Source organism: Ensifer adhaerens, from assembly GCF_000697965.2.
Taxonomy (GTDB): Bacteria; Pseudomonadota; Alphaproteobacteria; order Rhizobiales; family Rhizobiaceae; genus Ensifer; species Ensifer adhaerens.
On record NZ_CP015880.1, the window covers coordinates 2,249,969 to 2,307,639 of the forward strand.

Genomic DNA, 57,671 nt, shown 5'->3' on the forward strand with positions numbered 1-57,671 from the left:
CCGAACCGTGCTGCCAGATGCCGAAGGCCTTGCGCTCGGTGAGGCTAACCTCGATCGTGCCGGGATAGATCTTGCGAACGGTGACGCCCTGCACCCAGGGCATTTCCGCAATCAGCTTGCGTGCCTCGGCGATATCGAGCGCCACCAGCGACGTCGTGCCGTCGAGGCCGAGCTGCTGGAGAATGTCGATTTCCGAGGTCTGGTCGTTGCCGGAAACCTTGACGTCTTCGATCGCGAAGCCTGCGGCCGTGGTCGAGGCCTGCGCGAAATTCTGCGTATGGCCGCCGAGCGACATGCCGTAAAAGCCGGTGGCGGCGAAAAAGGCGATCGCCGACAGCGTGCCGGTATAGGCGGGAAAGCGGATGCGGCCAGCGCCGAGGCTGACGAAGAAGCGCACGACGCGACGAAGCGGACGCGGCAGTACGCGCGCGCCATCCACATCGACGGCGGCGGCGCCATCGAGGTGACGAACCCTCTTGCCCCTTTTGCCCCTCAACGCAAACACGACGCGTCCTCCACCATCCAACTCAAAAACTCACCGAAGCTGTAGCCGGCATGCGCGGCCATCTCGGGCACCAGGGAGGTCGGTGTCATGCCGGGCTGGGTGTTGATCTCCAGCCAGATCAGCTCGCCCTCGGCGGAGGAACTGTCATCGAAACGAAAGTCGGATCGGCTGACGCCCCGGCAACCGATTGCCTGATGCGCCTTCAGAGCGAGTGTTTGTATTTTTTGGTAAATATTTGGTGAAATCTGTGCCGGAATGACGTGACGCGAACCACCTTTTACATATTTGGAATCATAATCGTAGAAGGCATGGCCCTGCGGGATGATTTCGGTGACGCCGAGCGCCTTGTCGCCCATGACACCACAGGTCAGTTCTCGGCCGGCGACATAACGCTCGACCATGATTCGGTCGCCGTAACGCCATTCGCTCGATGTCACCACCTGCGGCGGATGCGACTGATCTTCCTTGACGATGACGACACCGAAGCTGGAGCCTTCGGAAACCGGCTTGACCACGTATGGCGGCTTCATCGGGTGCTTCGGACCAAAGGCATGGCGATCCATGACCTGCGCATCGGCAACTGGAATGCCCGAAGCAGCCGCAACGTGCTTGGCCTGCGCCTTGTCCATGGCGAGCGCCGAGGCCAGTACGCCGGAATGGGTGTAGGGGATCTCAAGATATTCGAGGATGCCCTGGATCGTGCCGTCCTCGCCGAACGGTCCATGAAGGGCGTTGAAGGCAACGTCGGGTCGCAGCGCGGCCAGCGTCTCTGCGACATTGCGATCGACGTCGATCCGGGTGACGCGATAGCCGGCAGCCTCCAGGGCATCCGCACAGGCAGCCCCGGACGACAGGCTAACCGGTCGCTCCGAAGAAAATCCGCCCATCAGGACAGCCACATGCTTGCCGTTCATTCAAACCCCCAGACAATACGCCACTATCGCAAGGTTTCCTTGCGTCTGGCTGGCTCCCGCCCTCGCGAGTCAGCTGCGCCATTGGGGTCACTAGAACGTCATTAAGGTTAACGAACCGTTTACTTTCGTTAACCCCGGTCAGGAAATGAAACGCCGCCTGCAGGCGCAAGCGCATGTGGAACAAGGCATTTTAGCGAGAGATCAAAGGGTTGCGGAGTAATCTTGAATCTAATGCATAAACAGAAGAAAAAATGAAAAAACCCGCCGCAGCCAGGGCGGCGGGTCTATGCCTGACGGCATCCGAATTGGATCAGTCGTCATCACCGACAATCTTCCAGACGATGCCGGCGATCGCCGCGCCGACGATCGGCGCCACCCAGAACAGCCACAATTGCGCGACCGCCCAATCGCCGACGAAGAGCGCCTGCCCCGTCGAGCGGGCCGGATTGACCGACGTGTTCGTCACCGGGATCGAGACCAGATGGATCAGTGTCAGCGCCAGGCCGATGGCGATCGGCGCAAAGCCCGCGGGCACTCGGCCATGGGTGGAGCCGAGAATGATGAACAGGAAGAAGGCGGTTAGCACCACCTCGGCAACCAGCGCCGCCGTCAGCGAGTAGCCGCCCGGCGAATGCGCGCCGTAACCGTTGGCAGCGAAGCCACCGAGCTGGAAATCCCCCTTGCCGCTGGCGATCAGATAGATAACCGCCGCCGCGGCGATGGCACCCAGCACCTGGGCGATGACATAGCCGACAAGTTTGTGCGCCGGGAACTTGCCGGCAACCAGCAACCCCACCGAGACGGCCGGATTGAAATGCCCGCCGGAAATGCCGCCGACCGCATAGGCCATGGTCAGCACCGTCAGGCCAAAAGCAAAGGAGACGCCGAGATAACCAATACCGACCTCAGGAAGGGCAGCCGCCAGCACGGCGCTGCCGCAACCGCCGAAAACGAGCCAGAATGTACCGAGAAATTCCGCAGAAAGCCTTTTGAACATGCATTCGCTCCTGAAAAACGAAGCCGATCGCTTCGCCGTCGAGAGTTTGCCACAATTTGATTCTCGTCAATCCGGGTTGTCCCGCCAAACAAAGCTCCCGCAAAACGTGAAAATCTGCCTACGGCAAAGCAGTTGAGGCGCAAGCGAAAAGGCCGTCCCGCGCCGCGGCCCCAGGGCGGAGCGCCGACAGAATAATGATGCGCATGACGCCGATATCGTTCGCACTTCTTACGATATCAGGGTTTCGTCATGTCGAAACTTGCGTTAAGACGCCCGCACCCGCCTCCCAAGACGGTCTTACATCCATAGGAACAATGATAATGACAGACGCGACAACCTCCCTGTCGCCGAAGGACAATGCGTCAAAGCACGCGGCAGTGAACTCCCCTGCCCGGGTGCTGTTCGCAAGCCTCGTCGGCACGACCATCGAATTCTTCGACTTCTACGTTTACGCCACCGCCGCCGTTTTGGTGTTCCCGCACCTGTTCTTCCCGGGCTCGGACCCGACCTCGGCAATGCTGCAATCCTTCGCGACCTTCTCGATCGCTTTTTTCGCCCGCCCCTTCGGCGCCGTGATCTTCGGCCACTTCGGCGACAAGGTCGGCCGCAAGGCGACGCTGGTGGCGGCGCTGATGACCATGGGCATCTCCACGGTCGTCATCGGCCTTCTGCCGACCTATGCCACGATCGGCGTCGCAGCTCCGCTGCTGCTCGCGCTTTGCCGTTTCGGCCAGGGTCTCGGCCTTGGCGGCGAATGGGGCGGCGCAGTGCTGCTTGCCACCGAGAATGCGCCTGAGGGCAAGCGCAGCTGGTACGCCATGTTCCCGCAGCTCGGCGCGCCGATCGGCTTCATCCTGTCGGCCGGCACCTTCCTGATCCTCGGCGAAGTGATGAGCAACGAAGCCTTCCTCGCCTGGGGCTGGCGCGTGCCGTTCATCGCCAGCATCCTGCTCGTCGCCGTCGGCCTTTATGTCCGCCTGAAGATCACCGAAACGCCAGAGTTCCAGAAGGCCGTCGACAAGCACGAGCGCGTGCAGGTGCCGATCGCCGAGATCTTCCGTTTCCACAAGCGCAGCCTGGTGCTCGGCACTTTCGTGGCGCTTGCGACCTTCGTGCTGTTCTACCTGATGACCGTCTTCTCGCTCTCCTGGGGCACGGCGAAGCTCGGCTATTCGCGTGAGCAGTTCCTGGTCGTGCAGATGACCGGCGTCGTCTTCTTCGGCCTGATGATCCCGGTTGCCGGTATCCTCTCGGACCGCTACGGCCGTCGCATGATCTTGATCATCACCACCATCGGCATCGGCGTCTTCGGCCTGTTCATGGCCCCGCTTCTTGCCGGCGGCCTTGGCGGCGCCTTCCTGTTCTCGATCATCGGCCTCGGCCTCATGGGCCTCACCTACGGCCCGATCGGCGCAGCGCTGGCAGCCCCCTTCCCGACCTCGGTGCGCTACACCGGCGCGTCCATGACCTTCAACCTCGCCGGCATCTTCGGCGCGTCGCTGGCGCCGTACATCGCCACCTGGCTCGCCACCAACTACAGCCTCGATTACGTCGGCTACTACCTGCTGGCCGCCGCCGCCATCACGCTTCTGTGCCTGGTGCTGTCGACGGAAGACGAGGTTTCGGCCTGATCACGACTGGCCCCGCCTAGCGCGGCCGATCACAACCAAGAAGGGCCGCAGCGGCAACGCTGCGGCCCTTTCGTTTGGCGCCCTCTGTTCGCGAAGCCTCCGAAGCCAATCCGATGACGATCGCAGCACGCGGCGGGCCAGCGCCAGCAAAGCGCTGGCTGCTCGACTCACTGCTGCTCCATGAGGTCCGGATCGTCGGCGCAGTCGCCGGTCATGGCGCAGCTAGAGCCGACCTGCCGCGTGGACTTGGGAAGACGCGCAATCAACTCGCAGCGATGCATCGATTCCGCGAAAATATTGTCGACCTCCGTGCCGTCGATCATGACAACGCCGTTTCGGATGGCTGGGTGAGTGCCGTTCGCGATCTTCATCGCGACGATGCGGATGGCAGCGTTGGCGTAGTGGCATGGCCCCATTGAGAGTGCGATCTGCTGCCAACCGGGCGTCGCGTTCGCTTGCTCCGGCTGCTCATAGAACTTTGCCAGCATGTCGAGGAAATCGCCGTCTTTCATCCGGATCTGTTCGGCCAGCTTTGCAAGCTCGATCTGGTCGCCTGATTTTACGAGATCGGCAACCCTGGCTTCGAGACGCTGGGCGTCAGCACCGTCACCGAGCGAGGCGACGGCAGCTTGCAGACGCACCTCATCCATAGCTTTGACGGGCGCAAAGAACGCAAGATTGGCCAATAGGGATGAAACGGCGAGCAACCTCGCATACGACAGTCTTTGCAAGCAACGCACTCGAGCTTTCTCCTCGACCGTGATTGAGTAGGGACCCCGGCATTCTGCAAAGGCGCTGGCAGCCGCTTGCCGCCCGCCGGAAAAACAAGAGGCCGCAGCGCTTCCGCCACGGCCTTTCAGATTACGTCTCGCAACCGAGCCTTACGCGATGCCGCGGCCGAGGAACTCCTTGATCTCGTAGCCCGGCATGAAGTTGCCGATGCGCTTGATCTCCCATTCGAGCCGGACGCCGGAATGTTCGAGCACGCGCTGGCGCACGGTTTCGCCGAGATATTCGAGCTCGTAGCCGGTCGCCTGGCCGGTGTTGATCATGAAGTTGCAGTGCAGCGGCGACATCTGCGCGCTACCGATCATCATGCCGCGGCAGCCGGCCTCGTCGATCAGCTTCCAGGCCGAGTGGCCCTCCGGGTTCTTGAAGGTCGAGCCACCGGTCTTTTCGCGGATCGGCTGCACCGTTTCGCGATGCTGGCGCACGGCATCCATGTCGGTGCGGATCTTGTTCTTGTCCTCGGCGTAGCCTTCGAACACCGCGTGGGTGAAGATGAGGTCCTTCGCCGCCGCCGAATGGCGGTAGGCATAGCCCATGTCGGCATTCGACAGCACATGCTGGTTGCCCTGACGGTCGACCGCGTGCACCTCGACGACCCGCTCGCGGGTCTCGGCACCATTGGCGCCGGCGTTCATGCGCAGCGCGCCGCCGAGCGAGCCGGGAATGCCGTAGTAGAAGTAGAAGCCGCCAATGCCGTGATCGAGCGCCATGGCCGCGATGTTCTTGTCCGGGCAGATCGCGCCGGCCTTGATGCGGTTTTCGCCGACCAGTTCCAGATCGCCAAAACCCTTGGCCGACAGCCGGATGACGACGCCGGGAATGCCGCCGTCGCGCACCAGCAGGTTCGAGCCGACGCCGACAACCATGACCGGCACTTCAGCCGGGACCAGCTTCAGGAAGGTGATGAGATCGTCGGTGTCGTGCGGCTGGAACATCAGCTCGGCAAGACCGCCGGCGCGGAACCAGGTGACACGATCCATCGGCGCATCCGGCGTGATACGGCCGCGCACAGCGCTGACGCCACTTCCGAGCGATTCCAGTAGTTTCTGACCGTTGACCTGTTTCATGCTCAATTTCCTGAAATATCCGCGAGTTCCTTAGGCAGGGCAGCCGCCCAGTAGGTGATGCTGCCAGCCCCCAAGAGAACCACAAAATCGCCGGGCTGTGCAATCTTGCTGACAACCGGCGCGATTGCCTCCGGACCGGAGACGTAACGGGCGTCGCGATGGCCACCCGCCTTGATGCGATCGACCAGTTCCTCGGCCGTTGCGCCCGGAATGAGGTCTTCGCCGGCCGCATAGACAGGCGCGATCAGGATCGTGTCGGCATCGTTGAAGCAGGCCGAAAAATCTTCAAACAGGCTCGAAAGGCGCGAGTAGCGGTGCGGCTGGTGCACGGCGATGATTCGGCCCCGGCAGGCCTCGCGCGCGGCGCGCAGCACCGCCTTGATCTCGACCGGATGGTGGCCGTAGTCGTCATAGACGCGCACGCCGTTCGTCTCGCCGGTCAGCGTGAAGCGGCGCTTGACGCCGCTGAAGGAGGCAAGCCCCTTGGCGATCGCTTCCGGGCTGACGCCGAGGCGCTGCGCAACGGCGATCGCCGCGGTCGCATTGGACACGTTGTGGCGGCCGGGCATCGGCAGGCGAAGGTCCTTCATCGGGATCACCTGGCCGGTGCGCCGGCGGCGGATCTCGATGTCGAAGACGGAGGTGGCGCCGTCCATGCGGATGTTGTGGAAGCGCACGTCGGCCTGCGGGTTCTCGCCGTAGGTCACGACCTTGCGGTCCTCGATCTTGCCGACCATGGTCTGCACTTCCGGATGGTCGAGGCAGAGCACGCCGAAACCGTAGAAGGGCACGTTCTCGACGAACTGGCGGAACGCGGCGCGCACGGCATCGAAATTGCCGTAGTGGTCGAGATGTTCCGGGTCTATATTGGTGACGATTGCAACGTCAGCCGGCAGCTTCAGGAAGGTGCCGTCGGATTCGTCGGCCTCAACCACCATCCACTCGCCCTCGCCCATTCGGGCGTTGGTGCCATAGGCATTGATGATGCCGCCGTTGATGACGGTCGGGTCGAGCCCGCCGGCCTCGAGCAGCGCTGCGACCATCGAGGTCGTGGTCGTCTTGCCATGCGTGCCGCCGATCGCGATCGCATTGCGGAAGCGCATGAGCTCGGCCAGCATCTCGGCGCGGCGCACGACGGGAAGGAACTTCTCGCGCGCGGCGATCAGTTCCGGATTGTCCTTCTTGATCGCGGTCGAAACGACGATCACCTCTGCTTCGCCGAGGTTTTCCGCCTTGTGGCCGACGAAGACCTCGATGCCCTTGGCGCGCAGGCGCTGCACATTGGCACTGTCGGACTGGTCGGAACCCTGGACCTTGTGTCCGAGATTGTGCAGCACCTCGGCGATGCCGCTCATGCCGATGCCGCCGATACCGATGAAATGGACCAGCCCGATGGTTTTCGGCATTTTCATGAGCGTGTTTCCCTGAATTTCTCGACTGTCAAACCGCTGGCAATAGCCTCTACGAGGGATGCAAGCAAGCTTGCTGCGTCCGGCTTGCCGGTTTCCCGGGCATTTGCCGCCATCTCCGCGAGCGATTGCGGCTTGGCGATCGCATCATTGAGGATGCCGGCGAGACGGTCGGCGGTGAGTTCGGCCTGCGCGATCACGCGTGCGCCACCCTTGGCGGCAAGGGCGGCTGCATTGGCCGCCTGGTCGTGATCGAGCGCATAGGGATAGGGCACGAGGATCGCCGGCCGGCCGATGACCGCAAGCTCCGATACCGTCGAGGCGCCGGAGCGGCAAATGACGAGCTGAGCGCCGGCGATGCGCTCGGCCATATCGGTGAAGAACGGCGAGACCTCGGCGGGCACACCGAGCTTCTCATAGGTGGCGATCACGCCGTCCCTGTCTTCCGGCCGGGCCTGCTGCGTGACCTTGAATCGCTGGCGAACCTCGTCGTCCAGACGGCAGATCGCCTGCGGTACTGCCTTGGAAAAATACTGTGCGCCCTGGCTGCCGCCGAAGACGACGAGATGGAATGGCGCGTCGCCGACAGCCGACACATAGGGCGTGTTGGCGGCGGCTAGCACCGCCGGGCGAACGGGGTTGCCCGTCGTCACGGTTTTCGCGGCAAAGGCGCCCGTGCCCTCCGGAAGAAAGCCACCGGCGATCGCCTTGACGCGCGAGGCCAGCGCCTTGTTGGCGCGGCCCATGACGGCGTTCTGCTCGTGGATGATCGACGGCACACCCATGCCGGTTGCCGCCAAGAGCGGCGGCACGGTCGGGTAGCCACCGAAGCCGACGACGGCCTTGGGCTTCAGCCGGGCAATCAGCTTTCTCGCCGCGCGCATGCCGCTCCACAGCGTCCAGAGCGATTTGACGACGCTGACCGGGTTCTTCGAGCCGATTGTCGCCGAAGGCACGACATGAACCTCGTCGGCCGGGAACTTGCCGGCATAACGTTCGGCGCGGCTATCGGTGACCAGATGCACCGAATAGCCCATGGCCTTCAGCTCGTGGGCCAGCGCTTCTGCCGGAAAGAGATGGCCGCCGGTACCGCCGGCGGCAAGCAGGATGATGCCTTTAGTCATATTTTACTCCGCCGGCACGCCAATGCCGGACCGAAACAGGCTGCGCTCCACGGCGCGCTTCTCCGGGCGGTGACGGGTCAAGGCCAGGATGAAGCCGGCAGTGACGCAGATCGCCACCATGGACGAGCCACCATAGGAGATCAGCGGCAGGGTCATGCCCTTGGCCGGAAGCAGTTCGAGGTTCACGCCGATGTTGATCATCGACTGGATGCCGATCTGAAGCACCAGGCCGGCAACGGCGAACCGGTTGAAGTCGTTGCGTTCGCGGAAGGCATGGTTGAGGCCGCGCATCACCAGGAAGGCGAAGATCAGCACGATGACCATGCAGAAGACGATGCCGAATTCCTCGGCGGCAACGGAAAAGACGAAGTCGGTATGGCTGTCCGGGATGATGCGCTTGACGATGCCTTCGCCCGGGCCCCGGCCGAACCAGTCGCCGCGGATGATCGCCTCGCGGGCGGTATCCATCTGGAAGGTGTCGCCTTCGCCCGTCAGGAACTTGTCGATACGCGCGGCCACGTGCGGCAGCAACGTATAGGCGACGAAGAAGCCGCCGAGGGCCGCACCGCCAAGCAGGATGATCCAGAGCCAGGGCATGCCGGCCATGAAGAACATGCCGCCCCAGACGGCGGTGGTCAGGATCGTCTGGCCGAGGTCGGGCTGGGCGACAAGCAGGGCCGCGACGATGCCGAAGAGCAGGATGGCAAAGAGATTACCGGGGATTTCCGGCTGGCGCGCATGTTCGGAAAACAGCCAGGCACAGACGACGACGAAGGCCGGTTTCATGAACTCCGACGGCTGGATCGAAATCCCACCGAGCGAAATCCAGCGCATCGAGCCCTTCACCTCTTCGCCGATGAAGAGCACCAGCACCATCATGCCGAGCGAACCGGCAAGAAGCAGAATCGCCGCGCGCCGGACCTGGCGCGGCGAGAGGAAGGAAATCCCCACCATCACCACCAGCGACGGCAGAAGGAAGAGTGCGTGACGCCGGACGAAGTGGAAGCTGTCGAGGCCGATGCGCTCGGCAACCGCGGGGCTCGCCGCAAAGGACAGCATGAAGCCGACGCCCATCAACAGGATGAAGGTCGCCAGAAAGAACCTGTCGATCGTCCAGAACCAGTCGGCCACGGGGCCACGTTCGGCTCGGCTTACCATCTTGTCAGTCCCCTTCTCCGGCGCCCATCGCGCCCACGTCCGAAATCCCGCACCACCTTCCGCATCGACCGGCACGCATGCGCGCCGGCCGAGGGATCAAATCAGCATCGTCACGCCTTCGATCGCGCGCACATGGCCGACGAAGGCATCACCGCGTACCTCGAAGTTCTTATACTGGTCGAAGCTTGCGCAAGCCGGTGAGAGCATCACCGCCGAGCCGCCCGTCTCGTCCCTGCCGGCATCGGCCGCGGCATGCGCTACCGCCTGCTCCAGCGTGCCCGAGATCTCATAGGGAACCGCTTCGCCAAGCGTCGCGGCGAAAGCCGGTGCGGCCTCGCCGATCAGATAGGCCTTGGCGATCTTCGGGAAGAAGGGTGCAAGCGTCGTGATGCCCCCTTCCTTCGGCAGACCGCCGGCGATCCAGTAGATGCGGTCATAGCTCGAAAGCGCCGGCGCCGCCGCATCCGCATTGGTCGCCTTGCTGTCGTTGACGAAGACCACCGTACCCTTGCGGCCGACCGGCTGCATGCGGTGCTTGAGACCGGGGAAGCTCTTCAGGCCGGCGTGGATTTCCGCCGCGCTGACGCCGACCGCAAGGCAGGCCGCGATGGCCGCGGCTGCGTTCTGGGCGTTGTGACCGCCGCGCAGCGTCTGGATGCCGTCGAGATCGACGAACAGGCCGGAAGTGCCACCTTCAGCCTTCAGGATGCGCGAGCCCTCGGCATAGAGGCCGCTTGCCAGCACATGGCGACGGGAGATCCGCACGGTCCTGGTGCCGGCGCGCTCGACCCGATCGGCGATCAGCGCCGAGAAACTGTCGTCGACACCGACGATTGCCGTGCCGCTACCGGCGACCAGCCGTTCCTTGATGTCGGCGTAATGCTGCATCGTGCCGTGGCGATCGAGATGATCGGGTGTCAGGTTGAGCAGAATGCCTGCCGTCGGGTTCAGCGTCGGCGCCAGATCGATCTGGTAGGACGAGCACTCGACCACGTAGAAGCGCCCGGCCTTCGGAGGATCAAGCGTCAGCACCGCGGTGCCGATATTGCCACCGAGCTGCGTGTCTCGGCCGCTTTCCTTGAGGATATGTGCGATCAGCGCCGTCGTCGTCGATTTGCCGTTGGTGCCGGTTATCGCGATGAAGGGGCAATCGGGCGCATGCGCCCGGCGTTCGCGCACGAAAAGTTCGACGTCGCCGATGATCTCGACACCAGCCGCATGGGCAAGATCCACAGTCCAGTGCGGCTTGGGATGCGTAAGCGGCACGCCGGGCGAAAGCACGAAGGCGGCAAAGGCCGCCCAGTCGACGGTGCGCAGGTCCGCCGTCGGCACGCCTGCGGCCGAAGCCTTGGCGACGCTATCCGGGTTGTCGTCCCATGCGGTAACCTGGGCACCACCGGCGACGAGCGCCTGCGCGGTCGCAAGGCCCGAACCGCCGAGACCGCAGAGAGCGACTTTCCTGCCCTTGAAGGAAGTGACCGGGATCATCGTCCGCTCACCGCAGCTTGAGGGTGGAGAGGCCAACCATCGCCAGGATGACGGCGATGATCCAGAACCGGATCACGACCTGGCTCTCGGTCCAGCCCTTCTTTTCGAAGTGGTGGTGGATCGGCGCCATCAGGAAGACGCGGCGGCCGGTGCGCTTGAACCAGAAGACCTGGATGATGACCGACAGCGTCTCCATGACGAAGAGGCCGCCGATGATGATCATGACGATCTCGTGCTTGACGGCGACGGCAACGGTGCCAATCAGGCCGCCAAGCGCCAGCGACCCGGTGTCGCCCATGAAGATGGCGGCCGGCGGCGCATTGAACCAGAGGAAGCCGAGGCCGGCGCCGATGACAGCGCCGAGGATGACGGCAAGCTCGCCCGTGCCGGGCACGAAATGGATCTGCAGATAGTTGGCGAAGACGGCGTTACCAGCGAGATACGCGATCAGGCCGAAGGCGGCAGCGGCGATCATCACAGGCACGATCGCAAGACCGTCGAGACCGTCGGTCAGGTTCACGGCATTGCCGGCGCCGACGATGACGAAGCCACCGAACAGCACGAAGAAATAGCCGAGATTGACGATCAGGTCCTTGAAGAAGGGGAAAGTGACGGAGGAGCCGAAAGTGGAGCCGGACGGACCGCCCGAAAGCGAGGCCTGCATCATGAAGAACACGGCGATCGCCGCGATCACGAATTCGATGCCGAGGCGTGCCTTTCCGGAAAAACCCTTGTCCGACTGCTTCGTAACCTTGAGGTAATCATCATAGAAGCCAATGGCGCCGAAGCCGAGCGTGACGAGCAGCGTCGAGACCACGTAGACGCTCGACAGATCGGCCCACAGCAGCGACGAGACGACGATGCCGGCCAGGATCATCAGGCCGCCCATGGTCGGCGTGCCGGCCTTCTTGAAATGCGTCTGCGGCCCGTCGGCGCGGATCGGCTGGCCCTTGCCCTGGCGGATGCGCAGCGAGGCGATCATCGCGGGCCCGAAGAGGAAGACGATCATGGCCGACGTGAAGAGCGCCGCGCCGGTGCGGAACGTGATGTAGCGAAAAAGATTGAAAAACTGAAAGTGGTCCGCCAGTTCCACAAGCCAAATGAGCATAAGGGACCTTTCCCCAAAGGTTTCCTGCACAATGATGCAGCAGTTTAAAGTGTTACAGCGAAGCTTTCCCGCCCCGGGAGACGCGGCGCCGTAGTATTTCGAAACACGTCCAACAGAATCATCTGAAAAACGATACGCGCTTGCATGCGAAAGTGTTAGGGCGCGCCGCCTAACCTCAAACTGTATCCACCGCGCCATCATGGGCGGTTCCGCCGGCTTTTATTACGCCGGCTACCCCTCGGCTTCGGTTCCCTCGGCCCCGTATTCCTCGGCTTGCGTCTCCGGATAGCTCTCGATCAGCGCCTGCACGATCTTGGCGCAGCCGGTTCCCTTGGACGACTTGACCATGACAACGTCGCCCGGCGCGACAGCGGCCAGCGCATAGGCTTTGAGGTCCTCAACGCTCTCGCGATAGATCACCGAAACTTCGGGCGGAAGCGCGTCGCGCAGGTGCGCCATCAGCGGTCCGGCGAGCCAGACATCGGTAATACCGGCTTCGATGAGCGGACGGGCAAGGGCCGCATGCACCTCGGCCGCGTGTTCGCCCATTTCGAGCATGTCGCCGAGCACGGCGACACGACGGCCGCCGACCGGCGGCTCGCTGTCGCGCAGCAGCGAAATTGCCGCCCGCATCGAGCTCGGATTGGCGTTGTAACTCTCGTCGATCAGCTTCAGCGTACCGCCGCCGATCGAAAGCGTGTGGCGCCGGCCCCTGCCCGTTTCGGCCTGCATGGTTGCGAGCGCCGAAGCCGCATAGTCGAGATCGCCGCCAGCAAGCTTCACCGCTGCGAGAACCGCAACGGCATTCTCGGCGATGTGACGCCCGGGGGCACCGATCGCGACTTCCAACGTGCGACCGCCGATGCCGGCCCAGAGAATGGAACCCTCCGCACCGCCGCTGAATTCAACCAGCCGGAATTCGGCCTTCGGGTTGGCGCCGAAGGAATGGATGTGGCTGACGCCGGCCGCTGCCGCGGCGTCTTCGAGCAGCTTGTACTGCGGGCTGTCGTGAATGATCAGCGCGTGGCCGCCATTGACGACGCCTTCGAAGATCTCGGCCTTGGCTTCGGCGATCTGGTCGAGGCTCTCGAAATTGCCAAGATGGGCGGCAGCGATGCTGGTGACGATGGCCACATGCGGGCGCACCATGGCGGTCAGCGGCCGGATCTCGCCCGGATGGTTCATGCCGATTTCGAAGACGCCGAAATCGGTTGCCTCGGGCATGCGCGCAAGCGTCAGCGGCACACCCCAGTGATTGTTGAAGGAGGCGACCGACGCATGTACGCGGCCCTGCGGCTGAAGCACGTGGCGCAACATCTCCTTGGTGGTCGTCTTGCCGACCGAACCGGTGACGGCGATGATCTTGGCGGCACTGCGGTCGCGCGCCGCACAGCCGAGCCGGATCATCGCTTCGAGCACGTCGTCGACGACGATCATCGGCGCATTCAGCCGTCCGAGCGCCGGCAGCTTGCCTTCGCTGACGACCAGCACCGCGGCGCCATTGGCGAGCGCGATACCCGCATAGTCGTGGCCATCCACGCGATCACCCTTGATCGCGAAGAAGGCTTCGCCCTTGCCGATCGAGCGGCTGTCGATGGAGATCCCCGAGATGCCTTCAGGCAGATTGCCGACCGGCCGGCCATTCATGGCGGCCAGGAGATCGCTGCTTGTCCAGAGCCAGTTCAAATCACAAGCCTCCCAATGCCTTGCGGACCTCCGCGTGATCCGAGAAGGGCAACGTGACGGAGCCGATCGTCTGCCCCTCCTCGTGCCCCTTGCCGGCGACGATCAGCGTGTCGCCGGTCTTCAGCATGCCGACCGCCGTGCGGATCGCCGTGGCGCGGTCGCCGATTTCGATGGCGCCCCTGGCCGCCGCCATGATTTCGGCGCGGATCACATCGGGCACTTCCGAGCGCGGATTGTCGTCGGTCACGATCGTCACGTCGGCAAGCCGGGTGGCGATCTCGCCCATGATCGGGCGCTTACCCTTGTCGCGGTCGCCGCCGCAGCCGAACACCACGACGACGCGGCCGGTCGTGAACGGCCGCACCGAGGCGAGCACGTTTTCCAGCGCATCCGGCTTGTGGGCGTAATCGACATAGGCGAGCGCGCCGTCCCTGGTCTGGCCGACCAGTTCAAGACGACCGGAGGCCCCCTGCAGCTTTTCAAGCGCGGAGAAGGCAGCCTTGGCGCTGATGCCGGTGGACATGGCAAGGCCGGCCGCCCCGAGCGCATTGGCCACCTGGAAGTCGCCGGCAAGCGGAATGTGGATTTCGAAGATGTCGTCGCCGACATGCACTTCGGCCGACTGCTTGTGGCGGAAGTGCTCGACCCGCTTCAGAGAAATGTAATCGCCCTTGCGGCCGACCGTTCGCACGTCGAGCTTGGCCTTGCGGGCAGCAGCGATCGCCTGGTCCGACCACTGGTCGTCGGCAAAAATCACCGCGGGCGCGCCCTTCGGCAACAGCGCCTCGAACAGCCGCATCTTGGAGGCCATGTAGTGCTCCACCGTCGGGTGGTAGTCCATGTGATCGCGGCCGAGATTGGTGAAGGCGGCAGCCGACAGGCGCACGCCGTCGAGCCGGCTCTGGTCGAGGCCGTGGCTGGAGGCCTCCATCGCCGCATGGGTGACGCCGGCATCGGCAAGTTCGGCGAGCAGCTTGTGCAGCGACACCGGATCGGGCGTCGTCAGCGAGCCGTAATCGTTACGCCCGGGTGCGACGACGCCGGTCGTGCCGATCATCGCGGCTGCAAGACCGGAATGCGCCCAGACCTGGCGGGTGAAGGAGGCGACCGAGGTCTTGCCAGCGGTGCCGGTGACGGCGACCATGGTTTCCGGCTGGCGGCCATAGAAGGCAGCGGCAGCGCGGGCGAGAAAGGCGCGAGGTTCGGAAAGCTTCAGGACCGGCGCTGCCGAAGTGTCGACGTCTGAGCCAGCTTCGGTGACGACGGCGACCGCGCCGCGCTTCAGGGCATCGGCGACATAGGCGCTGCCATTGGCCTTGCTGCCGGAAACGGCGACGAAGAGATCCCCTGGCTGAACCTGCCGGCTATCGGCCGTCAGTCCGGCAACGTCGATATCGGCGGCAGCGCCGCTCAGTTGCGCCGAAAGTTCCGGGAAGCTCGATCCCGCCAGGTCTTTGATCTTCATGAACGCACGTCTCGCATCGATTTCGATCCGCAAGAATCGCGAATCGTCCGCTTTCTCATTTCATGTCTAATAAGACACAAGCAAGGCAGAACCGTCTTCTCCAAATTTTGGTTCGACACCGAGCAGCGGCGCAGAGCGGCTGATGATGTCGCGAACCATGGGAGCCGCGTTCGAGCCTGCGGTGCGCCCGCCACCCTCGCCGGTCTTCGGCGCGTCGATGAAGGTCAGCACGATGTATTTCGGGTTGTCGATCGGGAAGGCCGCGAGGAAGGCGTTGAAGTTCTGGTCGCTGGCATAGCGGCCGTTGACCACCTTGTCGGCCGTGCCGGTCTTGCCGCCGACGTTGAAGCCCGGCACCAGTGCGCGCTTGCCGGAGCCCGCAATGCCGTTCCAGCGAAGCAGGAAGCGCATGTCGTCGCTGGTGCTCTTCTTGACCACCGATGTGGAGACGGCGTCGGCCTGCTCCTCGGTGCGCGGCAGGAAGGTCGGTTCGATCAGCTTGCCGCCGTTGACGAGTGCAGCACCCGCGACCGCCGTCTGCAGCGGCGTCGTCGAGACGCCGTGACCGAAGGAGATGGTGACCGAGTTGATCTTCTTCCATTCGCGCGGCTGCGTCGGGGATTTCACTTCCGGCAGTTCGGTCGGCAGCTTCGAAAGCAGGCCGAGGCGCGTCAGGAATTCCTTGTGGCCGGGAATGCCGACGAGATCGGCAATCTTCGCGGTGCCGATGTTCGACGAATACTGGAAGATTTCCGGGACAGTCAGCACGCGGCGCTTGCCGTGGAAGTCCTTGATGGTGAAGCCGCCGATACGGATCGGCGCCGAGGCGTCAAAGCTGTCGTTGAGCGTCACCTTGCCGGAATCGAGGCCCATGGCGATGGTGAAGGTCTTGAAGGTGGAGCCCATTTCGAACGTGCCGTTCGACATGCGGTTCATCCAGCCCTCTTCCGCCCCTTCGGCCGGTTTGTTCGGGTCGTAGTCGGGAACGGACGCCATTGCCAGCACTTCGCCGGTATGCACGTCGAGCACGACGGCGCCGGCGGCGAGCGCCTGGTAGTTCTTCATGCCGGCGTCGATGACGTCGCGCACGATGTTCTGCACGCGCACGTCGATAGAAAGCTTCACCGGCTCGAGCTTGGCGTCGCTGGTCATGCCGATCGCGGCAAGGTCGGCCAGCCCCTGGCTGTCGATGTAGCGCTCCATGCCGGCAACGCCGCGGTTGTCGATGTTGACGTGGCCGAGGATATGCGCGGCGGTGTGGCCGCCGGGATAGAAGCGGCGCTTTTCCGGGCGGAAGCCGACGCCGGGAATGCCGAGCGCCAGGATCTCCGACTGCTGCTTCGGGGTCAGCTGCCGGCGCAGCCACTGGAAGCGCGATTTCGACTTCAGCTTGTTGTAGATTTCGCGGGCGTTGATGTCGGGCAGCACCGTCGACAGCCGCTCGACCGCTTCGTCGGCATCGACGATCTTGTGCGGCTCGGCATAGAGCGAGACGGTGCGGATGTCGGTCGCGAGGATCTCGCCGTTGCGGTCGAGAATGTCGGGGCGCGACGCCATCAGGTTGTCGGCCCGGCCGATGCTGGAAACGGTTTCGGGTGCCGCCATGCCGTATTGCACCAGGCGGCCGCCGATGACGGCATAGACGATGCCGAAGCTGGCGATCACGATGGCGACGCGGTTCTTCGCCTGGTTCGTGGTCTTCTTGCGCGTCCCCTGAAAGGTGACGTTGACGCCGCTTTCAGCCGGTCGGTTGTTGCCGCCCGCCGAGAAGTGCGCCTTGCTTTTCAACACCATGATGCGGGAGAGAAACGACATCAGCGCGCCACCGAGCCAGTTGCGATCTTATCGGTCTTTTCGATGATGGCAGCGATGCCATCCTTGGCCGACTTGTCCTCGGGCACGGGCAGATCGGCCTTCAGCATCGGCAGTTCCTGCGGCTGGGCGAGCTGTGTCGAGGGGGTCGGCACGAGTTGCAGGTCGGCTCCGAAGGCACCGACGAGGCGCTCCAGGCGGTTCGGTTGGGTCAGAAGCGCCCAGTCGGCCCGCAGCAGATCGATCGTGTCTTCCTCGAGCTTGATCGCCACGTCGAGCTTGCGGACTTCCTCAAGCTTGTTTTCGGCGCGGTGCTTGATCGTATAGGTCACCGTGGCCGCGGCCGTCATGACGACGATCAGAACGATATCGAACGTTCGAAGCATGTCTTGTCAGCCCCCCAGCCGTGCAAGGCTTGCCAGTTCCGGCAGATTGAAAATGGACAGATCGTTTCCCGGCGACGCGGCTTGCGTGCGGATACCGGCGCGAAGCTTGGCAGAGCGGGCGCGCGGATTGAGGGACGCTTCTTCCTCGCTGGCTGCCACCATAGGCTTGCCAACTGGCGTGAAGGTTGCGGCACGCGCGGACACCATCGGCAGGTGACGCGAGCCGCTGGCCTTGCCGGAGCGGTCCTGGAAGAAGGCCTTGACGATGCGGTCTTCGAGCGAATGGAAGGTGACGACGACAAGACGGCCGCCGGGCTTCAGCGCTCGCTCGGCCGCAAACAGCGCCTCTGCCAGTTCGCCGAGCTCGTCGTTGACGAAGATGCGCAGCGCCTGGAAGACGCGGGTGGCGGGATGGATCTTGTCCTTGGCCTTGCGCGGCGTCACCACCTCGATCAGGCCGGCAAGATCGCGGGTCGTTTCGAAGGGCTGCTCGGCCCGGCGCTTCTCGATCGCACGCGCGATGCGGCCGGCCTGCTTCTCTTCACCGAGAAAGCCGAAGATGCGGATGAGATCAGAGACCTTGGCGCGATTGACGACATCGGCCGCCGAAACGCCCGAAGCCGACATGCGCATGTCGAGCGGCCCCTTCTTCTGGAAGGAGAAGCCGCGCTCGGCCTCATCGATCTGCATGGAGGAAACGCCGATATCGAGCACGACGCCATCGAGCCCGCCTTCGGGCGCATGGGCAGCAAGATCGGAGAACTGTGCATGAACGAGCTTCAGCCGGCCGGCCCACTCGGCGACCTGCGCCTGCCCTGCGGCAATCGCCGTCGGGTCGCGATCGAGCGCGATCACGTCGGCACCGGCCTTGAGGATTGCGGAGCTGTAGCCACCGGCACCGAAAGTGCCATCAAGGATGACCTTGCCGGGCGCGGGCTCGAGAGCCGCAAGCACCTCGGGCAAGAGAACGGGAATGTGACGAACCGGTCCGCCTTCGGCTTCAGAAACACCTCCGCCTTGATCCGTCACCATTCCCTCTCTCCATTCTATTCTGGACGCAACCCCCGTGACTTGCGCCCTTCCCGGGCCGCCGCCTGCGCCTTTTGAAAGGCCTGCGGCTCCCAGAGCTGAAAATAATCGCCCCGCCCGACGAACATCACGTCGGTCGAGATGCCGGTGAAGTCGCGGATAAAATCCGTCATCATCAACCGGCCTTCCGGATCGAGCTTCACAAAGACGCCACCCCCGTGAACCAGCAGCGACATCTCGTTGGCTTCCGGAGAAAATGGATCCTCGGCCGCCATCTGCTTCTCGAACCGATCCAGGAGCTCCGGCCCGCCGACGCTGATCGCCGGAAAGACGAAATCCTGAAAACAGTATAGCTCCCGAACGCCCCCATCCGACAGCACGGAGCGAAACGCCGAGGGAACAGAGACCCGCCCCTTCGCATCGATCCGATTGGTGGCATGTGACAAGAAGCGGTTCATAACGCGAAACGGCCGCCCAAGACTGACGGGCCACGATCATCGACCCGCGAGAACACGTCACTCCGCACGCAAGACCGCCCCGCCGAACAGTGGAATGTCCGACCACCCTCCGAAGCCGGAAGGCATTGGAATCTTGCGATATTGGGCCGCGAAGCAGCCCCTGCGCAGTGCCATTATGGGATATCATGGGACCATATGGGCGTCAATGGGAATGGATCACAAACAGCCGTCGGGCTGATCAAATATTGATAGGTTGTTAAGTTTAACGAAGGGTTACGAAGAGACCCCCACTGTGCGGGAATGCGACGGTCGAACGGCTTCAAATCGTTGAAAAATCAGAATGTGAGAAAAAGCGCAGAAACACCGTTGCGCAGAGGCGCTTGCGCGTCATCGCAAGAGAAGAATGCACGGCGGCAACGACACAACCGCCTAAACCTGCACCGCTGCCGGCCGCAAAAATGGCATGCGGATCAGCCCGATTTGCAAGGCGCGATCCGCGCGCGCTGAACCGTTCGGCCCGCATTGAGAGAGAGAGAGAGAGAGAGAGAGAGAGAAAATCGCCAGTTGGCCTGTAAGCCGGGTTCTGTATGGCCCCGTCACCCGAAGGCAACGGAACGTGGCAGCCATTCATCTGGGACTACGTTTGCACGCAGCCTCTTGCAACCCACCCGGATGACTGGCCCGGAAACAGGCTGGGCGCTTGCGCGTCCGCGTCATCCCTATTCGGTCTTGCTCCCGGTGGGGTTTGCCGTGCCGTCCATGTCGCCATGTCCGCGGTGGGCTCTTACCCCACCCTTTCACCCTTACTCCGCAAGCGGAGCGGTTTGCTTTCTGTGGCACTTTCCCTGAGGTCACCCTCGCCGGACGTTATCCGGCACCGTGCTTCCGTGGAGCCCGGACTTTCCTCCCCCCGCGGCCTTTCGGCACTTGCGGAGAGCGGCTGCCCGGCCAACTGGCAGGCGCTCCTTAACGCAAGCCCCCGCCCGGCGCCAGAAAAAACGGCAGTGTTTTTCACGCTGCCAACAGGGCAGATCGGTCGAGACCGGGTGGATGCCGCCGCACCTAGCGAAAGGCGACCGCGAAGTCGGCGTCATATTCGGGCTCATCGATCCGGCCATTTTGCACAAGGACAGCGCCGAGCCTGCCGATCTCGTCGGAGCTTTTTGCCGCCTGGCCGTTGCCGCCGGTGACGACGGCGATGCGGTCGCCCTCGGCAAAGCCGATATAGGGCAGCCCGTCGCGGGTAAACGAGGTGACACAGGGTGAAAAGCGGGTGGAGACCGGCCGGAAATCAGGCATCACCTCGGCCAGCAGCCGACGCAGATGCTCGGCCGCTGCCGCACCGCCCGGTCCGCGGAACCAGTGCCGTATCGCCGGCTCGTCACCCAGGATCCTGTCGATCGGATCGCCGCCGATCTTGATGTAGGTCCTGCCGTCGGCATAGCCGACCGGCGGCAGCAGGTAGTAGCTCTTCTCCTGCTCGGGTGCTGCACCGATCAGCGAGGGCATGCCCTCGAAGTCAGGCAGCTCGCTCGCCGCCACCTCCGCGAACAGCACCGTGCGAGCTTTGACCGTCAAGTCGATCGGCCGCGGCAGCAGTTTGTCGGACAGGGAAAATCCGCCGGCCGCAACGATGACCCGGCCCGCTTCCAGGCGCACGCCCGAGACCGTCGTGACGACAACGCGATCGTCCGCTTCGGAGACGGCGCCGACCTCGTCGCGCACGATCCGTGCGCCGGCCTTCTCGGCACAGATGACCTGCGCCGCAACGAGCGCGCGTGGATTGATGTAGCCGGCGCCAAGGCGTTCATAAACGCCGGCCGTGCCCTCGGGAAAACGGAACCAGGGAAAGCGCCGCGACAGCGCCTCGCTGTCATAGAGCGGCGCTTCGACGCCGAGCGCATCCCGCGCCTTTTCCACCTGCTCGATATAGTCGTAGCTCGAGCCCGGCGCTGGCCCCGCCATCAGGCAGCCGACCTCGTGATAAAACCGGATGCCGCTTTCGCGTTCGATCTCGTCGTAGCGCTCGATCGAGCGACGGGCGAGACGCGCCCAGACGGGGTCGTCGTCGATCGTGCGGGTGATGCGGGCATTGTCGTAGTGGCTGGAAAAGACGCCGGAATGACTGGCCCAGTCGGTCGGCTCGTCAGGACCGACGAGCGCGACGCCAGCACCCGAGAGCGCCAGGTGCCGGGCAGCCGCAGCGCCCATCATGCCCTTGCCGACGACAATGAAATCAAAGCTTTCCGACATGCTCATCCCCGCTCCGCTGACACGGAAGGAGGTAGCATATCGGTGCTCTTAGGGCACCACCACTCAAGGATTTAATTGGTGCGCCGGAACGCGAGACCTGTCCGGCTGGAGCATCCGCCATTGCCGCGTGGCCGGCGGACGATGCTCTCTCGTCGCGTGGGCAAATGGATCACCCACGCCTGTCAGGGACTAGAGCATTCCGCCCTCAAGCGGAAACACCGAGGCGGCCAGATGCTCTAGAATTGGGATGCCAAAGCGCCCCTCGTGCGTTCGCTGGAACGCACGGCGTTCTAGTCGATGATGTCCTGGACCTTGCCGCAATAGCGTTTGGAAACCGGGTTCATGCGCTTGGCGCCATGGCCGGCATTGTACTTGAGGATCGTGCCGCAGGTGGTGCCGCCCGAAAGCTCATGCGCCATGGCGAGATACTTCATGCCGAACTTGATGTTGGTTTCCGGGTCGTAGAGACCCTTGGAGGAGCCCGAATAGCCCATCATGCGCGCCGTGGCGGGCTTGATCTGCATCAGGCCGATCTCGCCGGCGCTGCCGCGTGCCTTCGGATTGAAGTTGCTTTCGACCTTGACGACCGCATGCGCCAGATCGACGGGAACGCCGTACTGCTTCGCATAGCTCTTGATCAGGGCCGTATACTGAACGTTCTGCGGAAGGTCCGGTTTCGGGAAGCCTGTGGTCCGGGTGACGGTCGGGATGGAAGAGGTCTTGATGGTCTTGTCGACATTCCCCGCATACGACGTACCCATCCCGGCGAAGAACATGCCAAGGCATGCCGCCACCGCAGCAACAGACGATATTCTCATGTAGTTTGAATTCTCCGGTCTGGGGATTGGACCGAAGCGCACCCCGCTTCGAGCCTCACGTCCCGATCGTTTCATTCACAGGACGTGAGCGTTGCGCCCCGAAGTTCCTGCAGTTTCAATGAGCGGGAAATGAACGGCGCATCATGGTAAACATGTGGCAAAGCTAAAAAAACATGCCACGAACATCCGGAAAACAGGCTTCGGGACGAAAAATTCTTCCGCGTCAGGCGATAAATTGCGGCAGCCCGGAAAGCAGGCGATGGAGCGTATCGAGGGTTGAGATGTCGGCGATGCCGTCTACCCTCTGTTGCCGGAAATGCCTTTGGAACGCGGCGACGGCGCCCTCGGTTTTTTCGCAGAAATCACCAGTCACTTCAATGCCGTAGCCATAGAGCGACAGCATCGACTGGATGGCCTCTACCGGCTGACCGCGGTCGCCGCGCTGAAAGAAGCGCCCGCCGCCGATCGGAGCCGGCTCAACCCAGTGCCCGACCCCTTCACGGTGAAGAACATGCCAAGGAAATTTTTCTCCCGGATCAACCTTGCGAATGGGGGCGATATCGCTGTGCGCCAGCACCCTTTCCGGGGCGATCGACCACCGCTGGCCACAGTCCCGACACAATTCGACGACCGCATCGATCTGCTTCTTCGGGAAATCCGGCAACCCGCCGGGGTGGCCCGGGTTGGCGATCTCAATACCGATCGAACAGGAGTTGATGTCGGTCTCGCCCTTCCAGTAGCTCTTGCCCGCGTGCCAGGCACGCAGCGTCTCAGGCACGAGCTGGTCGACGCGTCCGTCCTCATGAACGAAATAATGGCTGGAAACCTGGCTCTCTTCGCGACAAAGCCATTCGAGCGCCGAAGCGCCCGTTGCCATGCCGGTGTAGTGCAGCACGATCATATCCGGTGCCCGCCTGTCGGCGCGGTCGCCAAAATTGGGCGACGGCATGAAGCGAGCCCCCGGATAGTCGCAGTATTTCGAAGTCATGCGGCTCGGCGTTCTTTCTCGATCGCCTCATAGGCGGCGTTCAGCGCCGCCATGCGATCATTGGCGATCGCGTGGAATTCTTGCGGTACGCCGCGCGCCACCAGCATATCCGGGTGGTTTTCGGAAACCAGCACACGGTAGCGCTTGCGGATGTCGGCGAAATCATCCTTACGCGAAACGCCGAGCACCTGATAGGGGTCGCGACCGTCTCCGTGCACATGGCGGGCCATGATGAGCTCGAAATGCGCCTCGTCCATGCCGAAGATCTCGGCGACCCGCACCAGGAACGCCAGTTCGCGCTCATGAACTGCACCGTCGGACTTGGCGATGTGGAACAGGCCGTCGACGATATCCTCGAGGATCGGGCAGTTTTCTTCGCAGGACGAACACAGCGACGCCATCTTCTCCGCATAGGCCTCGTAGCCGGCGACGTCCTGGCGCGCCAGATTATAGAGACGCGCGACGTTCTGCGCCTGGTCGGGCGGGAACTGGAAGATGTCGCGGAAGGCGGCGACCTCGGCCTCGCTGACGATGCCGTCGGCCTTGGCCATCTTGGCCGAAAGCGCGATCATCGCGACGGAGAAGGCAACCTTGCGCCGTGTCTCCGGGTCGCCCTCAAACAGGGTACGCACGGCCTCGACCACACCGGCAAGCGCATTGCCGGTGGCGGTAACGATTTTGAGGAGGCTGTCCCAGAATGACATGCGAGAATCCCTGTCTCTCCAGCGTATAGCATGGACTTGTGTGGTGGCAAATTGCAAGCGGTGGGATGGTCCGAACCACGAGGATGACGAATTTGTGATGGCACCTCACTATTGTCAATCCATCGATTGGAACTTGCGACAGCTGGTAGACGGAAAGCTGTTCCCTTGGGAACAACCTAGCGATCCGAAGCGGCGAATTTATGCCGAAAAACACACCAAATGCACCGGCCGCGAAGGCCGCGCCGCCCGATTGCGCTCCTCCGGCTGCGACAATCGGCGCGACACCGAGCCCGCCCCGCGTTTCCGACGGCGCCCAGCAGCCGTTCTCGCGCAGCCTCGACACAACATCCACAGGCCCGTCATTTAAATTCCATCTGATTTGCGCTATGGAGGCCGCACCCATCGCATGCCAAAGTCCCGAGGAGGAAACATGGCCAAGAAAAAAGTCGCAATGCTGACGGCCGGCGGGCTCGCGCCCTGTCTGTCATCGGCCGTTGGAGGACTGATCGAGCGCTATACGGACGTAGCACCCGAATATGAGCTGGTCGCGTATCGCTCGGGCTACCAGGGCGTACTCCTTGGAGACCAGATCGAAATTACGCGCGACATGCGCGAAAAGGCCCATATCCTGCATCGCCATGGCGGCTCGCCGATCGGCAACAGCCGCGTCAAGCTCACCAACGCCGCCGACTGCGTCAAGCGCGGCCTGGTCAAGGAAGGCGAAAACCCGCTGCGTGTCGCAGCCGAGCGCCTTGCCAAGGACGGCATTTCGATCCTGCACACCATCGGCGGCGACGACACCAACACGACCGCTGCCGACCTTGCCGCCTATCTCGGCGCCAACGGCTACGACCTGACCGTGGTCGGCCTGCCGAAGACCGTCGACAACGACGTCGTTCCGATCCGCCAGACGCTCGGCGCCTGGACGGCTGCCGAATACGGCGCCCGCTTCTTCGACAATGTCAGCAACGAACAGAGTGCCGCCCCGCGCACGCTCGTCGTCCATGAAGTCATGGGCCGCCATAGCGGCTGGCTGACGGCAACCACCGCCCGCTCCTATATCCAGATGACCGACGACAAGGAATTCGTCGACGGCTTCATGATGAACCGCCAGATGAAGAACATCGACGGCCTCTATCTGCCGGAGATGAAGTTCGACCTGCAGGGCGAAGCCGATCGCCTGCGCAAGGTTATGGACCGCACCGGCTTCGTGACGCTGTTCGTCAGTGAAGGCGCCTGCCTCGACGCCATCGTCGCCGAGCGGGAAGCAGCCGGCGAGACCATCAAGCGTGATGCCTTCGGCCACGTGAAGATCGACACGATCAATGTCGGCAACTGGTTCTCCAAGCAGTTTGCAGCCCTTCTCGGCGCCGAACGCTCGATGGTGCAGAAATCTGGCTACTACGCCCGCTCGGCCCCGGCCAACGGCGACGACCTGCGCCTGATCCAGGGCATGGTCGACCTTGCCGTCGAAAGCGCCCTCAACAAGGTCTCGGGCGTCACCGGTCACGACGAAGACCAGGGCGGCAAGCTGCGCACCATCGAATTCCCGCGCATCAAGGGCGGCAAGCAGTTCGATACCTCCACCAAGTGGTTCGGCGAGGTGATGGATGTCATCGGCCAGAAGTGGAAGGCCCAGAAGCACTGACCGACACTTGCCGGCGGGTGGATATGCCACCCGCCGACAACGCTTGATTAGACGTTGACGGCTCCGCGTTTCCGTGGCTGGCTCGGCGAATTGATTGCCGAACACCACCTTCAGCGCGGAGCTTTTTCATGTCGTTCGAACACTGGTTTGCCTTTGCCGCGGCCTCGGCCGTGCTGCTCGCCATCCCCGGCCCCACCATTCTCCTCGTCATTTCCTACGCGCTCGGCCATGGCCGCAAGACGGCGGGCGCGACGGTCGCCGGTGTGGCGCTCGGCGATTTCACCGCCATGACCGCCTCCATGCTCGGCCTCGGCGCCCTGCTTGCCACCTCTGCCGCCATCTTCACCGTCTTGAAATGGGTGGGCGCTGCCTATCTTATCTGGCTCGGCATCAAGCTCTGGCGCGCGCCGGTGGCCGCCGGCGGCGACGCCGACCTCGAAACCACGTCGACGGAACGCCCGCTTCGCATCTTCTTTCATACCTATGCGGTGACTGCGCTGAACCCGAAGAGCATCGTCTTCTTCGTCGCCTTCCTGCCGCAGTTCCTCGATCTCAGCCAGCCGCTCTTTACCCAGATGGCGATTTTCGAGCTGACGTTCCTCACGCTCGCGATCCTCAATGCCAGCCTCTATGCAGCCCTTGCGACCGCCGCCCGCAGCACGATTTCCAAGCCGAATGTGCGGCGGATCGTCAACCGCGCCGGCGGCTCCATGCTGATCGGCGCCGGGCTTTTGACGGCCACGATGAAGCGGGCCACGGCCTGAAATTCGACCCCACGCTTGCCGCCGCCAGCCTCATAGGTTAATGGAGATTCACGCTTGGCGGCTGGCAACCGCTGATTTGCAGGGGCTACGGGGCCCAGAAGCACGAAAGTGACAGAATGGCGAATTACCGTATTTCCCTTTCCAAACAGACGTTTGGCGTGGCAGCTTTGTTGTCGGCGACCATCGTCTCGGGATGCTCAACGGTAGAGCACACGTCGCTGGCAGACCTCACGGCCGTGCAGACGGTTACGCCCCTCGCAAAGCCCGGCACCGAAATGACCGCCTATGCACTGCCGACGCCCGACGGCGCCGCCACCGCAACGAGCGCGGCCTTGACAGCTCAGACCGCTGGCGTCGCCGCCACCTATCCGGTCGCGACCGATCTGGCACAGGGTGCGGAAGCAGCACCCGCACTGGTCGCGGTCCCCGCGGCCAAGCCGGGCGACACCATGGCGCTTGCCATGGTTGCCCCGACGACGCAGACCGGCGCCAGCGCGGCGATTGCCGCAGCGGAAGCCCCCTCGCCCGCCGACTCCACTCAGGTGGCATCCGCCGCCCTCTCGCCGGCGGCAACCAAGACCGCTCGCGTCCAGGATCTGCCGGTCTCGACGCTCGCAGTTGCAGCAGCAATGGAATCGGACTTCGACACCGGCGAACCGGTCGGCCTCGAAACTCTGGTCGCCAACCGCATGATCGTTCCGACCGAGCGCCCGAAGACCGGCGTCATCGGCTCGACGGTGGCCGCAGTCGCCAACGTCATCCCGGATTCGATGAAGTTCACCAAGACGCCGACGAGCTCGCGTCCCGAACTCGACAAGATGATCAAGTACTATGCCGATCTCAACGGCATTCCGGTGGAACTGGTGCACCGCGTCGTCAAGCGCGAGAGCAACTACAATCCGCGCGCCTACAGCAAGGGCAATTACGGCCTGATGCAGATCCGCTACAACACCGCCAAGGGTCTCGGCTATGACGGTCCGGCGGAAGGTCTGTTCGACGCCGAAACCAACCTCAAATACGCGACCAAGTATCTGCACGGCGCCTGGATGGTGGCCGACAACCAGCATGACAGCGCAGTAAAGCTCTATGCCAGCGGCTATTACTATCACGCCAAGCGCAAGGGCCTGCTCGAAGAGCTCGGCATGAAGTAAGCCGGCCACCCGGCTGGCCCGAAGCGAAGCTGCTTCTCGACGGCTCTGGAATATCCTTACGAGGCGCTCAATCGAGCGCCTCTATTATTTTGGCGTTGAGTGTCTGCACGTCATAGCCGAGCCGCGAAGGCGTAAGCCCCAGCCGCACGACCGCCAGCTTCAGCGAAGGCACCAGCATGATCGCCTGGCCGTCATGCCCGAGCATCCAGAAGGCATCTGCCGGGAAACTGCCCGTTCCCGCCCGCGCGCCGTTTTCCTCCAGCCATACCTGGCCCTGGCCGTATTTGCCGCCCGATGCCTTGGTCGGCGTGCGCATGAAGGCGACATAGTCCTTCGGCAGCATCGCCCTCCCCTTCCAGACACCGTCCTGCAGCAGGAGCTGCGCGAACCGCGCCCAGTCCTGCGTCGTCGCATACATGTAGGAGGAACCGACGAAGGTGCCGCTCTCGTCCGTCTCCAGGACGGCGCTCGTCATGCCGAGCGGCGCAAACAAAGCGTCATAGGGAAAGGCAAGCGCTGCCGTCGGATCGTCGAAGGTGCGCATCCAGATCCGCGACAGCAGCGTGCTGGTGCCGCTGGAATAGCTGAAGTTCGTGCCGGGCTTTGCACCCAACGTCCGCGTCGCGGCAAAACCCGCCATGTCCCTTTCCAGATAGAGCATGCGCGTCACGTCGGTGACGGCGCCATAATTCTCGTTAAAGGCAAGCCCGCTCTGCATCCCCATCAGGTCCGCAAGCGTGATGCCCGCCCGCTCGTCCCCGGCCCATTCCGGCAGCAAGTCGCCCTGCGACACGTCCATGCGCCCTTCTGCAATCCTGAGGCCAATCAGCGCCGCCGTCACCGATTTGGTCATCGACCAGCCGAGCAACGGCGTCGAACGGTCGAAACCCTGGCCATAGGTTTCCGCCACCAGTTGGCCGTCGTGGATCACGGCGATCGCCCGCATGCCCGGCCCGGCGAGGTCAGCGTCCTCGACGAGCTTCTGCAAGGTCGGCTCGATCACGGCCCCCTCGCCTTCGGGCCAGGCCACACCCGGCACGGGCGCCGCTGCGGCGGTTTTCGTTTCGATTGGTGCCAGAGCCGCGGCATCGCCGTCCGGCAGGCTGGCGCAGCCGGCACCCGGACGATAGGCCGCGTAACCGGGTGCGGCAAAACCGAGGATGCGTGCCGTCACCAGCTGTTTCTCTTTGTCGACACCGACGCGCACCAGCTTGAGCAACGGGTGGCCGGGGGCCTGCACGTCGTCGGCGAGCACAGCCTGGGCATCGCGTCCGGCGATGAAGACGTTGGAACAGACGATTTTTGCCGCATAGCCGTCGCCGACCTTCAGCAGTTGCGGCGGCGCCAGCGCAAGCCAACCGAACAGACCGACGACGATCAGCGCCAGCACGGCACCCGAAATCTTCAACAAACGTCCCATGCGATCCTCCGGCCTGATGCGCAAAGAGAACCAGCATTTTGCTGCAAGGGAAAGCCCCGGCCGCCTCAACTTTTCATATTGGAAAAACGCACAAGCAGTCGAAAAAAGTGCAGCGCTTCGAGCTCTCGCTCACGCACTCGCAGAGAGGCGCGCCTCTCCCGCTTCGCCGTCGCCGACGAGCACCGACACGTCGGCCATAACAGGCGAAACCCAGGGACCGCGGATCTCGGCAGCGCCACAGGCCCGCGCGCAATCCGCCTCGCTCTCCTTCTCGACACCGCTGACGGCGATCGAAAGCCGCAGCACCTGTCCGGTCTTGATCAGGCAGGCGAGCAACGCCACGCTGCGTTCGCTGCCATGTGCGGCCCGCACGGCGGCGAGATCGACGGTCACCTGGTCGGGCTGCACCTCCGAGATCTGGTTCAGGGGCAGCGACGAGGCGGAGCCGCCGCCAAGCGCGACGCGAACGCCGAGCGCGCGCAGCCCCCGCAAGTTTTCGGTGACGATGACGAGATCGTCCGTCGAGACGCCCTCGGCGACCTCGATCGTCAGGCGTTCCGGCGAAAGGCCAGCATCCGAAAGGCACGCTCCACGTGCGTGACGAAATCGCGGTCGCGCAGTTGCGAGACGAAGGGCGCAATCGTCAGCCCTTTCGGGAAAGACCAGCCGGCCGCCTGCCTGCAGGCGGACTGAAGCGCCCAGGCGGCAAGCGCCAGCGTAGTCGCGCTCTGCTCCGGCGGCTCGAACGTTTCCGCGCCGATGACGCCGAGATGCGGATGCCGCCAGCGCAGCAGCGCCTGGAACCCACCGATGGAGCCGCTTTCGATGCCGAGGATCGGCAGGAATGCGAGAAAGAACTCCTCTGCCTCGAAACCGCGCGTAAGATCGCGCTCGGCTTCCGCCCGCTGCCGCACGGCATGGCTCAGGGTTTCCGAGTGGAAGGCATGACTGTTGCCGCTGATCGCCTTGGCTTCGTAAAGCGCCAGGTCCGCCCTTTTCAACACGTCGGATGTCGATTTGTCCGACCGCTCGATGAAGGCGATGCCGATGCTGCAGCCTGAAGCGATGCGCGTTTCCCCGAGATCGAACGGCGCTTCGAACAGCTTTTCCACCCGCGTTGCGAGCATTTCCGCATCGGCCTGAGACGGCGCGCACGCGGCCGCAAGCACGAACTCGTCACCGCCGAGGCGGTAGACCGTCGCCTCGCCGGCAAAGGCACGCCTGAGCCGGGCGCCGAACAGAGCCAGCAACCGGTCGCCGGCGTCATGTCCCAGCGTGTCGTTGATCACCTTGAAGCGATCGAGATCGAGAAGAAGCAAGGCGTTGCGCGCAAACGCGGCACCTTCTGCGCTGAGTGCCTGGCTGATATCGGCCTCGAGCGCAGCGCGGTTTGCAAGCCCAGTCAGCTTGTCGCGATGGACTTCGTTGCGCAGGCGACGCTCGGCGCGCCGCGCGGCACGCAGCTCCAGCTCAAGCCGGCGCGAGTAGCGCCAGCGATAGAAGGAGCCGCCGAGGATGAAAGGCATGGCGCCGGCCGCCATAACGGCAGGGACGTCCCAATGCGGCGCCATCTGGTCGGGAAGAGCGGTTCCGCTGGCAAGCCACGCCACAGAAACCAGAGCCCCCAATGCCGCGCCGGCAGCCGCAAATCGCTGCTCGGGCTTCGGCAGAAACGTACCTAACATCATGTCGACGCCCCCCGTATGTAAGGCGGTGCTAGCACGTCAGGGTTTAATGAATTCTTATGGGTGAAAAATTGTAGATTTGCGTTCCGGAGACCGCCCCAGCCCTGTGAGAAAGCCCGTCATCAAAGTGTAGCCGAGTCACTTTAGAAGCGCCTAAGTTTCAACTGGATGACCGTCTGAGATGAATGAAATCGCTTCCGACGTTGGCTTTGGCAGAAAAAATCCGAAGCTGAAAAACGCCCTGCTCCAGCACAAGACCCTCTCCCTCGCAGGCTTCTCGGAACGTCTGTTCGGCCTGCTCTTTTCGGGCCTCGTCTATCCGCAGATCTGGGAAGATCCGATCGTCGACATGGAGGCGATGCAACTGACCCCGGAAAGCCGGATCGTCACCATCGGCTCCGGCGGCTGCAACATGCTGACCTATCTGTCGGCCGGCCCACGGAAAATAGACGTCGTCGACCTCAACCCGCACCATATCGCGCTCAACCGCCTGAAGCTCGCAGCCTTCCGCCATCTGCCGAGCCACAAGGATGTCACGCGCTTCCTGGCGATCCAGGGCACGACGACCAACGTCCAGGCTTTCGATCTATTCCTCGCGCCGAAGCTTGATACAGCGACGCGCAGCTACTGGACCCGCCGCGACATGACCGGTCGCCGGCGTATCGGCGTCTTTGGCCGCAATATCTACCGCACCGGTCTGCTCGGCCGCTTCATTGCAGCCAGCCACCTGCTTGCCCGCCTGCACGGCGTCAATCCGGAGGACTTCGTCCAGGCGCGCTCCATGCGCGAACAGCGGCAGTTCTTCGACGAGCGCCTGGCGCCTCTCTTCGATCGTCCCGTCATCCGCTGGATCACCGGGCGCAAGAGCTCCCTCTTCGGCCTCGGCATTCCGCCGCAGCAGTTCGACGAGCTCGCAAGCCTGAGTGCCGAAAAGTCGCTCGCCGCCGTTCTGCGCCATCGCCTGGAAAAGCTCACCTGTCACTTCCCGCTGCGCGAAAACTACTTCGCCTGGCAGGCCTTCGGCCGCCGCTACCCGCTGCCGCATGAAGGCGACCTGCCGCCCTATCTCGACGCCGGCGCCTATGAGGCGATCCGCAACAATGCCGAGCGCGTCGAGGTACATCACGCAAGCTTCACCGAGCTTCTCGCCGGCAAATCCGCCGGCTCGGTCGACCGCTATATCCTGCTCGACGCGCAGGACTGGATGACCGACCAGCAGCTGAACGACCTCTGGACCGAGATCACCCGCACGGCGGATGAGGGCGCAGTCGTGATCTTCCGCACGGCGGCGGAAGACAGCATCCTGCCCGGCCGTGTCTCCCCGGCCCTGCTCGACCAGTGGCACTACGATGCCGAAACCTCGCTACGGCTCGGCGCCGAAGACCGCTCCGCCATCTATGGCGGCTTCCACATCTACCGCAGGAAGGGCTGAGACGTGCAACAGGCCGGGATCTCCCACGCGCGGCGCATGGACCACATGTACCGCTATCAGCGGCACTTCTACGATCTCACGCGGAAGTACTACCTCTTCGGCCGCGACACGCTGATCCGCGACATGAACCCGGCCTCCGGTGCCTCGGTGCTTGAGGTCGGCTGCGGCACCGGCCGCAATCTGGCGCTGATCGGCCGCTGTTTCCCGTCGGCCCGCCTGTTCGGGCTCGACATATCCCAGGAAATGTTGACCTCGGCCGGCGCGAAGCTCAACCGTGGCGGCAACAGGCGCGCCACGCTGCATGTCGCCGACGCAACGGACTTCGATCCGGCGATCTTCGGCGAAAGGGGTTTCGATCACATCGTCATCTCCTACTCGCTGTCGATGATCCCCGACTGGCAGAAGGCGATCGACGCGGCGATCACAGCGCTTAATCCGGGCGGCTCGCTGCACATTGCCGATTTCGGCCAGCAGGAACGCCTGCCGACGAGCTTCCGCCGGGCGCTGCACGGCTGGCTCAACCGCTTTCACGTGACGCCGCGCGAGCGGCTGTTCGACGTGTTACGCGAGAAAGCCCGCGAAAATGGCGCCGATCTCGAGCGGCGCACGATCGGCCGCGGCTATGCCTGGCTCGCCGTCTATCACCGCCCTTCCGTGGCGATCGCCGACTGAACGGCAGGCGGTTTACACAAAGGTTTTGCATCCCGCCTGAGGGCAGCCATTCCGGCAAGCGCCGAAACCGCCTGGTTTTCGGCGCTTTTGCGCTTTTCTGCCGTCCGCAATTCCCGCTTGAGCTAACTCAATTTTTACGATGATATGGTGAAAATGGGGTTCACGCCTCACTGGGGAAATCACCGACAGGAAGCCATCGTGTGAGGCAGGATCATCGATCGTCTCTAGACAGGAAAATCATGCGCCGGCTTCTCCTGGCTCTCTTGCCGCTTGCCACCCTTCTTTCCGGCTGCTCGTCGACCGACTATGACCTGATGCAGACGGCATCGATCCCGCCGCGCTTCCACGATACGGACCCGCAGAACTTCGGCGACCGGACCCCGCAGCACCACAATATCCACGGCATCGACGTTTCGAAATGGAATGGCGATATCGACTGGATGAAGGTGAAGAACTCGGGCGTCTCCTTCGCCTTCATCAAGGCGACGGAAGGCAAGGACCGGGTCGATACCCGCTTTCCCGAATACTGGCAGAAGGCACGGGCCGCCGGCATCCCTTATGCGCCCTATCACTTCTACTATTTCTGCTCGACCGCCGACGACCAGGCCGATTGGTTCATCGCCAACGTGCCGAAGAGCGCCGTCTACCTGCCGCCGGTTCTCGACGTCGAGTGGAACGGCGAATCGAAGACCTGCCGCCATCGCCCGACGCCGGACGAAGTGCGCGTCGAGATGAAGCGCTTCATGGACCGGCTCGAAGCCCATTACGGCAAGCGCCCGATCATCTACACCTCGGTCGACTTCCACCGCGACAATCTCGTCGACCAGTTCAAGGAACATCACTTCTGGGTGCGCTCGGTCGCCAAGCATCCGGGTGAGGTCTACGTCGAGCGCCGCTGGGCGTTCTGGCAATATACCAGCACCGGGGTCATCCCCGGCATCGACGGCGCCACCGATATCAATGTCTTCGCCGGCTCGGCGAAAAACTGGAAGAACTGGGTCGCCGCGGTCTCGCAGCCGAAGCAGAACTGACATTCCTGCCGACAGGTGCGGCAGGAAGACCCATTTTCTTCTTTCGGTCATAATGCTCTGAGAGAGCAACGACAGATTTCGCAGCGATTTGATTGCCCGTGGTGGTGCAAGGCGCCCCACGGCAAAGAAAGGAATTTCATGATGACCCGCACAGCCCGGCGCGCGCTTGCCTCCGTCGCTCTTCTGGCGCTGACCGCCTCGGCCGCCGCCGCCCAGACCGCAGCCTCGACAGGCGCGAAGACGGCATCCCCGGCCGTTGCCTGCGGTGGCGATCTCGCAACCTTCCTTCAGGGCGTGAAGGCCGAAGCGGTCGCCAAGGGCGTTCCGGCCGATGTCGCTGACCGGGCGCTCGCCGGTGCCGCCATCAATGAAAAGGTGCTCAGCCGCGACCGCACCCAGGGCGTCTTCAAGCAGACCTTCACCGAATTCTCCAAGCGCACCGTCAGCAAGTCGCGCCTCGATATCGGCCAGCAGAAAATGAAGGAATATGCTGACGTCTTTGCTCGCGCTGAGAAAGAATTCGGCGTGCCGGCCCCGGTCATCACCGCCTTCTGGGCGATGGAGACCGACTTCGGCGCCGTCCAGGGCGACTTCAACACCCGCGACGCGCTGGTGACGCTGTCCCACGACTGCCGCCGTCCAGAGATGTTCCGCCCGCAGCTGATCGCGGCGATCGAGATGGTCCAGCATGGCGACCTCGACCCGGCGACGACGACAGGCGCCTGGGCCGGCGAGATCGGCCAGGTGCAGATGCTGCCAGAAGACATCATCGCCTATGGCGTCGATGGCGACGGCGACGGCCACGTGAACCTGAAGAAGAGCTCGCCCGACGCGATCCTGACCGCCGCCAAGTTCATCCAGAGCCTCGGCTACAAGGCTGGCCAGCCGGTAATCCAGGAAGTCAGCGTTCCCGAGCAACTCCCCTGGGAAAAGACCGGCCTGCAGCCGGGCATGAAGGCCAGCGACTGGTTCGCGCTCGGCGTCAAGCCGCGCAACGGCGACACCGCCTTCGGCAACCTCGAAGCCTCGCTGGTGCTGCCGCAGGGCCGCAAGGGCGTGGCCTTCCTCACCTACCCCAACTTCAACGTCTATCTCGAATGGAACCAGTCGTTCATCTACACAACATCTGCCGCCTATTTCGCGACCCGTCTCGGCGGCGCGCCGACCTATGAAGGCGGCAATCCGGAACCGGGCCTCGACGACACCGGCATGAAGGCACTGCAGAGCAAGCTGCAGACGCTCGGCCACGATGTCGGCAAGATCGACGGCATCCTCGGCTCCGGCACCCGTGCGGCACTCCAGAAGGAGCAGCTCCGCCTCGGCCGTCCGGCCGACGGCTGGGCGACGCTCGAACTCCTGAACGCGCTTTAAGCCCGAACCGCAGTTTCAAAACCATGACCCCGGAGATCGGATCGATCTCCGGGGTTTTTTCATGCCACAACGACCGACCGGATCCCGGTTGATGAGAGCCCACCGGCTCGCCCCCACGCATGCGGCCCTCATCATCGCCGCAAGAACCGGGTGGTTCCGCCGGGCGTGCCGGGTTATGTATCATGTGTCGGAGCACAACCGATCCGGGAGCGGTAACCAGGCGCTTGCGCCATGGCGTCCACCCGGCGGAGGGAGACTGACGCCACCACGCAATCAGCACGGATAGGCATCACCATGAATGCGCGAAGCACCGTCGATGGCAATCAGATGAGCGCCGGGACCTGGGCGCTGCTTGCCCTGCTCGGCCTGATCTGGGGCGGATCGTTCTTCTTCGCCCGCGTTGCCGTCGCCCATGTGCCGCCCTTCACGCTGGTGTTCCTGCGTTTGGGCCTGGCAGCCCTGGCGCTGCATATCTACATCCGCGGCCGCTTCGGCATGTACGAGGCGCTTGCCGGCCGCTGGCGCGAATTCGCGCTGATGGGGCTGATCAACAACGCCATTCCGCACGCCTTCATCTTCCTTGGACAAACCCATATCGGCGCCGGACTGGCGGCGATCCTCAACGCCACGACGCCGGTCTGGAAGGTGATCATCGCCAACATGGCGACCGAGGACGAGAAGCTGAGTTCCGCCAAGATCGCCGGCTGTCTGCTCGGGCTCGCCGGCACCGTCGTCCTGATCGGGCCGAGCGCCGTTGCCGGTCTCTTCGGCACCACAAGCAGCGTGCCGCTCTGGGCGCTGCTGCTGCCGGTGCTTGCCGCCATCAGCTATGGTTTTGCGGCGACCTACGGCAAACGCTTCCGCGATCTCGCGCCTCCCGTGACGGCCGCAGGCCAGCTGACCGCCTCGACGCTGATCGCGCTGCCGGTGGCCGCCTTTACGGACACGCCCTGGCTGCTGCCGATGCCGCCCGTCGAGGTGATCCTGTCGATCCTCGGCCTGGCGCTGGTTTCGACGGCCTATGCCTACATCTTTTTTTTCCGCATCATGCGCGCGGCCGGCGCCACCAATGCCTCACTGGTCACCCTGCTGGTGCCGCCAAGCGCGATCCTGCTCGGCTACCTCTTTCTCGGCGAGACGCTGCAGGCGGCCGATTTTGCCGGCATGGTGCTGATCGCCCTTGGCCTCGCCGTGCTCGACGGTCGAATCCTGCGTTTCAGGCGGGTCGCCTGACATCTGATCGTGGTCGGTTACAGGAAAAGCCCACACACCTTGAGTGCTTCGCACCGCGTGAAAAAGACATGGTTTGCGGGGGAATCGACGGCCGATTTTCGTCCCGCTCCGGGCCACTCACGCACGGTAACAAACGTTTATATTAACCTTGGTGAAGCGATTGTGAAAAAAATGTGGCAGCCTGGAAAATTAAATAAAATCAGAACTATAGGCCTGTGAATAAGGCAGCGCCGGCTCACGCATTTCGCACTGCAGCACAAGTTTCCCTTTAACGTGTCGTGATTTCGCCCTATGTTTTAACGCGTTAACGCAGGGAGGGTCTTCCATGGGCCTTACACATTCGCTGAATGTCATCATGATCAGTGCAGCGTTCGTATTCGTGGCCACGATGCTCTTCATCTGAGGAGCGGCCGCTGAGAGTCCAAACCGAATAGGGACTTAAATTTCCGGGAAACCATTTTGCAGCACCAAGCCAGTTAGACCGCCAAGAGAGCATAAGGTCTAGACGCTGCGACAAACGAGAAAGCGCCTGAAGATCGATCTTCGGGCGCTTTCCTTTTTGGTGGATGCTGTAGCGATCGGGACGCTTGCTGCGACCGCAGCCGAAGAGACCCCAAAAGGCATGGAGCCATACCAAAGCGCGGCGGCGACCTCTGTCTGCCAGGACACGCGGCGCGTTCGCAGCCATTCGGAAGTTCAACATGGCGAAGCGCACCTTGCCCGTCGCAAGGTGCGAGCGAAGGTCAGGCGGCCGCGCCGGCCGCCACCATCCGCGGTGCATCGATCGCGCCCACCGCTTCCACAGAGGCCCGCTCGAAACCGACGAGATCCAGCACGGCTGTCACCAGCGGCGTGCGGTTCATCGAATAGATATGGAAATCGCGTACGCCGCGCCGGGCGAGATCGACGATCTGCTCGGCGGCGATGTGGGTCGCCTCCTTGAAGCGCTCGACCGGCTGGTCCTCGAGATGCACGAGCCGCGTGACGATCGCCTCCGGCACGGTGGCGCCACAGAGGCCAGCGAATTTCTGCACCTGCGCCAGATTGTTGATCGGCAGAATGCCCGGCACGATCGGGATGTTGACGCCAGCGCGCCGCACTCGTTCGAGGTAGCGCTCGAAATCATTGTTGTCGAAGAAGAATTGGGTCAGGGCCCGGGTTGCGCCCGCATCGACCTTGCGCTTCAGCATGTCGATGTCAGCGGCGACGTCAGGGCTTTCCGGGTGCTTCTCCGGATAGGAGGAGACGGAAATCTCGATGTCGTCCCCGCGCGCACGGATCGCCCGCACGAGGTCGGTGCTGCTGGCGTAACCCTCGGGATGCGGCTGGTAAGTGCTGCCGATGCCGCCCTGGGGATCGCCGCGCAGCGCCACGAAGTGGCGGACGCCGAAGCTGAGATACTCGTCGATCACGGCATCGACCTCCGCCTTCGGCGCGCCGACGCAGGTCAGGTGCGCAGCGGTATTGGCAAAGCCGCTTTCCGCGATCAAGCGCCTGACCGTCGTCAGCGAACGCGCCTTGGTCGAGCCGCCGGCGCCGTAGGTGACGGTGATGAAGGCCGGACCGAAGGCCGAAAGGTCGTCTGCCGTCTGGAAGAGCTGCGCTTCCATCTCGTCGGTCTTGGGCGGGAAATATTCGAAGGAGAGCCGGAGATTGCCGCGTTCGGCCGGGTAAAGCGTCTGTGCCGTCATTATTATACTCCCCCCGCCTGGACACGCGGCCGCGGCGTTTCATTCTCGTTCACGGCCCGCCGATCACGCGCGAGCCAGATCGTCACCGTCAATTTTCCATCATTCGCCCCCTCAGGCGAAAGATCCGTGGTCTTCTCGAGCACAAGGCCAGCCTTCGCCAGCCAATCGGCCATCGCCTGGTGCGAGAAGCCGAGGCGCGCATGGGCGTGCTCGTCGCGCAGATGCTCAAGTCCGTGCGGCGCGAAGTCGATGATGACCAGCCGTCCACCCGGCATCAGCATGCGCGCGGCTTCCGCGATCGCGGCTTCCGGCTCTTCGAGGAAATGCAGCACCTGGTGAATGGTGACGAGGTCGAAGGTCTGGCCGTCGAGCGGCAGGTTAAAGATGTCCCCATGGCGGATCGACGCCTTGGTGATGCCAGCGCGATCGAGATTGGAGCGCGCCACCGCAAGCATGTCGCGGCTGGCGTCGACGCCGATACCGCGCCGATAGAGGCCCTCGAAGAGCTGCAGGATGCGGCCTGTGCCGGTGCCGAGATCGAGCAAGCTTTCGACCGGCTCGTCGCCCACCATTTCGCGCAGCTTCGCCTCGACGTCACGCTCGCTGACATGCAGGCGGCGAAGCTCGTCCCAGCCGGCGGCGTTGCGGCTGAAATAGGCCTGCGCCTTCTCCGAGCGCGCCTTCTTCAAGGTGGTGAGCCGGGCTGCATCACGCGCCAACACCGCGTCGTCGACGGAGGCGGAGGCCAGCATCGCCCGCACGAGCCCGACCCGGGCACCGTCCTGACGGAGGCGGAAATAGGCCCAGGCGCCCTCCTGGTAGCGGTCGATCAGCTCGACCTCCGCCAGCAGCTTCAGATGCCTGGAAATGCGTGGCTGCGATTGACCGAGAATTTCGGTAAGATCGGTGACGGTCAGATCGCCGGCGGCGAGAAGCGCGACGAGACGCATGCGGGTCGGCTCGCCCGCCGCCTTCAGCACGTCCACCAACGCATCCAGACCCAGTTCTCTCTGCAGAGCCATAGCGATCCCCATCAACACATAAAGATATGTTTATGTGATTTGCGGTGGTGACGCAAGCGGATTTGCGCGGAGAGGCCAAACAATGGCGCCGGCGGAACGGATGCTTGTGTATGGACGCCATGCGCCCCAAACGATGTCTCGGGCGGCACGTCAGGAGACCTGCGAAGGTCCCGCTAGTAGGCCGACTTCACGACCCGAATGAGGGCAGCCCCACGCAACCGTGACAAACCCGGCGCCCTTCCCGGTGTTGGGACGCCACCCTATCCGCGCCTCTGCCGCCCGAGGTACGCGTCATCCGCCAGCCCATCTCGCCGCAGCGATAGACAAACCTGCAAACGCCCGTTCGCGCCCGCCATCGGGACGGCAATCGCAGAGCTGATCGCTACGCCGACCCCTGGAGCGTCCCGCACGTTCATCCCCCACGCGGGCACAGCGATAAACAGACCCTGGCGCGCAACCGAGCGACAGCTGGTCTTCGCCTCAGGTCAGGAGACAAAGGAAAACGGGCGAAGCCTGCGCCTCGCCCGTTCCTAGAGCAAATGTTGCAGCGCCCGCTTCAACGGACGCAGCAAGGTCCAGCGCCACGATATGGCGGCGGCTGAAATCAGCGCGTCAGGCGCTTGTAGGTGACGCGCTTCGGGTTGACCGAGTCCGGGCCGAGGCGGCGGATCTTGTCCTTCTCGTAGTCTTCGAAGTTGCCTTCGAACCACTCGACCTGGCTGTCGCCTTCAAAAGCGAGGATGTGCGTTGCCAGGCGGTCGAGGAACATGCGGTCGTGGCTGATGATAACGGCGCAACCGGCGAAGTTTTCGAGCGCGATTTCGAGCGCTGCCAGCGTCTCGGTGTCGAGGTCGTTGGTCGGTTCGTCGAGCAGCAGCACGTTGCCGCCGTTCTTCAGCATCTTGGCGAGGTGAACGCGGTTGCGCTGACCGCCCGAGAGGTTGCCGACCTTCTGCTGCTGGTCGCCGCCCTTGAAGTTGAAGGTCGAGCAATAGGCGCGCGAGTTCATCTCGTGCTTGCCGAGCTTGATGACTTCAGCACCGCCGGAGATTTCTTCCCAGACGGTCTTGTTGCCGTCGAGCGCGTCGCGGCTCTGGTCGACATAGCCGAGGTGCACGGTATCACCGATGCGGATTGAGCCGCTGTCGGGCTGTTCCTGGCCGGTGATCATGCGGAAGAGCGTCGTCTTACCGGCGCCGTTCGGGCCGATGATGCCGACGATGCCGCCCGGCGGCAGCTTCAGCGACAGGCCGTCGATCAACAGGCGATCGCCATAGCCCTTGGTGACGCCTTCCATCTCGATGACCACCTGGCCGAGACGTTCGCCGACCGGGATGATGATCTGCGCGTCGCCGGGGCGCTGGTTTTCCGCCGCGTTGACCAGTTCGTCATAGGAGCGGATACGCGCCTTGGACTTGGCCTGACGAGCCTTGGGGCTGGATGCGATCCATTCCTGTTCGCGAGCGATCGCCTTCTGGCGGGACGCCTCTTCGCGACCTTCCTGCTGCATGCGCTTGGCCTTCGCAACCAGGTAGGCCGAGTAGTTGCCCTCGTAGGGGATGCTGCGGCCGCGGTCGAGCTCGAGGATCCAGCCGGTGACGTTGTCGAGGAAGTAACGGTCGTGGGTGATCATCAGCACGGCGCCCGGATACTCGCGCAGGTGCTTTTCGAGCCAGGCGATCGTCTCGGCGTCGAGGTGGTTGGTCGGTTCGTCGAGGAGCAGCAGGTCCGGCTGCGAGAGCAGCAGCTTGCAGAGCGCAACACGACGCTTTTCACCGCCCGACAGGTTGGTGACTTCCGCGTCGCCCGGCGGGCAGCGCAGCGCTTCCATGGCCATTTCGACCTGACTTTCCAGATCCCAGAGGTTCTGGCTGTCGATGATATCCTGGAGCTTGGCGCCCTCTTCCGCCGTCTCGTCGGAATAGTTCATCATCAGTTCGTTGTAGCGGTCGACGATCGCCTTCTTCTTGGCGACGCCTTCCATGGCGTTTTCAAGCACCGTCTTCGTCGGATCGAGCTGCGGCTCCTGCGGCAGGTATCCGACGGTCGCACCTTCGGCCACCCAGGCCTCGCCGGTGAATTCCTTGTCGAGGCCGGCCATGATGCGCAGAACCGTCGACTTACCGGCGCCGTTCGGGCCGAGGATACCGATCTTGGCATCCGGGTAGAACGACAGATGAACGTTCTCGAGAACCTTCTTCGCGCCGTAGGACTTATTAAGTCCGGCCATATGATAGATGAACTGACGTGCCATGAGGGAATGCTCCGCAGGGATAAGGAAATTTGCCCGCTATGTAGGCGAATTATAGGAAGGGGGCAATGATCAAAGGCATCCGCCCCCGCCCTATCCCAAAACGAACATCCCGATCGGAACGCCCGGCAGGCTCTCCCGGAAGGCGCCTAAAGCCGGCGCGGTCAAGGCCGCACCATAAGGCGCTGCCATGGCCGACCGGGCGAAACGCCCTACCCGCGACCGGCAGTATCGGCGATACCCTTGGCGCACTTGAACTCGGTCGTGCCTGCGGCCTGGATCAGCGGCCCGAGGCTCGCAGCCTTCATGACATCGCCCGTGAGCCCGATCGTCAGCCCGGTGATGATGCTGCGGCCCTGCACGGTCTGGCAGCGCATGCGCACCCGGTCGCCGGCTCCAGCGCCAAAACTCTGGTCGAAGGCCTGCTTGATCGCCGCCTCATCGAGTTCCGCACCCACACGCTGGCGGAAAAGTGCCCCGACCGCCGAGCGGTTGAGCTCTTCCAGCATGCGCAGCTGCACCGAGAAATAGTCGTCGACCGAGCCGCTCTGGCAGGTGCCGCTTCGCAGCCACTGGTGCCGGTCGAGACCGGATTGCACGCCGGGCATGGCGATAAGCAGCCGCGCCGCGGTGTCGTCGGCCATGGCAAGCTTCGGCAGCTCCAGCCAGCTGCCCTTGCGGTCGGTTGCCCGCGCTTCTGCCGCGACCCCGCAATAGCTCTTGCGCAGCGGCCACAGGCCATGCAGCGAGAGGTTGGTGGCATCGAAGCGTTCCGCCGTCTGGCTCTCGCATTCCTTGCGTTGCGGCCGCGTCTCGCAGAAACCGGGCTGCCAGCTGACCGCCAGCACGTAGTCGGTGCGGCTGGTTGAACTCGCCGGCGGAGCACCCTTGGATGCGTCTTCACCGGCAGCAAAGGCGCCGGAACCAAGCAACAGCGTCAGCGCTGCTAGGATGCCCGCCACAGAACCTGATATCGCTTTACAAAAACGGACCATGATATCCTCCCGCAAAAACAAAACGGGAACAAATATCGCCCAAAACGGGAAAATTGCAACCCCTAATGTAATGCACCGTCAAATCGCTTGTGACCTCATGCGCAACGATCAACAAGCGGCGATTGCCTTTGCCACGCAAATCGATTTGAAATCTCAAAGGTCTGTCGATTGCTTCCGGGAGTAGAGATGTTCGGGCAGGTGAAGACGCATCAGAGCCCGACCGGTGCCAGCTTGAGCTGGCGGCATTTTCCGGCAACCACAGAAGCCCGCGGCATCCTTCTCGTCAGCCATGGCCTTGCCGAGCATTCCGGCCGATATGCCCGCTTTGCCGAGGCGATGGCCGGCCACGGCTTCCATGTCTATGCCCACGACCATCGCGGCCACGGCGCGACGCAGGCGCCTGACGCCCAGCTTGGGATGTTCGCAAGCCGCGACGGCCTCGACAAGATATTCGCGGACATCCGGGCAGTGCGGGAGATTGCGACCACCGCCCATCCGGGCTTGCCGGTCATCCTCTTCGGCCATTCCATGGGTGGACTGATCGCGCTCAATGCCGCCGAAACCGATCCCGGCCTCTACGATGCGCTTGCCGTCTGGAACTCCAACTTCCGGCCGGGCCTTGCCGGCCGTGGCGGACAGGTGATCCTGAAGATCGAAAAGGCGCTCAAAGGGTCTGACGTGCCGAGCCCGCTTCTGACCAAGCTCACCTTCGGCATGTGGGGCGGCGCCATCAAGGATCGCAAGACCGATCTCGACTGGCTGTCGCGCGACGATGCCGAGGTCGCCAAATACGCCGCCGACCCGCTCTGCGGCTTCGATGCGACGGTCTCGCTCTGGCTCGATCTTTTCCGCCTGTCCTTCGATGGAGCCCGGCCCGACCGGCTGGCGCGGCTCCGGAAAAACCTGCCCATTCATCTCGTCGGCGGCAGCGCTGACCCGTCGACCGAGATGGGCAACGCCGTCCGCTGGCTTGGCACGAAGATGGAAGCCGCCGGTCTCAGCGACGTTAGCGTCACCGTCTATGACGGCATGCGCCACGAAACACTGAACGAACTCGGCCGGGACGAGGCGACGGCCGACTTTGCCGCCTGGTGCCTGCGCGCCGTCGCAGGGCGGCGCTGACCGGAAATATCATGGCCGACATGTCGCTTCCCAAGATCGCCGCCGACCACAACCGCATCTCCTTCGGGCTGACACTGATGGTGATCTCGGTGCTTCTGTCGCCGCTGATCGACATCTTCGCCAAGCTCGCGATCGCCACCGTTCCCTCGGCCGAAATCACCGCCGTGCGCTTTCTGCTGCAGGTCGTCTTCATCCTGCCGATCGTGCTCTTCCGCGGCAGCCTGTTTGATCTCACCTGGAAGAAGACCGGGCTGCACGCGTTGCGCGGCGGTCTGCTGGTCGTGACCATGCTCTCCTTCATTACCACGCTGAAGGTCATGGAAGTCGCCGACGCGATCGCGATCTTCTTCGTCGAGCCGATCATCCTCACGATCCTTGGCAGCATCTTCCTGAAGGAGACGATCGGCTGGCGGCGCTACACCGCCTGCGGCGTCGGCTTCTTCGGCGCGCTGCTCGTCATCCAGCCGAGCATGCAGGAGGTCGGCTGGATCGCCCTTCTGCCTGTTGTGGCCGCCTTTGGCCTTGCCGTTTTCCTGCTCGTCACCCGCATGGTCGCGCAAAATGAGGACCCCTGGTCGATGCAGTTTCACGCCGGCGTCTGGGGCGCGCTCTTCTGTCTCGTGCTGCTTTATTTCGGCGAAGGCACCGGTTCCGGCATCTTCGATCCGGTCTGGCCAGAAGGGTACACCTGGTATTACCTGCTCGGCGTCGGCGTCACCGCCACCATTTCAGGCGTGCTCGGCGTCTATGCCTATCGCGCCGCCCCGGCCTCGGTGCTGGCGCCGCTGCAGTATCTCGAAATCGTTTCGGCCACGATCTTCGGCTGGCTCGTCTTCGGCGACCTGCCCGACGCGCTGAAGTGGCTCGGCATCGCCATCATCATCGGCTCCGGCCTCTACATCATCTGGCGCGAGCGCCGCGTGCACAAGGACACGAGCGTCGCTCCGGTGTCGCCAGCCATCTGACAACAAAGCCATCTGAAAACAAAAGAAAGACCATCGGGAGGAATATCATGAAAACTGGAGGTCAGCTCATCGTTGACGCGCTCGTCGCCAACGGGGTGAAGCGCATCGCCTGCGTGCCGGGGGAAAGCTATCTCGCCGTGCTCGACGCGCTCTACGACACCGACATCGACGTGCTCGTCTGCCGCCAGGAAGGCGGGGCCGCGATGATGGCGGATGCCTGGGGGCGGCTGACCGGCGAGCCCGGCATCTGCATGGTGACCCGCGGCCCTGGCGCGACCAACGCTTCCGCCGGCCTCCATGTCGCCAAGCAGGATTCGATCCCGATGATCCTCTTCATCGGCCAAGTGCAGAGCGAAGCGCGCGAGCGCGAGGCCTTCCAGGAGATCGAATACCGCCGCGCCTTCACCGAGGTCGCCAAATGGGTGGGCGAGATCGACGATCCCGCCCGCATTCCGGAATTCGTCACCCGCGCCTTCGCGGTCGCCACGTCCGGCCGCCCCGGCCCTGTCGTGCTGACGCTCCCCGAGGACATGCTGACCCGCAGCGCCGAGGCGCCCGCCGCCAAACCCTACCAGCCGGTCGAGGGTCATCCAGGTCCGGCGCAGATGAAGCGGCTCGGCGAAATGCTGAGCAACGCCAAGCGCCCGATCGCCGTCCTCGGCGGCACTCGCTGGACAGCGGAAAGCGTTGCTGAATTCCAGCGCTTCGCTGAACGCTGGAAGCTGCCGGTCGGCTGCTCCTTCCGTCGCCAGATGCTGTTTGATCACCTGCACCCGATGTACGCCGGCGACGTCGGCATCGGCATCAACCCCGCTCTGGCAAAAGAGGTCAAGGAAGCGGATCTCATCCTGCTTATCGGCGGCCGCTTCTCGGAAATGCCCTCGTCCGGCTACACGCTGATGGACAGCCCCTACCCGCACCAGACGCTGGTGCATGTGCATCCTGACAGTTCCGAACTCGGCCGTGTTTACAGGCCGGAGCTGGCGATTGCCGCCAGCCCGCGCGACTTCGTCGCCGCGCTCGAAAGCCTTGCACCGCCGAGCGAACCGAGCTGGTCCGCACGCACCGAGACCATGCACGCCGCCTATCTCAAGTGGTCGACCCCGCCGGAAACCGGCCCGGGCGCGGTGCAGATGGGCCCGATCATGAACTGGATCGAGGCGAACGTGCCGGAGGATACGATCTTCACCAACGGCGCCGGCAACTACGCCACCTGGGTGCATCGCTTCCACCGCTTCCGCCGCTACGCCACCCAGGCAGCCCCGGCTTCGGGCTCAATGGGTTACGGCCTGCCGGCGGCGGTCGCCGCCAAGCAGCTGCATCCGGATCGCGAAGTCATCTGCTTTGCCGGGGATGGCTGCTTCCTGATGCACGGCCAGGAATTCGCAACCGCCGTGCGCTACCGCCTGCCGATCATCACCGTCGTCGTCAACAACGGTATCTACGGCACGATCCGCATGCACCAGGAGCGCGACTATCCCGGCCGCGTCAGCGCCACCGATCTCACCAACCCGGATTTCGCAGCCCTTGCCCGCGCCTATGGCGGCCACGGCGAGACGGTCGAGAAGACGGAAGAGTTTGCCGACGCCTTCCTCAGGGCGCGCGCCAGCGGCAAGCCGGCGATCATCGAGATCAAGCTCGATCCCGAAGCGATCACCCCGACGCGCACGCTAAGCGAGATCAGGGCGGGCTGAGCAAGTCTTGTTCGTGAAGGGTCCAATCACGGCGCAGACGCGCCGTGATTGGATTTCTGTGACAAGCACAGGAATGAGGGCGATGGAGCATTTGCGATAGGGCCCTTCTACCCACGCGCCCGCGCTTCTGTGCCTGCGAGCGCGCGGGCGAAGCGACGCTTCTCAGGGCGTCGTGCGCCAATTGAACGCCGATCGGCCACCATTATACCTCCCTCATTCCTGCGTTTGTCACAGGAGTCCAGCAGCGCCGCCTCGGCGGCGCGGGGAACGATCACGCCCGCTAACTGCCTGCGAGATACGTCCAGCCGCTTACTCCAGCCATTCCGTCGAAAACGCACCGGCCTCATGCAGATCGGTCGTCTCCAGGCGCCCCGGCCCGAGGTTCTCGAACTTGTGCGGCACATTGGCCGGCGCCACGACGATCTGACCGGCCTCGGCATCGATGATGCGGTCGCCGACGGTGAAGCGGGCGCGGCCGACGCGGACGATGAAGGTTTCCGGATAGGGATGGCGGTGCAATTTCGGCCCGTACCCGATCTCGTCGGTGGAAACGAAGATCACCGAAAGGCCTGCGCCATAGGCGCCGCCCTCGAATTCGCCCTTCCAGGCGTCGGGCTCATCCGCCCATTGCTCCCGCGAAATGAGATACGCTTCGGCCATGCCGATCCTCCACTGTCAGATGGAACGATGCGGCCGAGCGCGAGAGTTTGGATTTTGCGTGGCTCAGCCGCGGATATGCTGGGTCTGCTGGTAGACGGCCGTCGAGCGCGCGCCGGAACGGCAATAGCCGAGCATCGGCCGCTGGAACTCGTCGAGCGCGTCGACCATGCTCTTCACGGCATCGGCGGTCACGCCCATCGGGCCGACGGGAATGTGCTTGGTTTCGATGCCGAGTTCTTCGGCACGGGCGGCGATGGAATCAAAGGTCGGCTGGTCCGGCGCCTCGAAGTCCGGGCGGTGGCAGACGATGGACTTGAAGCCGAGCGCCTTGATCTGGTCGAGGTCCTCGACCGCGATCTGGCCGGTAACCGAGTATTCGTCGTTGATCTGGCGGATGTCCATGGTCGTCTTCCTTGAGGCAAATTTCCCGGCCTCTGATGTAGGCGCAGCCTTATCTCCCGTCAATTCAAAAGCCGCATCGTCAAGGCGCAGGATCAGACGACCGAAAAGGCGATGGCGTAGCTGCGCGCCTCGCCCGGCTGAAGCGGTGTCAGTTCCCCGGCCGCGGCCAACTCCGGCCGTTTGGCGATCCGGTGCGATACCGGCTCGATGCTGATCACGTTGGCCTCGCCGCGCTGGCAGCGCCACATCTGCAGGAAGGGCAAAGTATCGGCCCGGAACCGCACTTTCAGATTTCGGCCGCCGAGCCCCGCGAGATCCGCAAGCGTGACCTCCGACCAGCCATCGGAACCGACGGCCGCCGGCAGGCAGAAATGTGCGCTCTCGCCGGTGCCGAAGCACCAGGCGCTCTCCCCGCCTGCAAGCGAAGCGCTGACGATGCGGGTCTCGTCCCCGAGCAACCGGCCGCCAATGTTGAGGTGATACATCATGACAGGCGGAAAGGCGGTGACGCCGGAATTGACGACGCGATCTTCGAGCACCACTTCGTGCCGCGCGGCATCGATTCGCCAGCGCCGCTCGACCCGGGCCCGCCCGCCATCGGCGAGCGCCACCTCGATCGTCGCCGTGCACTCGGCCCCGTCGCTCGCCATCTCCATGTGGCTGACGGCTGTTCCGGCCAGTGACCCGTGCAGCGGATAGCGTGCGCCTTCCGCGCCACCTTCGATCGCCTCGGGATGGCGGATATGGTCTGGACCGCAGGTAAAGAGAAAACCGGCCAGCGCCCGGTCGATCCTCGGGTCCCCATCCGACGGGATCGCAGCACCCGGCGACAGGTCGACGCCGTCGACGACGAAGGCGGCGATATCGAGCGCCGAGAGCCGGTCGAACAGCACATGATTCTCTTGAAAATCCTGTGGTTCTTCGAGCGTCTTCAGCATGTTCTCTTCCTCAAATCGGCCGCAGAATCACTGCAATCACAAAGAGATGATAGCTGAGGAGAGACGCATTTCACCGGTTGAAGCCCGGGATTGCGCCGCCTAGATAGAATTTAACTGCTTGTTCATGATGAATTCATTTTTTTCACATTAACGTCGAAATCGAAATGTATCGCGCCACATTCACCACAATGAAAACAGGTTCTCTCGTGACGTCAGCGACCCGCACAGGCCTCTCGCTCCTCGCCGCAGTCGGCTTTCTTGCCGTGGATCTGACGGCCGCCTTCGCGCAGGACTATCGCGGCTACAATCGCTATGGCGACGATGTCATGCTGGTCACGCCCGACGGTGAAATCCTCGATTATGTACCCCGCTCCGACGAAGTGCAGACCATGCGCGACAGCCGCGGCCGCACGCTTCTGATCGACAGCTGGGGTAATGTGGTCGCAACCGTGGTGCCCAATAATCGCGGCCGCCAACGCGACTACGGCGGCAACCGTCAGGGCGATTACGGCGGCTATCGCCGTCAGGGTGACGTGGATATCTATTCCAACCGACGCTACCGGGAAACCGAGCGCGGCTACGGCTATTCCGAGCCCGGCGACGTCACCGGCTCCGTTCCCGACTACCGCGACGTCGTTCCGCCGTCGACCGACGGCAACGAACTGCCAAACAGCCTACCCGGCCTGATCGACGGCACCCAGGAGGCTTCCGTCGATCCGAACGACGGCAACCCAATGCGCCAATCGATGCCGCCCGCGATCTCGGTCAAGTCGAAGTCGCGCGCCGAGATCACAGCACTTCAGGTCTTCCTCGACCGCGAAGGTTTTTCGCCGGGCGTGATCGACGGCAAGATGGGCTCGAACGTCACCAAGGCGATCGAAGCCTTTCAGCAGTCGACCGGCGAAACGCTCGATCCCAACAACACCGACGACATTCTCGAGCGGCTGCGGATGAACGGCGGCATGCCGATCACCAGCTACACGATCACGGCCGCCGACGCCGCCGGCCCCTATGTCGCGTCGATCCCCGAGGATTACGCGCACAAAGCGATGCTGCCGCACATGTCCTTCACCTCGACGACGGAAATGCTCGGCGAGAAGTTCCACATGGACGAGGCCTATTTGCGCGAGTTGAACCCGGGCGTCGATTTCACCATTCCAGGCACGATCATCAAGGTGATCAACCCCGGCGCCAACAAGACCGGCAAGGTCGCCCGCATCCTCGCCGACAAGGCGCGCAAGCAGGTGCTCGCCTATGACGACGCCGGCAAGCTGATTGCCGCCTATCCGGCAACGATCGGCTCGTCCGATACGCCGTCTCCGTCAGGCACGGTCAATGTCGAGCGCATCGCGCTCAATCCGGGCTACACATACAATCCGAAGATCAACTTCAAGCAGGGCAACAACGACAAGATTCTGACCCTGCAGCCGGGCCCGAACGGTCCCGTCGGCACGGTCTGGATCGCGCTCTCGAAGCCCACCTACGGCATTCACGGCACGCCGGAACCCTCGAAGATCGGCAAGACCCAGAGCCATGGCTGCGTGCGCCTGACCAACTGGGACGCGACCGAGCTTGCCAAGATGGTGAGCACGGGCGTCACGGTCGAGTTCGTCGACTGAGCGAAGCCGGCCGCCCGTTAACCGAACCGTTGTTTTTTTGGCATTTTTCTTGAGGCTTCCCCCAATTGGGTGAGTGACTTCGCGCCTGCAGCATAGATGATGGAGTTGCCTGGCCGACCATCCACGACGAGGCACTCTTTTTTAAATTTCTTTGCGCCGACCCGTCGGCTAAATCGTTTCAGACCTATCCATTTACGAAGACCGCAGCTGCCGACGACCCAGCTGCGGTTTTTTTTCGAGCGCCGGGTGCAAAAGCCCTCCCGCCGCTCTCCCCGTCCATCATGACTTCATGAAACATTGTCATGAGAATTTTTCCGGCAATCGGCTATCACCGGATATCTCAACGACAATGGCCGACCTGCGGCCGCACTTGAAGGATGGCCTGAATGGCGACGGAGCGCACCCTGCCCAACCTCTGGCATGCGACGGCACCGGCCGCCCCTGAGACCAGGCCGCTCAGCCAGGACCTGACGACCGATGTGGCGATCATAGGCGGCGGCTTTACCGGCCTCTCGGCAGCGCTGCACCTGGCCGAAAAAGGCGTGAAGGCAACGGTCATCGAAGCCAAGATGATCGGCTTTGGCGGCTCCGGCCGCAATGTCGGCCTCGTCAATGCCGGCATGTGGGTGAAGCCCGACGACCTGATCTCGACGCTCGGCCCCGAGGCCGGCAACCGGCTGCTGACCGAACTCGGCGACGGCCCTTCGATGGTCTATGCGCTCGTGGAAAAACACGGGATGCCTTGCGAGGCGGTGCGCAACGGTACGCTGCACATGGCCGTCGGCAGCGAGGGCGTCACCGAGATCAAGGACCGCGAAGCGCAGTGGCAGAAGCGCGGCGCGCCGGTCGAGGCGCTTTCGGCCGAGCGGGCGCACGCGCTCACCGGCGCTGAAGGTTTTTCCGGCGCCCTGCTCGACCGCCGCGCCGGCACCATCCAGCCGCTCGCCTATGCCCGCGGGCTCGCCCGCGCTGCCCTTGCCGCCGGTGCCGAGATCTACACCGACACGCCGCTGACCGGTGCGGAGCACCAGGGCGACAGCTGGGTACTGAAGGCCGGCAACAACACGGTCCGCGCGAAACAGGTGATCCTCGCCACCAATGCCTATGGCGGCCTCTTCGCCGAGAGCCCCTGGCAGGCCCATACGCAGGAACTGACGATCCTGCCCTATTTCCAGTTCGCCACCAATCCGCTGCCGGACGCCGTCGCCAAGCGCATCCTGCCGGAGCGCCAGGGCACTTGGGACACCGGCCTCGTCATGACCTCCTTCCGCATGGACCAGCAGAACCGGCTGATCTTCGGCTCGATCGGCCGGCTCGACGCGATCGCTGAAGGCACGCACCGCGCCTTTGCCGCCCGCTCGCTGCGCAAGCTCTTCCCCTTCATCGGCAATTTCCGGTTTGAGTACTGGTGGGACGGCCGCATCGGCATGACCACCAACAACCTGCCGGCCATGCACACGCTCGCCCCCAACGTCGTTTCCGTCAGCGGCTACAACGGCCGCGGCATCGCGCCGGGCACCGTCTTCGGCCGCGCACTCGCCAGCCACGTCACCGGCGAAACCTCGGCGATCCCGCTCGCCGAAACGCCCGTGACCCCGGACACCTGGCGCGGCGTGAAGTCCGCCTTCTACCACGCAGGCGCCCAGGCCAAGCACTTCATCGACCGTCGGTTCTGAGGTAGCGCACGGTGCGGACCGTTCATTTCGGTTCGCGACCATGCCATGCGGTTTCGCCACGGGGTGAAATGCGCGCCAGCCGGATTGCGCCGGCCCATGCTGACCTATCTTGAATATTGAAACCCTGAGGTGTAGCGACCGCCGCGGGTACCCCTCCAAACCTGCTGCCGGGTTGAAGGGCCGCGGAACTTTACTCGACGACCATGTTCATCAACGTCGAAGCGTAATCGGCAGACTTCGACCAGGAGCATCGGATCGTCTCATGCTGCACCCGCAGGTCAGGTTCTCGCCGTCCAATATCGCCGCCCTGAAGAAGTCCCTCCGGGATCGTTACCCGCACATCAAGTCATCCCACCTGGACGAGGCAATCGCCGCGTCGTTCGGCTTCAAATCCCATGCGGCATTGCGCCCGGCGCTGCTTCAGGTCGTCAACCACGCCCGGCTGATCGTCATCACCGATCATATGTTGCTTCTGCTTCGGCTGGAGGAACTGGGATACCGAGATATCGACGCCGGAGACTTGCGCCACCTGATGTGGGACATAAAATTCCCCGACCACTGGTACGATCAACACCTTGAAAAGGCCGTGACGAAACGCAGACGGCCGACAGCGGCCAATTCGCAATAGCGCAGCAGCGACCATCGGTGGCCCGTGCACGGTAGAGACCGTCGATGGCAAAGCCCAAAAACCGCTTGCGATTTGAAATCAGTCGGCTTAGCGTTGACCGATTGCACGTCGCAAGCAGACCCGTGCGAACGGGCCATTCGAGACAAGGAACTGGCCATGGCTAAGCTCGTGTTCGGAATGAACCAGTCGCTGGACGGCTACGTCGACCACATGGAGTTTGCGCCAAGTCCCACGCTCTTCCGCCATTTCATCAAGGAGGCCGAACAGCAGACGGGCAGCCTGTACGGCCGTCGGATCTATGAGATCATGCGCTACTGGGACGACGAGCATCCGGAATGGGATGCGGACAGACAGGCCTTCGCAGCCGCGTGGCGAAAGCAGCCGAAATGGGTCGTCTCGCGCTCCTCGGCGTCCGTCGGCCCCAATGCCCGGCTCGTCGACGGTGATCTTGCGGGCGCCGTGCGCAAGCTGAAGGCCGAGCACGACGGCGAGATCGAGGTGGCGGGCCCCGTCCTCGCGCACAGCCTCACCGAACTGGGCTTGATCGACGAGTACCGGATCTACCTGCACCCGGTCGTCCTTGGTCACGGCAACCCCTATTTCGCCGGCCCCCGCCCGCGGCTCCGCCTGATCGCTCATGATCGGATCGGCGAGGACGTGGTGCGGCTGGTCTACGTTCCCGCTTAGTCGCCGGACTTGCCGGTCCCGTCAGCGCGCGGCTCTGTGCTTCGCGCTAACGGCGTGAAATCCGCATTCGACCCGGTTCGTTTTTCAGCTGCGACCTTGGCTTTCAAGCCAGGTGAGCGCGCCGCGAACTGCGGCGGCAAGCTGGTGCTGCCTTTGCCCTCACTCGGAGCGTCTCCAGCGATATGACCAACCGTCGATCCTTTCTCCGGTGGCCTTCAGCAACAAGGCGTCAGGCAGGAACTGGCCACGCACCAGGCCAATCTTTTCGAGAACACGGCAGCTGCTCTCATGTGCTGCCGCGCATATGGTATGAACCTCGGATAGGGGTGACTGCTGCTTGACCCAATGCATAATCGCAAGACCGGCTTCCGTCGCCAGCCCCCGTCCCCAATAGGCCGGACCGATGCCATAGTGAATTTCCGCGCCGTCCCCATCCACAAACATGAGGAAGAGGCCCATCGGCCGCTGGTCGCTGCGGTCGATGATGCTCCAGATGAAGCGGTCACCATCCGCCCAGCTGCTTTCTCCCCACGCATGGATGACCGCCTCGGTGCTGGATTGTGCGGGATGAGCGCCGCGCGGCAAAAATCGTGCTGCCATGCTGTTGCCGGTGTATTCCGTAAACACGGACGCCGCGTGTTCAGAGCGGGCTGCACGCAGGTGAAGACGGCTTGTCTTTAGTTCAACGGGCGGCGTGATCAACTTCAGGTGTCCGGGCGAGGCAGAGCGCGGACATCTTAATTCCATCGGGACAAAGAGCGAAAGCCACCATCGATCGCTTCCGGCGTAGAAAGTCCCTGGCCGCGCGGTGAAGCTGCCCCCAACATCACTGCGCCGCGATCAGCAAAGCAAAACGCCTCGGATCATCCCTGACCCGAGGCGTTGTCTCTCGAACGGAAGGCGCGATTACGCCGCTGCGCGGTAACCCGAGCCGGCGCTGACCTGCACCTGACCCGACGTGCGGAACGCCCGCAGACGCGTGGCGATGTGCTCGGCCTCTCCCGTCAATGCCTGGCTTGCGGCGTTCGCCTGCTCGACCATGGCGGCGTTCTGCTGGGTGATCTGGTCCATCTGGGTAATCGCGGTGTTGACCTCCTGCAGGCCGGTTGCCTGTTCGGCGGTGCTGGCGCGGATGGCGCCGAAGACGGAGCTGACTTCGACGACCTGGGCGACGATCTGCTGCAGCGACTGCGCCACCTGATTGACCGAATTGACGCCGTCGTCCACCTGGCCGCGCGACTTGGCGATCAGGCCCTGGATGTCCTTGGCCGCTTCGGCGCAGCGCTGGGCCAGCGCCCGGACTTCGGAGGCGACAACCGCAAAGCCCCTGCCCGCCTCGCCGGCGCGGGCCGCTTCGATGCCGGCGTTCAGCGCCAGGAGGTTGGTCTGGAAGGCGATCTCGTCGATGACGTCGACGATCCGCGCGATGCTGGCGGAAGACGTCTGGATCTCCTGCATCACCTCGATCGCGTGGCTGACGATCTCGCCGCTCTGTTCGGCATTGGCGCGGGCGGCAATCACGGTCGAGTTCGCCTGGTTGGCGCCTTCGGCCGTCTGCTTGACCGTGCGCGTCACTTGCTCGACGGCAGCGGCCGTCTCTTCAAGGTTGGCCGCCTGCCGTTCCGTGCGCCGGGCCAGATCGTCGGCAGCCGCCGCAATCTCCTTGGCGCTCGTGTGGATCTGGCTGGCGCCGGCCTCGATGCCGCCGATGGCGCGTGCAAGCTCGCCGATCGCGTGGTTGAAATTTTCGCCAAGCTCCTGATAGGCAACCGGCAGGTCCCCACCGATGCGTGCCGTCAAGTCGCCATCGGCGATCTTCTTCAGCGCCGCGCCGAAGGTCTTGCTGATCAGCGCGCGTTCGGCAGCCAGCACTTCTTCCTGCACCGCACGTTGCTTGGTGACGTCGGAGGCGTCCATGTAGACGGAGATCGACAGATCCATGTCGAGGAAGACGCCCTTGATCAGGCTCGACAGCATCGCGCCCATGTCCTCGGCCGAGGTCCCCTTGCGCGAGAACAGGCCGGCCTTCGGCCAGTGCGCCTTGACGATTTCGGTGATCAGATGCTCGGCGATCAGCGCGTAGCCGCCGATGTACCAGCGCGGCTCGAGCCCGATGCGGGCGTGCACCAGGCCGATGGTGCGAACCTTGGCGCTGTAATCCTCGTTGAAATTGGCATCGACGATATTGGCCCAGTGGCCGACCTGGGCGCCCTTGGCGCGGTCGATATGAGCGTCGGAGGAGAAGAAGCGCTTGGTCTCGGGCGTCGTCTTGACCTTGACGTAGAACTTGTCGAGCGCGGGTTTAAGTTCCTTCTCGAGGATCGGCTTCAGCGCCTTCAGGCTCGTCTTGGCGGCGTCATCGAGCGCCATGAAATTCAGACGACCGGCAACGTCTTGCGTGCCGGCAGCGGCGTGTTCCGTTTTCATGCGCGAACTTCCCTGCATGCTCATTTCTGGATCATGGAGACAGGATCTAGGGCGCTGCAGCGTCTGAGATCATGGCCGCAATCATGGCGGCTGGTTGCCCTGTTCAGTCGGTCGCAGGGGCAAGCTGTGTCCTGGGCCACTGATAGAAGCGCAGGGTAAAGGAAGCCTTACGCGAAACAGCTATTTCGCGAGGCCTGAAATACAACTCAACCGGAACTGACGAATATCAATTCCGGTTGATACGCAATAAACGGTGGAACGGCGAAGGATCAGGCGGCGTTTCGCGAAGCCCAGGATGGCATGCGCGCAGCCCAGGAGCGGCGCGTCTTGACCGGCATCAGCGCCTGCACTTCCTTGGCGAGGGCTGCTGCGTTTTCCCGCGCCTTGTCGAGATTGCTGACGCGGTTCGGATCCATCGTCTGCAGCGTGCCGCCAAAATCGAAGATCTCGCGATAGGCGGCGCGCTCGACGATCGGCGTGTCGAGAACCGAGACGCCGCGCTCGGCGAGCATCGCCTTGATCGTCTGCAGCGCACGCGTGGTGACCAGCGAATTGACGCGGGTGAGCACCACAGAATGGTTGATGCGCAGGCCCGAACGGTCCTGGATCTGGCGGATCAGCTCAAGAATTTGAGCCGCACCCTTGGCATCCATGGCGCAGCCCTGCACCGGGATCAGCACCTGGTCAGAGATGGCGAGTGCAAGTGCTACGATCTGGTCCTTGGCGCCCGCGAGATCGATGACGATATAATCCGCTTCGTCCTTCGCCTCGCGGATATGACATTCGAGCGAGCCGGGCGTGATGTGCGAAATGACGGTGAGGTTGGCGATATGGCCGGAAGCCTCCGCCCAGCTGGTGATCCAGCGCTGCGGATCGGCATCGAGGACGACTACCCGGTGCCCCTGCCGCGCCAGTTCCGTCGACAGGATCAGCGCCGCGGTCGTCTTGCCCGCACCACCCTTTGCATTGGCGAAAGTGATGACCGCCATGATATTCCCCATTCTATGCCTGTATCGCGCTGAACCGGACGGCCACAGCCGGTGGTTCGCTTCTTAACGAAACCTTACAGAATTTGGTTAACGAAACGGTAACGCCGGCACGTCAAACCTGACAGTCGGCCTTAAGGCTGCGTGCCAGAGACACTGCTATGGTGATGAAAATGCTGGAGTTCTGGCCTCAGACCGGCAAAACTGCCGGTTCGCTCACGTGCTGTGATCGATAGCACATCGACGAGAACGGCCCGTGCCGCACCGCCTCGCCTGTCGGGCTGAGCAGGGTCAGCACGTCATTCGCAAACGCCTGGGCGTTGGCCTGCGCCTTGGCAAGGTTGCTGACCTTCGCGGGGTCGAGAGAGGAAAGCGTGTCGCCCCGCTCAAAGAGTTCGCGGAAGGCCGTACGCTCCACCAGCGGGGTATCGACGAGCCGGATCCGGTTCTCCGAAAGCAGCAGCTTGACCCGGCGCATCGCCCGCGTCGTCACGATCGGGTTGACCCGGGTCAGCAGAACCGCGTGGTTGATGTTGGCGCGCGCGTTGTTCTCGATGTGGCGGATCAGGTCCAGCACCTGGATGGCGCCGCGCGCATCCATCACACAGCCCTGCACCGGGATCAGCGTCAGGTCCGAAAGACCGATCGCCAGCGCCACCAGCACGTCGGCCGCCCCGGAGAGATCGATGATCACATGCTCGACCTGACCGCGCAGCCGCCGGAGATGATCGCTGAGCGTGGTTGTCGCTACACCTGAGAGAACGAAGAGATTGCCATCGTTGCGGCCGTGGCGGAACCAGTCGGTCATGCAGGCGAGTGGATCGCAATCAAGAACCGCAACGCGATCGCCGCGCCGGGCGAATTCGCAGGCAAGCAGCAAGGCTGCCGTTGTCTTGCTGGCTCCCCCCTTCGCATTCGCGAGGGATACAATCGCCATCGGTCGACCCTAACTCAACGCAGGCCCGGATTTTCGCGGGCCGATACATACGCACACCCTAATGCAAGCGTTCCAGACCGCGGTAAACAAAGCGTAAAGAAAACGCCCCGCGAGCCCGAAACGTGACAGTTCGATGACGATTAGGTGACAGATCCGCCGCAATGGCAAGTGGTATTTTTGGGCTAACTAAACCGATAGGCCGACGCCTTCGCCTGGGGGCAAAGGCGTCGGGAATTGGTCAGATGCACTCGCGGAAGAGCTTCTTCGCGGCGTCGAGCGTCAACTCGACCGGGTTGCCGCCGGCCGTCGGGTCGACGATCGCCATCTCCGACATTTCGTCGATCCGGTCGGTGCCAACGCCGAGGGCTGCGAGCTTGTCCGGAACGCCGAGTTCCTCGCGCAACTTCAGCACGTAGTCGTAGAAGCCGTCGAAGCCACCGGAAATGCCGAGATAGGCGGCAGCGCGCACTATTCTGTCCTCGATCGCCGGACGGTTGAAACGCAGCACCGGCGGCATCACGACCGCATTGGTCATGCCGTGGTGGGTGTTGTAGATCGCGCCCACCGGATGCGACAGCGAGTGGATGGCGCCAAGGCCCTTCTGGAACGCGACGGCACCCATGGCGGCCGCACTCATCATGTTGGCGCGCGCCTCGATGTCGGTGCCGTCCTTGTAGGCGCGCGGCAGGTATTCCTTCACCAGCCGCATGCCTTCAAGCGCAATGCCCGCAGACATCGGGTGATAGAAGGGCGAGGAATAGGCTTCCAGGCAATG

Annotated in this window: 49 protein-coding genes, 1 other RNA gene and 1 pseudogene (2 of these 51 running past the window's edge); 16 read left to right on the forward strand and 35 right to left on the reverse strand. The window is 63.4% G+C overall.

Annotated elements, in window-relative coordinates; genetic code table 11:
* The 3 genes from ftsQ to aqpZ form a co-directional block, all read right to left on the reverse strand.
* Window positions 1–505, reverse strand: the 5' portion of a protein-coding gene (gene ftsQ, locus FA04_RS10915) for a cell division protein FtsQ (RefSeq protein ID WP_034792496.1). The gene continues 446 nt to the left of window position 1, outside the view; only the first 505 of its 951 coding nucleotides appear in the window; its start codon is at window positions 503–505; its stop codon lies off the left edge, out of view.
* On the reverse strand, window positions 493–1,419 hold the full coding sequence (locus FA04_RS10920) for a D-alanine--D-alanine ligase (RefSeq protein ID WP_034792494.1): 927 nt from the start codon (window positions 1,417–1,419) through the stop codon (window positions 493–495). Before FA04_RS10920 ends, ftsQ begins: the two co-directional genes overlap by 13 nt.
* A 310-nt stretch (window positions 1,420–1,729) precedes the next feature.
* Entirely contained in the window at window positions 1,730–2,416 is a 687-nt protein-coding gene (gene aqpZ / locus FA04_RS10925; protein ID WP_034792491.1) for an aquaporin Z, read from the reverse strand.
* 320 nt (window positions 2,417–2,736) lie between these two features.
* On the opposite strand from aqpZ, the gene FA04_RS10930 reads away from it, so the two are divergent.
* Window positions 2,737–4,047 (forward strand): MFS transporter, encoded by a 1,311-nt coding sequence (locus FA04_RS10930; RefSeq protein WP_034792460.1) that lies wholly within the window; start codon window positions 2,737–2,739, stop codon window positions 4,045–4,047.
* A 167-nt stretch (window positions 4,048–4,214) separates the two neighbouring features.
* Here the strand turns inward: FA04_RS10930 and FA04_RS10935 are convergent, their stop codons facing one another.
* From FA04_RS10935 to FA04_RS11025, 18 genes are all read right to left on the reverse strand, one after another.
* Window positions 4,215–4,688 (reverse strand): hypothetical protein, encoded by a 474-nt coding sequence (locus FA04_RS10935; protein ID WP_156623604.1) that lies wholly within the window; start codon window positions 4,686–4,688, stop codon window positions 4,215–4,217.
* Between the two features lie 240 nt (window positions 4,689–4,928).
* Window positions 4,929–5,903: a UDP-N-acetylmuramate dehydrogenase gene (murB, locus tag FA04_RS10940; RefSeq protein ID WP_034792458.1), complete on the reverse strand. Its 975-nt coding sequence runs from the start codon at window positions 5,901–5,903 to the stop codon at window positions 4,929–4,931.
* Window positions 5,904–5,905: 2 nt separating this feature from the next.
* On the reverse strand, window positions 5,906–7,315 hold the full coding sequence (murC, locus tag FA04_RS10945; protein ID WP_034792455.1) for a UDP-N-acetylmuramate--L-alanine ligase: 1,410 nt from the start codon (window positions 7,313–7,315) through the stop codon (window positions 5,906–5,908).
* On the reverse strand, window positions 7,312–8,436 hold the full coding sequence (gene murG, locus FA04_RS10950) for an undecaprenyldiphospho-muramoylpentapeptide beta-N-acetylglucosaminyltransferase (protein WP_034792449.1): 1,125 nt from the start codon (window positions 8,434–8,436) through the stop codon (window positions 7,312–7,314). Before murG ends, murC begins: the two co-directional genes overlap by 4 nt.
* A gap of 3 nt (window positions 8,437–8,439) precedes the next feature.
* On the reverse strand, window positions 8,440–9,594 hold the full coding sequence (gene ftsW / locus FA04_RS10955) for a putative lipid II flippase FtsW (RefSeq protein ID WP_034792447.1): 1,155 nt from the start codon (window positions 9,592–9,594) through the stop codon (window positions 8,440–8,442).
* A 96-nt stretch (window positions 9,595–9,690) separates the two neighbouring features.
* Window positions 9,691–11,082 (reverse strand): UDP-N-acetylmuramoyl-L-alanine--D-glutamate ligase, encoded by a 1,392-nt coding sequence (murD, locus tag FA04_RS10960; RefSeq protein WP_034792444.1) that lies wholly within the window; start codon window positions 11,080–11,082, stop codon window positions 9,691–9,693.
* Between the two features lie 7 nt (window positions 11,083–11,089).
* On the reverse strand, window positions 11,090–12,190 hold the full coding sequence (mraY, locus tag FA04_RS10965; RefSeq protein WP_034792441.1) for a phospho-N-acetylmuramoyl-pentapeptide-transferase: 1,101 nt from the start codon (window positions 12,188–12,190) through the stop codon (window positions 11,090–11,092).
* A 231-nt stretch (window positions 12,191–12,421) separates the two neighbouring features.
* Complete coding sequence (locus FA04_RS10970) at window positions 12,422–13,876, reverse strand: UDP-N-acetylmuramoylalanyl-D-glutamyl-2,6-diaminopimelate--D-alanyl-D-alanine ligase (RefSeq protein WP_034792439.1); 1,455 nt, start codon at window positions 13,874–13,876, stop codon at window positions 12,422–12,424.
* 1 nt (window position 13,877) lies between these two features.
* On the reverse strand, window positions 13,878–15,341 hold the full coding sequence (locus FA04_RS10975; RefSeq protein WP_034793597.1) for a UDP-N-acetylmuramoyl-L-alanyl-D-glutamate--2,6-diaminopimelate ligase: 1,464 nt from the start codon (window positions 15,339–15,341) through the stop codon (window positions 13,878–13,880).
* A gap of 66 nt (window positions 15,342–15,407) precedes the next feature.
* A complete protein-coding gene (locus FA04_RS10980) occupies window positions 15,408–17,156 on the reverse strand; it encodes a peptidoglycan D,D-transpeptidase FtsI family protein (protein WP_034792437.1) in 1,749 nt (582 codons plus the stop codon).
* On the reverse strand, window positions 17,156–17,539 hold the full coding sequence (gene ftsL / locus FA04_RS10985; RefSeq protein WP_034792423.1) for a cell division protein FtsL: 384 nt from the start codon (window positions 17,537–17,539) through the stop codon (window positions 17,156–17,158). The genes FA04_RS10980 and ftsL overlap by 1 nt, the downstream gene beginning before the upstream one ends.
* 6 nt (window positions 17,540–17,545) lie before the next feature.
* On the reverse strand, window positions 17,546–18,571 hold the full coding sequence (rsmH, locus tag FA04_RS10990) for a 16S rRNA (cytosine(1402)-N(4))-methyltransferase RsmH (protein WP_034792418.1): 1,026 nt from the start codon (window positions 18,569–18,571) through the stop codon (window positions 17,546–17,548).
* Between the two features lie 14 nt (window positions 18,572–18,585).
* The gene (mraZ, locus tag FA04_RS10995) at window positions 18,586–19,026 is read right to left on the reverse strand and encodes a division/cell wall cluster transcriptional repressor MraZ (protein ID WP_034792415.1); all 441 of its coding nucleotides are present in this window, start codon (window positions 19,024–19,026) and stop codon (window positions 18,586–18,588) included.
* A gap of 556 nt (window positions 19,027–19,582) precedes the next feature.
* An RNA gene (rnpB, locus tag FA04_RS11005) (RNase P RNA component class A) lies at window positions 19,583–19,982 on the reverse strand.
* A 106-nt stretch (window positions 19,983–20,088) separates the two neighbouring features.
* Window positions 20,089–21,279: an NAD(P)/FAD-dependent oxidoreductase gene (locus tag FA04_RS11010; protein ID WP_034793594.1), complete on the reverse strand. Its 1,191-nt coding sequence runs from the start codon at window positions 21,277–21,279 to the stop codon at window positions 20,089–20,091.
* 290 nt (window positions 21,280–21,569) lie between these two features.
* A complete protein-coding gene (locus FA04_RS11015; RefSeq protein ID WP_034792405.1) occupies window positions 21,570–22,097 on the reverse strand; it encodes a lytic transglycosylase domain-containing protein in 528 nt (175 codons plus the stop codon).
* A gap of 223 nt (window positions 22,098–22,320) precedes the next feature.
* Window positions 22,321–23,085: an N-acetylmuramoyl-L-alanine amidase gene (locus FA04_RS11020; protein ID WP_034792393.1), complete on the reverse strand. Its 765-nt coding sequence runs from the start codon at window positions 23,083–23,085 to the stop codon at window positions 22,321–22,323.
* Window positions 23,082–23,789 (reverse strand): J domain-containing protein, encoded by a 708-nt coding sequence (locus FA04_RS11025; RefSeq protein ID WP_034792391.1) that lies wholly within the window; start codon window positions 23,787–23,789, stop codon window positions 23,082–23,084. The genes FA04_RS11020 and FA04_RS11025 overlap by 4 nt, the downstream gene beginning before the upstream one ends.
* A gap of 430 nt (window positions 23,790–24,219) precedes the next feature.
* Between FA04_RS11025 and FA04_RS11030 the strand changes: the two genes are divergently transcribed.
* The 3 genes from FA04_RS11030 (at window position 24,220) to FA04_RS11040 (ending at window position 27,352) form a co-directional block, all read left to right on the forward strand.
* The gene (locus FA04_RS11030; RefSeq protein WP_034792390.1) at window positions 24,220–25,437 is read left to right on the forward strand and encodes a pyrophosphate--fructose-6-phosphate 1-phosphotransferase; all 1,218 of its coding nucleotides are present in this window, start codon (window positions 24,220–24,222) and stop codon (window positions 25,435–25,437) included.
* Window positions 25,438–25,565: 128 nt separating this feature from the next.
* Window positions 25,566–26,201 (forward strand): LysE family translocator, encoded by a 636-nt coding sequence (locus FA04_RS11035; protein WP_034792388.1) that lies wholly within the window; start codon window positions 25,566–25,568, stop codon window positions 26,199–26,201.
* A 116-nt stretch (window positions 26,202–26,317) separates the two neighbouring features.
* Window positions 26,318–27,352: a lytic transglycosylase domain-containing protein gene (locus FA04_RS11040; RefSeq protein WP_034792386.1), complete on the forward strand. Its 1,035-nt coding sequence runs from the start codon at window positions 26,318–26,320 to the stop codon at window positions 27,350–27,352.
* 67 nt (window positions 27,353–27,419) lie between these two features.
* Here FA04_RS11040 and FA04_RS11045 read toward each other — a convergent pair whose 3' ends face one another.
* Together FA04_RS11045 and FA04_RS11055 are read right to left on the reverse strand one after the other, a co-directional pair.
* The gene (locus FA04_RS11045; RefSeq protein ID WP_034792383.1) at window positions 27,420–28,772 is read right to left on the reverse strand and encodes a serine hydrolase domain-containing protein; all 1,353 of its coding nucleotides are present in this window, start codon (window positions 28,770–28,772) and stop codon (window positions 27,420–27,422) included.
* Window positions 28,773–28,901: 129 nt separating this feature from the next.
* Window positions 28,902–30,460, reverse strand: a pseudogene (locus tag FA04_RS11055) (EAL domain-containing protein).
* Window positions 30,461–30,638: 178 nt separating this feature from the next.
* On the opposite strand from FA04_RS11055, the gene FA04_RS11060 reads away from it, so the two are divergent.
* From FA04_RS11060 to FA04_RS11080, 5 genes are all read left to right on the forward strand, one after another.
* Window positions 30,639–31,889, forward strand: a complete 1,251-nt coding sequence (locus FA04_RS11060) for a BtaA family protein (RefSeq protein WP_034792379.1) — start codon at window positions 30,639–30,641, stop codon at window positions 31,887–31,889.
* Window positions 31,890–31,925: 36 nt separating this feature from the next.
* Entirely contained in the window at window positions 31,926–32,561 is a 636-nt protein-coding gene (locus tag FA04_RS11065; RefSeq protein ID WP_051659249.1) for a class I SAM-dependent methyltransferase, read from the forward strand.
* A 239-nt stretch (window positions 32,562–32,800) separates the two neighbouring features.
* Entirely contained in the window at window positions 32,801–33,592 is a 792-nt protein-coding gene (locus tag FA04_RS11070) for a glycoside hydrolase family 25 protein (RefSeq protein ID WP_034792376.1), read from the forward strand.
* Between the two features lie 141 nt (window positions 33,593–33,733).
* On the forward strand, window positions 33,734–34,963 hold the full coding sequence (locus FA04_RS11075) for a lytic murein transglycosylase (protein WP_034793581.1): 1,230 nt from the start codon (window positions 33,734–33,736) through the stop codon (window positions 34,961–34,963).
* Window positions 34,964–35,257: 294 nt separating this feature from the next.
* The gene (locus FA04_RS11080; RefSeq protein WP_034792374.1) at window positions 35,258–36,196 is read left to right on the forward strand and encodes a DMT family transporter; all 939 of its coding nucleotides are present in this window, start codon (window positions 35,258–35,260) and stop codon (window positions 36,194–36,196) included.
* A 743-nt stretch (window positions 36,197–36,939) separates the two neighbouring features.
* Here FA04_RS11080 and metF read toward each other — a convergent pair.
* From metF to FA04_RS11100, 4 genes are all read right to left on the reverse strand, one after another.
* The gene (gene metF / locus FA04_RS11085) at window positions 36,940–37,887 is read right to left on the reverse strand and encodes a methylenetetrahydrofolate reductase [NAD(P)H] (RefSeq protein WP_034792372.1); all 948 of its coding nucleotides are present in this window, start codon (window positions 37,885–37,887) and stop codon (window positions 36,940–36,942) included.
* Window positions 37,888–37,889: 2 nt separating this feature from the next.
* Complete coding sequence (locus FA04_RS11090) at window positions 37,890–38,909, reverse strand: ArsR/SmtB family transcription factor (protein ID WP_034792368.1); 1,020 nt, start codon at window positions 38,907–38,909, stop codon at window positions 37,890–37,892.
* Window positions 38,910–39,513: 604 nt separating this feature from the next.
* Window positions 39,514–41,163: an energy-dependent translational throttle protein EttA gene (gene ettA / locus FA04_RS11095; protein ID WP_034792366.1), complete on the reverse strand. Its 1,650-nt coding sequence runs from the start codon at window positions 41,161–41,163 to the stop codon at window positions 39,514–39,516.
* Window positions 41,164–41,372: 209 nt separating this feature from the next.
* Window positions 41,373–42,155: a ribonuclease T2 gene (locus tag FA04_RS11100; RefSeq protein ID WP_051659248.1), complete on the reverse strand. Its 783-nt coding sequence runs from the start codon at window positions 42,153–42,155 to the stop codon at window positions 41,373–41,375.
* Window positions 42,156–42,341: 186 nt separating this feature from the next.
* Here FA04_RS11100 and FA04_RS11105 point away from each other — a divergent pair, with 186 nt between their 5' ends.
* The 3 genes from FA04_RS11105 to FA04_RS11115 are packed head-to-tail and all read left to right on the forward strand — an operon-like array spanning window position 42,342 to window position 45,936.
* Window positions 42,342–43,277, forward strand: coding sequence for an alpha/beta fold hydrolase (locus tag FA04_RS11105; RefSeq protein WP_034792363.1), 936 nt, complete (start codon window positions 42,342–42,344; stop codon window positions 43,275–43,277).
* An 11-nt stretch (window positions 43,278–43,288) separates the two neighbouring features.
* A complete protein-coding gene (locus FA04_RS11110) occupies window positions 43,289–44,242 on the forward strand; it encodes a DMT family transporter (protein ID WP_034792361.1) in 954 nt (317 codons plus the stop codon).
* 47 nt (window positions 44,243–44,289) lie between these two features.
* Window positions 44,290–45,936 carry a thiamine pyrophosphate-binding protein gene (locus FA04_RS11115; protein WP_034792359.1) on the forward strand — a complete coding sequence of 549 codons (1,647 nt, stop codon included), beginning with the start codon at window positions 44,290–44,292 and terminating at the stop codon, window positions 45,934–45,936.
* Window positions 45,937–46,245: 309 nt separating this feature from the next.
* Here FA04_RS11115 and FA04_RS11120 read toward each other — a convergent pair whose 3' ends face one another.
* From FA04_RS11120 to FA04_RS11130, 3 genes are all read right to left on the reverse strand, one after another.
* Complete coding sequence (locus tag FA04_RS11120; protein WP_034792357.1) at window positions 46,246–46,596, reverse strand: cupin domain-containing protein; 351 nt, start codon at window positions 46,594–46,596, stop codon at window positions 46,246–46,248.
* A gap of 63 nt (window positions 46,597–46,659) precedes the next feature.
* A complete protein-coding gene (locus FA04_RS11125; protein ID WP_034792356.1) occupies window positions 46,660–46,998 on the reverse strand; it encodes a protein tyrosine phosphatase family protein in 339 nt (112 codons plus the stop codon).
* Between the two features lie 92 nt (window positions 46,999–47,090).
* Entirely contained in the window at window positions 47,091–47,936 is an 846-nt protein-coding gene (locus FA04_RS11130) for a DUF4432 family protein (RefSeq protein WP_051659247.1), read from the reverse strand.
* A 164-nt stretch (window positions 47,937–48,100) separates the two neighbouring features.
* On the opposite strand from FA04_RS11130, the gene FA04_RS11135 reads away from it, so the two are divergent.
* From FA04_RS11135 to FA04_RS11150, 4 genes are all read left to right on the forward strand, one after another.
* Window positions 48,101–49,555 (forward strand): L,D-transpeptidase family protein, encoded by a 1,455-nt coding sequence (locus FA04_RS11135; RefSeq protein WP_034792355.1) that lies wholly within the window; start codon window positions 48,101–48,103, stop codon window positions 49,553–49,555.
* 386 nt (window positions 49,556–49,941) lie between these two features.
* Window positions 49,942–51,231, forward strand: coding sequence for an NAD(P)/FAD-dependent oxidoreductase (locus FA04_RS11140; RefSeq protein WP_034792353.1), 1,290 nt, complete (start codon window positions 49,942–49,944; stop codon window positions 51,229–51,231).
* Window positions 51,232–51,493: 262 nt separating this feature from the next.
* Window positions 51,494–51,859, forward strand: coding sequence for a hypothetical protein (locus FA04_RS11145; protein ID WP_034792351.1), 366 nt, complete (start codon window positions 51,494–51,496; stop codon window positions 51,857–51,859).
* Window positions 51,860–52,015: 156 nt separating this feature from the next.
* On the forward strand, window positions 52,016–52,546 hold the full coding sequence (locus FA04_RS11150) for a dihydrofolate reductase family protein (protein WP_034792349.1): 531 nt from the start codon (window positions 52,016–52,018) through the stop codon (window positions 52,544–52,546).
* A 159-nt stretch (window positions 52,547–52,705) separates the two neighbouring features.
* Here FA04_RS11150 and FA04_RS11155 read toward each other — a convergent pair whose 3' ends face one another.
* The 5 genes from FA04_RS11155 to FA04_RS11175 all read right to left on the reverse strand — a co-directional run.
* A complete protein-coding gene (locus FA04_RS11155) occupies window positions 52,706–53,248 on the reverse strand; it encodes a GNAT family N-acetyltransferase (protein WP_034793572.1) in 543 nt (180 codons plus the stop codon).
* A gap of 204 nt (window positions 53,249–53,452) precedes the next feature.
* On the reverse strand, window positions 53,453–54,973 hold the full coding sequence (locus FA04_RS11160) for a globin-coupled sensor protein (protein ID WP_051659245.1): 1,521 nt from the start codon (window positions 54,971–54,973) through the stop codon (window positions 53,453–53,455).
* A gap of 269 nt (window positions 54,974–55,242) precedes the next feature.
* Entirely contained in the window at window positions 55,243–55,962 is a 720-nt protein-coding gene (locus FA04_RS11165) for a ParA family protein (protein ID WP_034792347.1), read from the reverse strand.
* A gap of 187 nt (window positions 55,963–56,149) precedes the next feature.
* Window positions 56,150–56,896, reverse strand: a complete 747-nt coding sequence (locus FA04_RS11170; RefSeq protein ID WP_051659244.1) for a ParA family protein — start codon at window positions 56,894–56,896, stop codon at window positions 56,150–56,152.
* Between the two features lie 238 nt (window positions 56,897–57,134).
* Window positions 57,135–57,671 carry the final stretch of an iron-containing alcohol dehydrogenase gene (locus tag FA04_RS11175; RefSeq protein WP_034792313.1) on the reverse strand. Its footprint extends 609 nt past the window's final position, so the window shows 537 of its 1,146 coding nt (coding positions 610–1,146); the start codon falls outside the window, past its right edge; its stop codon occupies window positions 57,135–57,137.

Bases quoted from the DNA above. Each gene is read 5' to 3' on its own strand.
- FA04_RS11080 (WP_034792374.1), top strand. From the start codon at position 35,258: ATGAATGCGCGAAGCACCGTCGATGGCAATCAGATGAGCGCCGGGACC.
- FA04_RS11150 (WP_034792349.1), top strand. From the start codon at position 52,016: ATGGCTAAGCTCGTGTTCGGAATGAACCAGTCGCTGGACGGCTACGTC.
- FA04_RS11070 (WP_034792376.1), top strand. From the start codon at position 32,801: ATGCGCCGGCTTCTCCTGGCTCTCTTGCCGCTTGCCACCCTTCTTTCC.
- FA04_RS11140 (WP_034792353.1), top strand. From the start codon at position 49,942: ATGGCGACGGAGCGCACCCTGCCCAACCTCTGGCATGCGACGGCACCG.
- FA04_RS11115 (WP_034792359.1), top strand. From the start codon at position 44,290: ATGAAAACTGGAGGTCAGCTCATCGTTGACGCGCTCGTCGCCAACGGG.
- FA04_RS11060 (WP_034792379.1), top strand. From the start codon at position 30,639: ATGAATGAAATCGCTTCCGACGTTGGCTTTGGCAGAAAAAATCCGAAG.
- FA04_RS11030 (WP_034792390.1), top strand. From the start codon at position 24,220: ATGGCCAAGAAAAAAGTCGCAATGCTGACGGCCGGCGGGCTCGCGCCC.
- FA04_RS11015 (WP_034792405.1), bottom strand. From the start codon at position 22,097: ATGAGAATATCGTCTGTTGCTGCGGTGGCGGCATGCCTTGGCATGTTC.
- FA04_RS11045 (WP_034792383.1), bottom strand. From the start codon at position 28,772: ATGGGACGTTTGTTGAAGATTTCGGGTGCCGTGCTGGCGCTGATCGTC.
- FA04_RS11130 (WP_051659247.1), bottom strand. From the start codon at position 47,936: ATGCTGAAGACGCTCGAAGAACCACAGGATTTTCAAGAGAATCATGTG.
- FA04_RS11065 (WP_051659249.1), top strand. From the start codon at position 31,926: ATGGACCACATGTACCGCTATCAGCGGCACTTCTACGATCTCACGCGG.
- murD (WP_034792444.1), bottom strand. From the start codon at position 11,082: ATGATCCCGGTCACTTCCTTCAAGGGCAGGAAAGTCGCTCTCTGCGGT.
- metF (WP_034792372.1), bottom strand. From the start codon at position 37,887: ATGACGGCACAGACGCTTTACCCGGCCGAACGCGGCAATCTCCGGCTC.
- FA04_RS11160 (WP_051659245.1), bottom strand. From the start codon at position 54,973: ATGAAAACGGAACACGCCGCTGCCGGCACGCAAGACGTTGCCGGTCGT.
- FA04_RS11170 (WP_051659244.1), bottom strand. From the start codon at position 56,896: ATGGCGATTGTATCCCTCGCGAATGCGAAGGGGGGAGCCAGCAAGACA.
- FA04_RS11105 (WP_034792363.1), top strand. From the start codon at position 42,342: ATGTTCGGGCAGGTGAAGACGCATCAGAGCCCGACCGGTGCCAGCTTG.
- FA04_RS11135 (WP_034792355.1), top strand. From the start codon at position 48,101: ATGTATCGCGCCACATTCACCACAATGAAAACAGGTTCTCTCGTGACG.
- mraZ (WP_034792415.1), bottom strand. From the start codon at position 19,026: ATGAACCGCTTCTTGTCACATGCCACCAATCGGATCGATGCGAAGGGG.
- FA04_RS11100 (WP_051659248.1), bottom strand. From the start codon at position 42,155: ATGGTCCGTTTTTGTAAAGCGATATCAGGTTCTGTGGCGGGCATCCTA.
- murG (WP_034792449.1), bottom strand. From the start codon at position 8,436: ATGACTAAAGGCATCATCCTGCTTGCCGCCGGCGGTACCGGCGGCCAT.
- aqpZ (WP_034792491.1), bottom strand. From the start codon at position 2,416: ATGTTCAAAAGGCTTTCTGCGGAATTTCTCGGTACATTCTGGCTCGTT.
- murC (WP_034792455.1), bottom strand. From the start codon at position 7,315: ATGAAAATGCCGAAAACCATCGGGCTGGTCCATTTCATCGGTATCGGC.
- FA04_RS10975 (WP_034793597.1), bottom strand. From the start codon at position 15,341: ATGAAGATCAAAGACCTGGCGGGATCGAGCTTCCCGGAACTTTCGGCG.
- FA04_RS11145 (WP_034792351.1), top strand. From the start codon at position 51,494: ATGCTGCACCCGCAGGTCAGGTTCTCGCCGTCCAATATCGCCGCCCTG.
- FA04_RS10920 (WP_034792494.1), bottom strand. From the start codon at position 1,419: ATGAACGGCAAGCATGTGGCTGTCCTGATGGGCGGATTTTCTTCGGAG.
- mraY (WP_034792441.1), bottom strand. From the start codon at position 12,190: ATGCTCATTTGGCTTGTGGAACTGGCGGACCACTTTCAGTTTTTCAAT.
- ftsL (WP_034792423.1), bottom strand. From the start codon at position 17,539: ATGCTTCGAACGTTCGATATCGTTCTGATCGTCGTCATGACGGCCGCG.
- FA04_RS10980 (WP_034792437.1), bottom strand. From the start codon at position 17,156: ATGTCGTTTCTCTCCCGCATCATGGTGTTGAAAAGCAAGGCGCACTTC.
- FA04_RS11025 (WP_034792391.1), bottom strand. From the start codon at position 23,789: ATGTCATTCTGGGACAGCCTCCTCAAAATCGTTACCGCCACCGGCAAT.
- FA04_RS11010 (WP_034793594.1), bottom strand. From the start codon at position 21,279: ATGTCGGAAAGCTTTGATTTCATTGTCGTCGGCAAGGGCATGATGGGC.
- FA04_RS11040 (WP_034792386.1), top strand. From the start codon at position 26,318: ATGGCGAATTACCGTATTTCCCTTTCCAAACAGACGTTTGGCGTGGCA.
- FA04_RS11075 (WP_034793581.1), top strand. From the start codon at position 33,734: ATGACCCGCACAGCCCGGCGCGCGCTTGCCTCCGTCGCTCTTCTGGCG.
- rsmH (WP_034792418.1), bottom strand. From the start codon at position 18,571: ATGGTGACGGATCAAGGCGGAGGTGTTTCTGAAGCCGAAGGCGGACCG.
- FA04_RS11120 (WP_034792357.1), bottom strand. From the start codon at position 46,596: ATGGCCGAAGCGTATCTCATTTCGCGGGAGCAATGGGCGGATGAGCCC.
- FA04_RS11125 (WP_034792356.1), bottom strand. From the start codon at position 46,998: ATGGACATCCGCCAGATCAACGACGAATACTCGGTTACCGGCCAGATC.
- FA04_RS11110 (WP_034792361.1), top strand. From the start codon at position 43,289: ATGGCCGACATGTCGCTTCCCAAGATCGCCGCCGACCACAACCGCATC.
- FA04_RS11090 (WP_034792368.1), bottom strand. From the start codon at position 38,909: ATGGCTCTGCAGAGAGAACTGGGTCTGGATGCGTTGGTGGACGTGCTG.
- FA04_RS11035 (WP_034792388.1), top strand. From the start codon at position 25,566: ATGTCGTTCGAACACTGGTTTGCCTTTGCCGCGGCCTCGGCCGTGCTG.
- murB (WP_034792458.1), bottom strand. From the start codon at position 5,903: ATGAAACAGGTCAACGGTCAGAAACTACTGGAATCGCTCGGAAGTGGC.
- FA04_RS10930 (WP_034792460.1), top strand. From the start codon at position 2,737: ATGACAGACGCGACAACCTCCCTGTCGCCGAAGGACAATGCGTCAAAG.
- FA04_RS11020 (WP_034792393.1), bottom strand. From the start codon at position 23,085: ATGACTTCGAAATACTGCGACTATCCGGGGGCTCGCTTCATGCCGTCG.
- ftsW (WP_034792447.1), bottom strand. From the start codon at position 9,594: ATGGTAAGCCGAGCCGAACGTGGCCCCGTGGCCGACTGGTTCTGGACG.
- ettA (WP_034792366.1), bottom strand. From the start codon at position 41,163: ATGGCACGTCAGTTCATCTATCATATGGCCGGACTTAATAAGTCCTAC.
- FA04_RS11165 (WP_034792347.1), bottom strand. From the start codon at position 55,962: ATGGCGGTCATCACTTTCGCCAATGCAAAGGGTGGTGCGGGCAAGACG.